We start from the raw sequence: 56,421 nt of genomic DNA, 5'->3' as shown, positions 1-56,421 counted from the left end.
AGGGCACCCGGGAAGCGCCCACCCGGCGAGAGGTCGTCGCCCTCGACGTGCGCCACGCGCGCGTGGAGGCCGAGCCGGTCCGCCAACGCCCTTACGGCGTCGGCGAGTCCGGCCGGGTTGAGTCCGCCCGCGTTCGCGACGATCCGCACGCCCCGGTCGAGCGCCGGGCCGAGGGTCTCCTCCAACTGGCGCAGGAAGGTGCGGGCGTAGCCGCGCGCGGGGTCCTTCAGGCGGTCGCGGCCCAGGATGAGCATGGTCAGCTCGGCGAGGTAGTCGCCGGTCAGGACGTCGAGGGGGCCGTCTTCGAGCATCTCGCGCAGGGCGTCGAAGCGGTCGCCGTAGAAGCCGGAGGCGTTGCCTATGCGCAGTACGTCCTCGGTCACCGCCCGGCCCCCTTCGCCTCACGCCCCGGTCCCGGCGGTCCCGCGAAGGCCTGGGCGATGTCCAGCCACCGGCCGGCGTCGGCGCCTTCGGCCCGTACGTCGACGTCGTCGCGGTGCGCCCGCTGCGTCACCAGCAGGCAGAAGTCGAGCCCGGATCCCGTCACGCGCTGCGCCGCGTCCTCGGGCCCGTACGTCCACAGGTCGCCGGAGGGGGCGGCCAGTTCGACGCGGAACTCCTCGGCGGGCGGGGTCAGCCCGCGTACGGTGAAGGCGAAGTCGCGGGCCCGGATCCCGATGCGGGCCACATGCCGCAGCCGGTCGCTGGGCTTGCGCTCGACACCCAGCGCATCGGCCACGTCCTGACCGTGGGCCCAGGTCTCCATGAGGCGGCCCGTCGCCATGGAGGCGGCCGACATGGGTGGCCCGTACCAGGGGAAACGCGTCCCCGCGGGGGCTGCGACCAGGGCCCGGAGCAGTTCCTCACGGCCCGCGCGCCAGCGGGCGAGCAGTTCGGCGGGCGGCAGCGCGGCGCCCTCCTCCGCCCCCGCGTCGACGAAGGCGTCGGGCGCGGCGACGGCGTCCCGCACGAGATCGGCGAACGCGTCGGCGTCCGTGACGGCGAGCAGGGCGGAGCGGTCGGTCCAGGCCAGATGCGCGATCTGGTGGGCCACGCTCCAGCCGGGCGCTGGCGTGGCGAGGGCCCATCGGTCCTCGCTCAGCTCACTGACGATCCGGTCGAGTTCGGCGCTCTCACTGCGCAGATCCTCGAGCACGGCCAACGGGTCGGACACGATGCGCTCCCCTCCGGGGCACGACGGCGTGCCCCGGAGCATGGCAGCGCCCGGAGAAACAATCAAGCGTGCTTGTATGAAAATTGGCCAGGGGGGAGGCGATGCAAAACGGGTGCGGCGGACGTCGGAGGGCTCTGCTCAGCCCTCCACCGACGTCCGCCGCACCCGCGCGTCAACCAACCTGACGCTCGGCCCACTTCGGCCCGCTCCGGCCTGCCTCGGCCTACTCGGTCTCCGGCGCGGGCATTCTCTTGCCCCCCGACGCCGGCACCTTCTTGGCCTCCGGCTCGGGCATCTTCGCCCGCCCCCGGCCCACCTGCGTGCGCACCGCGCCGATGCTGGCCGCGATGACCAGGGCGATCGCCAGGGCGCCGAGGGCGGACATGGCCTGGTCGAGGATGAGGAATCCGGCGAGCGCGGCGATGGCCGGTTCGAGGCTCATCATGACGGCGAAGGTGGACGCGGGCAGGCGGCGCAGGGCGAGGAGTTCGAGGGTGTACGGGAGGACCGAGGACATGACGGCGACGGCCGCGCCGAGGGCCATCGTCGTCGGCACGACGAGCTTCGAGCCGGACGCCGCGATGCCGAGCGGCAGGGAGAGCACGGCCGCGACCGCCATCGCGAGGGCGAGCCCGTCCGCTTGCGGGAACCTGCGCCCCGTGCGGGCGCTGAAGATGATGTACGCCGCCCACATGCCGCCCGCCGAGACGGCGAAGGCCGCGCCGACCAGGTCGAGTCCGCCGAAGCCGCCCCCGCCGAGGAGGAAGACGCCGCAGAGCGCGAGGCCGGCCCAGATCGCGTTGACCAGGCGGCGGGAGGCGAAGACCGACAGGGCGAGCGGGCCGAGCACCTCGAGGGTGACGGCCGGGCCCAGGGGGATCCGCTCCGCCGCCTGGTAGAAGAGCATGTTCATACCGCCCATGGCGACGCCGAAGGCGACGACGGTGCCCCAGTCGGCGCGCGAGTGACCGCGCAGCTTCGGCCGGCACACGATGAGCAGCACGATCGCGGCGAACACCAGGCGCAGGGTGACCACGCCGACCGCGCCGGCGCGCGGCATCAGCGACACCGCGACGGCCGCGCCGAACTGCACCGACACACAGCCGCCGAGCACGAGTCCGACCGGGCCGAGCGCGCCCCAGCGGGAGCCGTTCGGCGTGGCACCCTCGGGCGCGCCGGGAGCACCCGCCACCTCCGGCTGCGCCACCGCGGCCTCCGGCGGCACCAGTGCGGCGGCCGCCGCGTCGGCGCCGGTCGCAGCCCGGTCGGTCCGTGAGACGTTCACGTCTGAGCCTTCCCTTTCACCGCCACCCCACAGTTCAATAGGGTGGACTTCACCGTCCAAGGTAGTACACCACGTCATGATCGTGGACCCCTCTTACGGCTGACGTTCCACCGCCTGCACGTTCAGCGCGACGCAAGCCCACCTGTCACGCTAAGACCGCCGCGCGCGGTCCGTGAAATGCCGACTGCGCTCCCGTTATGCTCCGCAGGCATGAGCGGTCCGTATGCCCTCCACTCGCTGGAGCTGCGCCATCTGCGCTGCTTCCTCGCCATCGCCGAGGAGGGCAACGTCACACGCGCCGCCGCCCGACTCCGCCTCACCCAGCCCGCCGTCTCGCGCACCCTCGCGACCCTCGAGGACGCGCTCGGCGTACGGCTCGTCGACCGCTCCACCCACCACCTCGCCCTGACCGCCGAAGGGCGCGCGTTCCAGGAGAGCGCGGCGGCCGCCGTCGCCGCGTTCGAGGACGCCCTGGACTCCGTCCGCGCCGTGCGGCGCCCGCTGCGGCTCGGGCACGCCTGGTCGGCGGCGGGCCCATACACCACGCCCCTGCTGCGGCGCTGGCGGGAGCGGCACCCCGACGTGCCGCTCGAACTCCTGCGCATCGACGACCGCACGGCCGGACTGACCCGCGGCGCCGTCGACGTGGCACTGCTGCGCGGGCCCGTGGACGCGCCGGGCCTGGTCACCGAGCTCCTGCACACGGAGAGCCGGGTCGCGGCCGTACCGTCCGACAGCCCCCTCGCCGCGCGCGGCGCGCTCAGCCTCGCCGACCTCTCCGGCCACACCATCGCCGTGAACACCGTCTCCGGCACCACCGCCCTCGACCTCTGGCCGGCCGCCGTCCGGCCCACCGCGACGATCACCGTGGCGAACACGGACGACTGGCTCGCGGGCATCGCGGCCGACCGCGCGGTGGGCGTCACGACGACGGCCACGCCCGGCATGCACCCGCACCCGGGCGTCGTCTACGTCCCGCTGACCGACGCCCCCGACCTGCCCGTCGTCCTCGCCTGGCGCGACGCCGGCCCGCGTCACCCCGCCGTACGGGACCTGGTGGAACTCGCCCACGAGGTCGTACCGTCCGGCGGAACGCGATCTACGGAGTGACCCTGGAGGTCGTGCCGTCCGGCGGAACGCGTCCTACGCCGTGACCCCAGAGGTCACCGTCCGGCGGAACGCGCCCCACGACGTGACCCCGCAGGTCATACCGTCCACCGGCACGCGCCCTACGAACTGAACCCCAGCGCCTCCGCGAGCACCTCAGCCAGATGCCGCCCCGGCCGGCCGCCTTCCCGCTCCAGCTGCTCCAGCTGTGTGCGGCACGAGAAGCCGTCAGCGAGGACCACGGCGTCGTCGGCGGCGGCACGGACGGCGGGCAGGAGCTGTTCCTCCGCGCAGGCCGCCGACACGTCGTAATGCCCTTTCTCGAAGCCGAAGTTGCCCGCGAGGCCGCAACATCCCCCGCTCAACTCGCCCTCCAGACCGGCCCTTTCCCGCAGCCTCCGCTCGGCGGCGTCACCCAGGACCGCGTGCTGGTGGCAGTGGGTCTGGCCGACGGCGGGGCGGTCTACGCGGGGCGGGTCCCAGTGCGGGGCGAACCGCTCCAGGGCCTCGGCGAACGTGAGGACCGAGTCGGCGAGGAGCCGGGCGCGCGGCGCGTCCGGCAGCAGCTCCGGCAGATCGGTGCGGAGCGCGGCGGCGCAGCTCGGCTCCAGGACAACGACGGGCAGCCCGGAGTCGATGACCGGCCGCATCAGGTCGAGGGTGCGGCGCAGGACGGCGCGGGCGCGGTCGAGCTGGCCCGTGGAGACGTACGTGAGGCCGCAGCAGACGCGGCCGCGCCGCGACGGAAGGAGTCCGGCGACCGCCGCCAGCCCGTCCGGCCTGTAGTCGAAGACCCGCGTCGGGGGCAGCAGCACGGAGAGCCCCGCCTCTTCGAGTACCCGCACGGCGGCCTGCCCGACCTGCGGCGCGAGATGCTCCGTGAACGTGTCCGGCCACAGGACCACCTCGGGCCCGTCGCCCCCGAACCGCGCGGCGCCGCCCCGCCGGGCCACCTGCACCCGCCGCCGCAGATCCCGCCGCCACCACGCGCTGAACGTCTCGGGGGCGACCCGCGGAATCTTCCGCTCCGAGGCGATCCCGCCGAGCCGCTTGCCGAGGGCTGCCAACGGCCCCACGCGCGCGAGGGTGTTGACGACGCCCGCCACGCGCGCGTGGTGCACGGCCCGGAGCCAGCGCGGCAGCCACCCCATGGAGTAGTGCGCCGCGGGCCGCCTGCGCCCTTCGTAGTGGTGATGCAGGAACTCCGCCTTGTACGTGGCCATGTCGACGCCGACCGGGCAGTCCGTGCGGCAACCCTTGCACGACAGGCACAGGTCGAGTGCGTCCCGTACCTCCGTGGACTGCCAGCCGTCCGTGACCACCTCGCCGGCGAGCATCTCGTGGAGCAGGCGCGCGCGCCCGCGCGTGGAGTGCGTCTCCTCGCCGGTCACCCGGAAGGACGGGCACATGACACCGCCCGAAGGGGCGGATTCCGTACGGCACTTGGCGACGCCCACGCAACGGCGTACCGCGGCGGAGAAGTCGCCGCCGTCGTGCGGGTAGGCGAACTCGACGTCGACGGGGCCGCGCGGCAGGACGGCGAAACGCAGGTTCTCGTCGAGGCGGGCGGGGCGCACGAGAATGCCGGGGTTGAGGAGACCGTCCGGATCCCACGCGTCCTTGATCCGCCCGAAGAGGTCCACCAGCTCAGGCCCGTACATCTTCGGCAGGAGTTCGGCGCGGGCCTGCCCGTCGCCGTGCTCCCCGGACAGCGATCCGCCGTGCGCGACGACGAGTTCGGCGAGGTCCTCCGAGAAGTGCCGAAAGCGCCGCACGCCGGTCTCGCTGAGCAGGTCGAAGTCGATGCGTACGTGGATGCAGCCGTCCCCGAAGTGCCCGTACGGGGTGCCGCGCAGGCCGTGCTGCGCCAGGAGCCCCCTGAAGTCCCGCAGATACGGGCCGAGGCGGGCGGGCGGCACCGCGCAGTCCTCCCAGCCGGGCCACGCCTCGGTGCCGTCGGGCATACGGGTAGCGGTGCCGGAGGCGTCCTCGCGGATGCGCCACAGGGCGCGCTGGCCCGCGGGATCGTCGACGACGAGGGAGTCCGTCGTGCCGTCGGCCGCGGCCCGCACGATCGCCTGGGCGTGCGCGCGCGCCTGGGCCGCAGTGTCGCCGCCGGTCTCGACGAACAGCCAGGCGCCGCCCTTCGGCAGGCCGGCCTGTTCCCGTACGAGGTCGGCGGCCATGCCCTCAACGGTGAGCGGCCGGTGCGGCAGGAGCCCCGCGGCGGCCTCGGCGGCGGCACTCTCGTCGGTGTAGGCGAGCACCGCGAGGGCACGCGCGCGTGGCGCTTCGACGAGCCGGACGGTCGCCTCGGTGACGATGCCGAGGGTGCCTTCGGTGCCGCAGAGGAAACGGGCGAGGTCGACACCGTTCTCGGGGAGCAGGGCGTCGGCGGCGTACCCGGAGATACGACGCGGCAGGTCGGGGAAGCCCGTGCGCAGGAGCGCCAACTCACCCTCGATCAGCGGGCGGAGGGAGTCGGGGGCGCCTTGCCAGCCACGGCCCAGGGTGCGCTGACGAAAATCACCGTTGGACTGACGGACAACAGATGACAGATAACAGATATTGTCAGCCGTCGTTCCATAGGCCACCGAATGCGACCCGCACGAGTTGTTCCCGATCATCCCGCCCACAGTGCACCGACTGTGCGTAGACGGATCGGGCCCGAACCGAAGTCCGTGCCGCGCGCCCGCCTCCTGCAACCGGTCGAGGACGACCCCCGGCTGCACCACGGCAGTTCGTGCTTCCGGGTCGACCGACACGATCCGGTTCATGTGCCGCGTGAAGTCCATGACGACGCCCGTCCCGGTCGCCTGTCCCGCGATCGACGTACCGCCCCCGCGCGCCACGACCGGCACCCCGTGCTCCCGGCAGACCGTGAGCACGGCCGCCACGTCGTCGGCGTCGCGCGGCGCCACGACCCCGACGGGGACTCTCCGGTAGTTGGACGCGTCCATGGTCATCAGCGCCCGCGCGGCCGCGGAGAAGTCGACCTCCCCGCGCACGACGCCACGCAACGCCCTCGCGATACCTTCCGGGTCCTGGTTTCCCACGGTGGCAGACATGCCTCCCAGCATGCATCTCCCCCGGGAACGACAACAGTTCGCCACGACAGGAGCAACTCCCATGCCCCGCATAGCCCTCGACCCGTTCGTCACCGACCTGGACACCGAGAGCGCCGCGCTGCGCGCCGCGGGCCCCCTCGCCGAGGCCGAGCTGCCGGGCGGCGTACCGGTATGGGCGGTCACGCACCATACGGAGGCGCGTCAACTCCTCAACGACCGGCGGCTGGTGAAGGACATCGAGGTGTGGGGCGCGTGGCGGCGCGGCGAGATCCCGGCCGACTGGCCGCTGATCGGGCTCGCCAACCCGGGCCGTTCCATGCTGACGGTCGACGGCGAGGACCACCGCAGGCTGCGCACGCTCGTGGCGCAGGCCCTCACGCCCCGCCGCGTGGAGCTGATGCGCGACCGGATCGCGCTGCGCACCGAGGAGCTCCTGGACGCCCTGCCCGACGACGGCACCACCGTCGACCTCAAGGCCGCGTTCGCCTACCCCCTCCCCATGTACGTGATCGCCGACCTCATGGGCATCGACGACTCGGCGCTGCCCCGCCTCAAGGTCCTGTTCGAGAAGTTCTTCTCCACGCAGACCCCGCCGGCGGAGGTCGTCGCGACGCTGACGGAGCTGGCCGGGATCATGGCCGCGACGGTCGCCTCCCGGCGCGCGGAGCCCGGCGAAGACCTGACGAGCGCCCTGATCCTGGCGTCGGGCGACGACGGCGACCGGCTCACGGACGAGGAGATCGTCTCCACGCTCCAGCTGATGGTCGCGGCGGGCCACGAGACGACGATCTCGCTGATCGTCAACGCCGTGGTGAACCTGTCCGCCCACCCCGAACAGCTCGCCCAGGTCCTCTCCGGCGACGTCCCGTGGGAGGCCGTGGTCGAGGAGACGCTGCGCCACTCCACGCCGACGTCGCACGTCCTGATCCGCTTCGCCGCCGAGGACGTGCCGGTCGGCGGCAAGGTGATCGCGAAGGGCGACGCGCTGATCGTGTCGTACGGGGCCATCGGCCGGGACGAGCAGGCGCACGGCCCGACGGCGGGCGCGTTCGACGTGACGCGCACGTCCCCGAACCGCCACATCTCGTTCGGCCACGGCCCCCATGTGTGCCCGGGCGCGGCGCTCTCCCGCCTGGAGGCGGCGGTGGCACTGCCCGCGCTGTACGCCCGCTTCCCCGACCTCACCCTCGCCGTCCCGCCCACGTCCCTGCGCCACAAGCCGGTGGTGACGCAGAACGACCTGTTCGAGCTGCCGGTACGGCTTCTGCGCTGAGGGCTGACCCATCCAGGACCGGCATATCCAGCCCTTCCGGCGTTTGAGGAACGGGGTCCGGGGCGGAGCCCCGCAACGTCCACCCCGGGTGGGGCAACGGTCTCAGCCGACGGACACCGGTAAGACGGCGTGCCCTGAGCCGCTAGGCTCACGTCGTGGCTGAGATCCAGATTCCCGCTGACATCAAGCCCGCCGACGGACGTTTCGGCGCGGGCCCCTCCAAGGTGCGCACGGAGGCGCTGGACGCCCTGGCCGCCACCGGCACGTCCCTGCTCGGCACCTCCCATCGCCAGGCCCCGGTCAAGAACCTGGTCGGCCGGGTGCGCGAAGGGGTCAAGGACCTCTTCCAGCTCCCCGAGGGCTATGAGGTGATCCTGGGCAACGGCGGCTCCACCGCCTTCTGGGACGTGGCGACGCACGGCCTGATCGAGAACAAGTCGCAGCACCTGAACTTCGGCGAGTTCTCGTCCAAGTTCGCGAAGGCCTCGAAGCTGGCCCCGTGGCTGGCCGAGCCGACCGTCATCGCCTCCGAGCCCGGCACGCACCCCGAGCCGCAGGCCGAGGCGGGCGTCGACGTGTACGGCCTCACGCACAACGAGACCTCCACCGGTGTCGCCGCCCCGATCAAGCGCGTGGCCGGTGCCGACGAGGGCGCCCTCGTCCTGGTGGACGCGACCTCCGGCGCCGGCGGCCTGCCCGTCGACATCGCCGAGACGGACGTCTACTACTTCGCCCCGCAGAAGTCGTTCGCGTCGGACGGCGGCCTGTGGCTGGCGGCGTTCTCGCCGGCCGCCCTGGAGCGCGCCGAGCGCATCCACGCGTCGGGCCGTCACATCCCGGAGTTCTTCTCGCTGCCGACGGCGATCGACAACTCCCGCAAGAACCAGACGTACAACACCCCGGCGCTCGCGACGCTGTTCCTGCTCGGTGAGCAGCTGGAGTGGATGAACAGCCAGGGCGGTCTGGCCTGGACGACGGCCCGCACCAAGGACTCCTCGACGCGCCTGTACAGCTGGGCCGAGGACTCGAAGTACGCGACGCCGTTCGTCACGGACGCCGCGAAGCGTTCGCAGGTCATCGGCACGATCGACTTCTCGGACGAGATCGACGCGGCGGCGGTCGCCAAGGTGCTGCGCGCCAACGGCATCGTCGACACGGAGCCGTACCGCAAGCTGGGCCGCAACCAGCTGCGCGTCGCGATGTTCCCGGCGATCGACCCGGCGGACGTCGAGGCGCTGACGAAGTGCATCGACTACGTGATCGAGAAGCTCTAGTCACACCGGTTCTACGTCGATGGGGCGCCCGGCACTACGCCGGGCGCCCCATCGGCGTTGGGCGTAAAGGGTGACAGGAGGCCCGCGGAGTGCCTCTATGGAGGGATGACGACTGAACCGACGAGCCCGGTGCTCGCACCCCTGGTCAAGCAGTACACGGTCCTGCTCACGTCCCACAAGAAGGACGGCACGGGTGTCGGCACCCCCGTGAACCTCGTCGTCGAGGGTGACCACGCGTACTTCCGCACGTACGGCAAGGCGTGGAAGGTCAAGCGTCTGCGCCGCAACCCCGAGGTGGAGATCGCCCCCTCCACCCTGCGCGGCGCCCCCACGGGCCCCGAGTTCAAGGCCCGGGTCCGGCTTCTCGACGAGGGTGGCGAGGAGGCGAAGCACGCGGCGAAACTGCTCCGCCACAAGCACCCGGTGATGCACGGCGTCGCGGTCCCGCTGGCGCACAAGGTGCAGCGGGACAGGACACTGCACTACGAAGTACGGGTCCTCGAGAAGTAACTACTTCTTGGGCCGGCGCAGCAGCCGGCCGATCCCGAACACGGCGATCACCACGGCGATGATTCCGACCGCGCTCGCACTGAGGCCCGTGTGGATGCGCCCGTCGCCCGAATCGCCGTCCGCCGAGGGCGACTTCGAGTCTCCGCCTGACCCGTCCGCGGCCTGTACGGGCTCCACCGAGCTGCCCCTGCCCTCGCTCCCGTAGAGCAGCGTCTTTCCGTCGGCGGTGTAGGTGACGGACTCGCCCTGCGGCTGCATCGGCACGTTCAACTGCCCGTCGCGCTCGGGCTTGCCGTCCTTCCAGGCGTACGAGATCCCGCCGAAGTAGCCGCGCAGGGCGAGGTGCTTGCCGTCGGGTGAGAACGCGCCGTCCGTCACCCACAGATCGATCCCGGAGATGCGGCGGAAGACGTTCGTTCCGGACGCGGACAGGTTCTCGGGCCCTTCGTAGAGGCCGCCGCCGTCCTCGTTCTTCTCGGCGATGTAGACGCGGCCGGTCTTCGGATGGACCATCAGCGCCTCGGCGTTGCGGGGCCCGTCCGCGTACTGGACGGTGAACTGCGTCGCCCGCACCGTCTGGTCGCGCAGTTCCTTCGGCTCCGGCAGCTTGTAGATCCACACGTGGGACCACTTGCCGCCGAGGTTGTCGCCGATGTCGCCGACGTAGAGGTTGTTGTCGGGGCCGATGGAGATGGCCTCGACGTCGCGCGGGGCGCCGACGCCGGTCAGGGTGAGGGTGGCGACGGTTTCGCCGGTCCTGCCGTCGACCGCGTACAGGTACGCGCCGTCGCTGCTGTCGTTGTGGGTCCAGTAGATGCCCGGGTGGAGCCGGGACGCGGCCAGGCCGCTGGACTCGGTGATCCGCGGGTCCTTGATGGTGAACCCGTCGCTGCCGGGGTCGTCCGCCACGGCGGGAGCGGTGGCACCGAACGCGAGAACGACGGCGGCTCCGGCCGCACCCAGAAACGAACGCATGCCCCCAGCTTGCCAGGGCGTGCTCAGCGTCACACACTCCACCCGGCCCTGATCCGCGATGATGAGCGGATGCTCAGGTTCACATTCGTCGGCGACTCGATGACGATAGGCAGCGCGGGCGAACTCACCTGGCGCTACCGGATGTGGCAGCATCTGCGGGCCGCGTACGGCGACGGCGCGTTCGAGATCGCCGGGCCGCGCGAGACGCTCCACGACAAGACGGCGAACGCCCCGGTGTCGCACGACTACGCGGACGCGGACCCCGCCTTCCCCCGCAACCATCTCGCGGGCTGGGGCGAGGGCTGGCTGCACATGGCGCCCGTCATCGAGGAGGCGGTCGCGCTCGCCCGCACCGACGTCCTGCTCATCTCGCTCGGCCTGATCGACCTCGGCTTCTACACGAACGCGGAGCAGACCGCGCAGAATGTGCGCCGCTTCGTCGCCGGGGCCCGCGCCGCGAACCCGCGGGTGCGGATGGTCCTGCTGCCGGTCATCCCGAACGTGCGCGCCGAGACGGACGCGCCGTTCGCCGCGGAGGTCGCGCACTTCAACACGCTCCTCGCGAAGGCGGTCGCCGACCTCGACTCGGGCCCCTCCCCCCTGCTCCTCGCGTCGGTGCCGGAGTCGTACGACATCCACCAGGACACGTACGACGGCACGCACCCGAACGCGAGCGGTGAGCGCAAGCTCGCGGACACGTTCGCCCTGGCGATGCGTCAGGCGTGGGGTCCGGTGGGCGCCTCGCCCGGGGGCCTTGCCTAGAGTCCACTCCACGCCGTTGGCTGGGGACTCATGAAGTACACGCAGCTCGGACGCACAGGACTCAAGGTCAGCCGGCTCGTTCTCGGCACGATGAACTTCGGCCCGCAGACCGACGAGGCCGACAGCCACGCGATCATGGACACGGCGCTGGCCTCGGGAATCAACTACTTCGACACCGCCAACGTCTACGGCTGGGGCGAGAACAAGGGCCGTACCGAGGAGATCATCGGCAGCTGGTTCGCCCAGGGCGGCGACCGGCGGGACAAGACGGTCCTGGCCACGAAGGTCTACGGCAACATGGCCGGCGCGGGCACCGATTCGCCCTGGCCCAACCACGACAAGCTCTCCGCGGTCAACATCCGCCGCGCCGTCGAGGCCAGCCTCAAGCGGCTGGGCACGGACTACATCGACATCTACCAGTTCCACCACGTCGACCGCGAGACCCCCTTCGAGGAGATCTGGCAGGCCGTCGACGTCCTGATCCAGCAGGGCAAGATCCTTTACGCCGGATCGTCGAACTTTCCCGGCTACAAGATCGCCCAGGCCAACGAGAAGGCGGCCGCCCGCGGCACCCTCGGCCTCGTCAGCGAGCAGTGCCTCTACAACCTCTCGGAGCGACGCGCCGAGATGGAGGTCATCCCGGCCGCGCAGGAGTACGGCCTCGGGGTCATCCCCTGGTCGCCGCTGCACGGCGGTCTGCTCGGCGGGGTCATCAGGAAGGAGGTCGAGGGCGGGCGTCGCGCGAGCGGCCGGGCCGCGGACGCGCTCGCGAACCCGGAGACGCGCGCCCAGCTCCAGGCCTACGAGGACCTGCTCGACAAGCACGGCCTCGCGCCCGGCGAGGCGGCGCTGGCCTGGCTGCTGACCCGTCCCGGCGTCACCGGTCCCATCGTCGGCCCGCGCACCTCGGAGCAGCTCGACTCGGCGCTGCGCGCGGTCGAGCTCGAACTGAGCGAGGAGGTCCTCACGGGCCTGGACGAGATCTTCCCGGGCCCGGGGCCGTCACCGGAGGCATTCGCCTGGTAGAGCGCAGGCCTCGCGCTGTGAACGGCCGGGGGTCCGGGGGTCGCCCCCCGGGACAGCACAGCCCGGGCCCGGGGCCGTCACCGGAGGCATTCGCCTGGTAGAGCGGGGGTCTCGCGCGGCCCGGTAGCCACGGGGGTGCGGGTACGGCGGGGTGCGGCCGCGGTCACTTTCCGACCGCGGCCGCCACTGCGACGACGGCGAACATCAGTACCAGCACAACGGCCATGATCCGGTTACGGCTCTTCGGGTCCACGCTTCGAGATTAACCCGTGGCCGAAAGCGGCCAGCCGCCGACCTTCTCGTAGCGGGGCTGCTCGCCGCGCACCCCGGACCTCGGCAGCCTGCTCCGGACGAGTGCCAGCTCACCCACCGTCCACTGCTCGCCGGTGAAGGAGTCGAGGGCGGCCACGTACGGCTTGAGGTGGACGGTGCCGGAGCCACGGGCCAGCGTGAGGTGCGGCCGGTAGTGGCGGTGGTCCTCCGTGTCGAGGCCGGCCTTGCGGGCCGCGGCCCCGGCCCGCTCGGCGAGGCGCCGCAGCGCCGCCACGTCACCGGACGCGCCCACCCACAGGGCCCGGTCCCCGAAGTGCCCGCCGCCGCGCAGGGCGAGCGGGAAGGGCGCGGTGCGGGCCGCCGCCCGTTCCAGGCGGCGCGACAGTTCGGGCACGGTCTCCTCGGGCACCTCCCCGTAGAAGGCGAGCGTGAAGTGCCAGCCGGGGAGGCCGGTCCACCTCAGGCCCTCGGCCCCTTCGAGGCCGTGGGACCCCTTCAACTGGCTGACGGCGCGCCCCAGTTCGGCCACCGCCTCGTCCGGCGGCAGCACTGCTGCGAAAAGTCTCACCGGGCTAGTCTCCCCGTATGGAGATCAGAAAGGGCAGCGCGGCGGATATCCCCGCGATAGTCGGCCTGTTCGACGGGGCCATGGAGTGGCTGGTGTCACAGGGGCGCACGGGTCAGTGGGGCGAGAGGCCTTGGTCGGAGCGTCCGCGGGCCGTGGCGATGGTCGAGGAGTACGTGGCCGGGGGCGTGCCGTGGATCGCGGAGACCGACGGCATCCCGGTCGGCACGCTCACGCTCTCCGAGGGGCCCGGCTCGTACGTGGAGCCGGCCGGTGAGCCCGAGCGCTACGTCCATCTGCTCGCGGCCCGGCACGGCAGCGGGGCGGGCGCCGCGCTGCTCGCCCACGCCGTACAGGAGACACGCAGGGCGGGCATCCCGCTCCTGCGCGTCGACTGCTACGCGGGCGACGACGGCAAGCTCGTCGCGTTCTACGAGGCGAACGGCTTCGTCCGCACCGAGTCGTTCACCGGGCCCGACGGCGTGTGGCCGGGCCAGGTCCTGGCCCGGCGCGTCTGACGGTCAGGCCTCTCGGCTCACGCCGCCGTGGCCAGGTGCTCGCGCGGTACGAACTGCACGTGCTGCCGTCCCCGGCGCAGGTCGAGCTTGAGCCGCAGGTTCGCGGCGCGGGCCAGCATCAGTCCGACGCCGAGCGCGGCCGTGGCGCACACAAGGCCACCGATGGCGAAGCTCAGCCGGACCCCGTACTGGTCGGCGAGCCAGCCGAACAGGGGCCCGCCGAACGGCGTACCGCCCGTGAACACCATCATGAACAGGGACATGACGCGGCCCCGCATCTCCGGGTCGGTCGCCATCTGGACCGACGAGTTCGCGGTCACGTTGACCGTGAGGCCGAGGATGCCGAGCAGCACGATCAGCGGCGCGAAGACCCAGACGTCGGGCGCGAAGGCGGCCACGACCTCCAGGACACCGAAGCCGACCGCGGCTCCGGCGAGGACGCGCAGCCGGGTGGAGCGGCGCCGCGCGGCGAGCAGCGCGCCGGCCAGCGAGCCGAGGGCCATGAGCGTGTTGAAGACGCCGTACATGCCGACCCCGCCGTGGAAGACGTCGTCGGCGTAGGCGCTCAGCCAGATCGGGAAGTTGAACCCGAACGTGCCGACGAAGCCGACAAGGACGATCGGCCAGATCAGCTCGGGGTGCTTGGAGACGTAGTTGAGGCCCTCACGGAGCTGGCCCTTGCCGCGCGGGGCACGCGGGGTGTGGTGCAGCTCGCGGGTGCGCATCAGGCAGAGGCTGGTGAGCGGGGCGAGGAAGGACAGGCCGTTGGCGAGGAACGCCCAGCCCGGACCGACGGCAGCGGTGAGTCCACTCGCGACCGCGGGACCGATCAGGCGTGCCGACTGGAAGTTCGCCGAGTTCAGGCTGACCGCGTTGCGGACCTGGTCGGGGCCGACCATCTCGGAGACGAAGGACTGACGGGTCGGGTTGTCGACGACGGTGACGAGGCCGGTGAAGAAGGCCGCGAGGTAGACGTGCCAGACCTGGACGTTCCCGGTGAGGGTGAGCGTCGCGAGGAAGAGCCCGGACAGGCTCATGGCGCCCTGGGTGACGAACAGCAGGTTCCGCTTGGCGAAACGGTCGGCGATGACGCCGCCGTAGAGGCCGAACAGGAGCATCGGCAGGAACTGCATGGCCGTGGTGATACCGACGGCGGCCGAGGAGCCGGTGATGCTGAGCACCAGCCAGTCCTGGGTGATGCGGGCCATCCAGGTGCCGGTGTTGGAAACGACGGCCCCGGTCGCGAAGAGCCGGTAGTTACGGATCTTCAGCGAGCTGAACATCGAGCTCTTGCCGGGGCGGTCGGTCTTGTCGAGGGCGGCTGGTGCGGGGGCGGAGTCTGCTCCGGGTCCCGTACTCAATGCGGGTTCGCCTCCTTGGCGGCCGTGAACGGCAGGTCGACGTACACCCCGAAGGGCCTTACAGGTGGGCGAGCTTCTCCAGGACGGGGGCGGCGGCGCGGATCTTGGCCCACTCGTCCTCGTCCAGGTTCTCCACGAGCGAGGCCAGCCACGCGTTGCGCTTGCGGCGGCTCTCTTCGAGCATGGCCTCGGCCTGCTCGGTGGAGGTGACGACCTTCTGTCGCCGGTCCTCGGGATGCGGCTCCAACCGGACGAGCCCCTTGGCCTCGAGCAGCGCGACGATGCGGGTCATCGACGGCGGCTGAACGTGCTCCTTGCGGGCGAGTTCGCCCGGAGTCGCGCTGCCGCAGCGGGCGAGGGTGCCGAGCACCGACATTTCTGTGGGGCTCAGCGACTCGTCGACCCGCTGGTGCTTGAGTCGGCGCGACAGGCGCATCACCGCTGAGCGCAGTGCGTTCACTGCGGCTGCGTCGTCACCATGGGAGAGGTCCGGCATGTCGTTAGCTTAACTCATTACTCTCTCTAAAGACCAACCGGGTTCCCGTGACTCCCCCCACCGAATCCTCCGGGACCCCCTTCGTCACCCGTATGAGTGACGTGGCCACGAAAAGTGACACACGGGCGGACAGGGGCCCGCGACCCTGTTGCGCATGGGATCGACAGTGCTCAGCCTGCGGATAGACGGTGAGCTGCTCGACCGGCTCAAGTCCCACGCCGCCAAAAGAGGAATGAGCGTCCAGGACTATGTGGTCCGGACGCTCATTCGAGACGACTTCGACGAACGCTTCGCGACGTCCGTCGAGGAGACAGAGAAGTTCTACGGGGCGGCGTGACTCCTCCGCCTGCGGGCCGTCTGTGGCTGGTCGCGCAGTTCCCCGCGCCCCTGGCTCCCCTTCAGGGCCCTCAGGTCAGACCCAGCGCCGGCATCAGGTAGTAGAAGGCGAAGACCGCCGCGACGATGTACATCGCGACCGGCACCGTACGGGCGCGGCCCGCCGCGACCCGCAGCAGGGTGAAGCTGATGAAGCCGATCCCGATGCCGTTGGTGATCGAGTACGTGAACGGCATCATCACCATCGTCAAGAAGGCCGGGATGGCGATCGTGTAGTCGCTCCAGTCGATGGCACCGATCGAGCCCGACAGGATCAGGAAGCCGACCGCGAGCAGCGCGGGCGTGGCCGCCTGGGACGGGACCATCGTGGCGATCGGCGTGAGGAACAGCGCGACGGCGAACAGACCGCCGGTGATCACGTTGGCGAAGCCGGTGCGTGCGCCCTCGCCGACGCCGGCGGTGGACTCCACGAAGCAGGTGGTGGCCGACGAGGACGAGGCGCCGCCCGCGGCGACGGCGATGCCGTCGATGAAGAGGACCTTGTTCATGCCGGGCATCTGGCCGCTCTTGTCGGTCAGCTTGGCCTCGTCGCTGACGCCCATGATCGTGCCCATCGCGTCGAAGAAGCACGACAGCAGCACGGTGAAGACGAAGAGGATGCCGGTCAGCATGCCGACCTTGTCGAAGCCGCCGAACGGGCTGACCTGGCCCACCAGCCCGAAGTCCGGCATCTCGACCGGGTTGCCGGGCCACTTGGGCGTCGTCAGACCCCAGCTCGGGACGTTGGCGACGGCGTCGATGACCATCGCGACGAGCGTCATGACGACGATGGAGATCAGGATGGCGCCCGGCACCTTGCGCACGATCAGGGCGAGGGTGAGCAGCACGCCGAGCACGAAGACGAGGACGGGCCAGCCGTTGAGGTGACCGTCGGCGCCGAGCTGGAGCGGCACCGTGGTGTGCGCGGCGTCCGGGATGCGGGAGACGAAGCCCGAGTCGACCAGGCCGATCAGCATGATGAACAGGCCGATACCGATCGCGATGCCCTTGCGCAGGCCGAGCGGCACGGCGTTCATGACGCGCTCGCGCAGGCCGGTGGCCACCAGGAGCATCACGACGAAGCCCGCGAGGACGACCATGCCCATCGCGTCGGGCCACGACATGCGGGGCGCGAGCTGGAGGGCGACGACCGTGTTCACGCCGAGTCCGGCGGCGAGCGCGATCGGGACGTTGCCGATGACGCCCATGAGCAGGGTCGTGAAGGCGGCGGTGAGCGCGGTCGCGGTGACCAGCTGGCCGTTGTCGAGCTGGTGCCCGTACATGTCCTTCGCGCTGCCGAGAATGATCGGGTTCAGCACGATGATGTAGGCCATCGCGAAGAAGGTGGCGAAGCCGCCACGGATCTCGCGGCTGACCGTCGAACCCCGCTCGGAGATCCTGAAGAAGCGGTCGAGGCCGTTCTGGGGGGCCGACGGCGGCTCGGTGAGATCGACCGGTGCGGGGGCCGAGCTGGACATGGATGACCTCTGAATCGGTGTGCTGGTGGGGGCGCTGTTTGGCGTTTTCTACGAACAGAAGTGGCCAGACTCAGGCCGTTTCAGTATGAACATATGAGCAAGAAATGGCTATCTCCGCGCGTAGACCCTTGACCCATCAGGGTTCCGGGGCGACTGAAGACGTCGTTTCCCGCTCCTCGTAAGCTGTGCCCATGGAGAAGTGGACCCCCAAGCACGAGGCACCCGAGCCCCTTGAAGGGCCCGTGGTCGCCACCATCACGGGCGGCACGATCCTGTGGTTCGTCCTCTTCCTGGCGCAGCTGCCGTTCTACGGCTGGTTCGACGACCACGGCCACACCTGGTGGATCTGGACCTGCCTGGCCGGCGCCGGGCTCGGACTCATCGGTATCTGGTACGTGCGGGGGCGCGACGCGGCGCTCAAGCGCGCGGCCGCCGAGGCGGGCCCGGCAGCCGAGTAGCGGCCGGCGCACCGCCCGCGTACAACCACGGGACCGGCCCCCCTCGCCGCCATGTCCTCCCCGAGTCGGATCTTTGGCACACCCGAGGGGTGAAGCCGCAAATCCGCCCGTACTGTCGTTTGCATGACGCACATCGACGCGGGCGCCGAGCTGGACCCGGTCCACCCGGTGCCGGTCCCCGAGCGGGCGAGGGGGCTCACCACCGCCGAGGTGGCCGAGCGCGTCGCGCGCGGCGAGGTCAACGACATACCGGTCCGCAGCTCCCGCTCGACCACCGAGATCATCCGCGCGAACGTCTTCACACGGTTCAACGCGATCATCGGCGCCCTGTGGCTGATCATGCTGTTCGTCGCGCCGTTCCAGGACAGCCTCTTCGGCTACGTCATCCTCGCGAACACCGGCATCGGCATCATCCAGGAGCTGCGCGCCAAGAAGACCCTCGACTCACTCGCCGTCATCGGCGAGGCGAAACCGACGGTCCGGCGCGACGGGCAGGCCACCGAGATCTCCACCTCCGAAATCGTCCTCGGCGACCTCATCGAGATCGGCCCCGGCGACAAGATCGTCGTGGACGGTGTGTGCGCCGAGGCCGACAGCCTCGAGATCGACGAGTCCCTGCTCACCGGCGAGGCCGACCCCGTCGTCAAAAAACACCGCGACCCGGTCATGTCCGGCAGCTTCGTCGTCGCCGGCGGCGGCGCGTTCACCGCGACGAAGGTCGGCCGCGAGGCATACGCGGCGCAGCTCGCCGAGGAGGCCAGCCGCTTCACCCTCGTCCAGTCCGAGCTGCGCACCGGCATCTCGACCATCCTCAAGTACGTCACCTGGATGATGGTCCCGACCGCGATCGGCCTCGTCATCAGCCAGCTCGTGGTCAAGGAGAACGACTTCAAGGACTCCGTCGCGCGGACCGTCGGCGGCATCGTGCCGATGGTCCCCGAGGGGCTCGTCCTGCTCACCTCCGTCGCCTTCGCGATCGGCGTGATCCGCCTCGGCCGCAAGCAGTGCCTCGTCCAGGAACTCCCCGCCATCGAGGGCCTCGCCCGCGTCGACACCGTCTGCCTCGACAAGACCGGCACCCTCACCGAGGGCGGCATGGACATCACCGAGCTGCGCCCGCTCGGCGAGGCCGAGGAGAGCTACGTACGCAAGGTCCTCGGCGCGCTCGGCGAGTCCGACCCGCGGCCCAACGCCTCGCTCCAGGCGATCATCGACGCCTACCCCGACAGCGAGGAGTGGCGCTGCACCGAGTCACTGCCCTTCTCCTCCGCCCGCAAGTACAGCGGCGCCGCGTTCAGCGAGGGCGACGGCACCGCCAGCGCGTGGCTGCTCGGCGCGCCCGACGTACTCCTGCCGGCCGGGCACCCGGTGCTCGCCGAGACCGAGGAGCTCAACCACCAGGGCCTGCGCGTCCTGCTGCTCGCCCGCGCCGCCGGCGACCTCGACGACCCGGCGGTCAAGGAGGGCGCCAAGGCCGTCGCGCTGGTCGCCATGGAGCAGCGGCTGCGGCCCGACGCGGCGGACACGCTGCGGTACTTCGCCGACCAGGGCGTCCACGCGAAGGTCATCTCCGGGGACAACGCGGTGTCGGTGGGCGCCGTCGCCGGGAAGCTGGGCCTCGCGGGCGCGCAGGACACGGTCGACGCCCGCACGCTCCCCGCCGACCAGGCCGGGATGGCCAAGGCCCTCGACGAGAACACGGTGTTCGGCCGCGTCACCCCGCAGCAGAAGCGCGACATGGTCGGCGCGCTGCAGTCCAAGGGGCACACGGTCGCGATGACGGGCGACGGCGTGAACGACGTGCTCGCCCTCAAGGACGCCGACATCGGCGTCTCGATGGGCTCGGGCTCGGAGGCGACCCGGGCCGTGGCGCAGATCGTGCTGCTCAACAACAGCTTCTCCACACTGCCGTCGGTCGTCGCCGAGGGCCGCCGCGTCATCGGGAACATCACGCGCGTCGCGTCCCTGTTCCTCGTCAAGACGGTCTACTCGGTGCTGCTCGCCGTCCTCGTGGTCTGCTTCCAGATCGAGTACCCGTTCCTGCCGCGGCACCTGACGCTGCTGTCGACGCTGACGATCGGCATCCCCGCGTTCTTCCTGGCTCTCGCGCCCAACAAGGAGCGCGCCAGACCACAGTTCGTGAAGCGCGTGATGCGGTACGCGATCCCGGGCGGCGTCGTCGCCGGAACGGCCACCTTCGTGACGTATGTGATCGCCCGGCACTACTACACGGGCTCCGGCGCGCTCGACGCCGAGACGAGTTCGGCGACGCTGACGCTGTTCCTCGTCTCGATGTGGGTGCTCGCCATCATCGCGCGGCCCTACACCTGGTGGCGGGTGTGCCTGGTGGCCGCGATGGGCGCGGCGTTCCTGCTCGTCCTCGTGGTGCCGTGGCTCCAGGACTTCTTCGCGCTGAAGCTGGTGGGCGCGTCGATGCCGTGGACGGCGGTCGGCATCGCGGCGGTGGCGGCGGTCGCCCTGGAATTCGTGTGGAGATGGGTCGACCGCCGCTTTCCCGTGTGACGGGCCGTCGTGACTACTGCACGTCGACGAAGTCGCTCGTGGAGGCCACGGCCGGGGTGGTGGAGGTGCCGGCGAAGTTGTAGCGCCAGTAGCCGTCCGAGGCCGCCGTCACGGTGGTCTTCAGACCGCCGGTCGAGGAGGACGTCACCGTCTTGACGGTGGAGTAGGTGCTGGCGCCCTTCTTCTTGAACTGGAGCTTCACGGGCTGCTTGGTGTAACCCATGTACTTGCTGGTGTCCCAGTTGGCGCGGGTGAGCGAGCCGGTGACCGTGATGGTCTTGCCCTTCTTGACCGGCTCGGGCGAGGCGTTGGTCGTGAGCTTCGAGTAGCGCTTCACGCTGCGCTTGCCGTAGTAGTCGTCCCAGTAGATGCTGCCGTCGCCCGCGAGCGCCCCGGCCGTCACGTGCCAGCTACCGGCAAGGGAGTTGGCGAGGTCCCCCCGCGGGTCGACCGTGATGGTCAGCTTGCAGGTGGAGGTGGTGGCGCTGGCGGCGGTGCAGGTGGCGGCGTCTTCGTTCGGCGGCAGGTAGCCGTCGACGTGGTCGACGTCGGAGCCGTGCCACAGGTCGATGTACGCGTCCTGGATGCCGGAGGCGTGGCTGGCGGTCAGGGAGACCGTGAACGTCTTCAGGTTCGTGGTGCCGAGCACCACGTCCTGGCCGCTGTTGACCGTGACGTTGGAGACGACCGGCTCGGCCTCCGCGGCGAAGGCGGACATGTGCTTGGCCGGAGCCTCGGCGGCGAAGCGCTGGGCGGCGCTCGGCTTGTTCAGGTCGGAGGCCGTACCGGTGCCGGCCTGCGCGGCCGGGACGGCGAACGCGGTGAGAGCCAGGGCGCCGGAGATGGTCGCGGCGGCCACAGTGGCACGTATGCGCATGTGTTCCCCAAGGTGGAGAAGGGGTCCCGCGGTGCGAATGCCGTCACGCGGGACCCAAGTGATCTAGGAGTCTGTTGACTCGGAAGATCAGACATGCGGCGGGCGGGGCTGGTTGTACGCCGCGTGAACATTTTGTGATTGGTTTACGCAGCTCCGCCCGCCCCTCAGTCGAACCAGCGGTCCCGCGCCAACTCGGCCGTGCGCGACGGATCCTCGAGGAGTGCCGCGACCTCGAAGCGGCGCGGCCACTGCTCCGCCGCCCACGCCAGGCCCGCCGCCACACCCTCCAGGGTCGAGGCGTGGACCGTGCCGTCGGACGTGCGCCGCCAGTCGACCTCCACCCCGGCGACGAACAGCTCCTCGTGCTCGACGTACGTCTGCGGGGTCGCGGGCCCGAGCAGGGTCCGTACGGACTCCGGCACCGGATGTTCGGCGCCCTCCTGCGTGACCTCGGCGTCCGCCGTCGCGCTCAGCCGCCGCACCTGGAACAGCTCCGCCAGGTCCGCGGCCCGCCCCGGACTCACGGGCAGCAGCGCAAGACCGCCGGCCAGGGGCAGCAGATCGGGCGCGTCCGCGACGACGGCGTCGGCCGCGTCCACGACCCTGACCTCGCCGTCCACCACGGCCCGCAGCTCGTCGGGCAGGGTCACCTGCTCCGGGTCGAGATCGGCCAGCGCCCCGTACAGGGCGTGGAGTTGGGACGCACCGACCTCGCGCTCCGGGTCGGCGAGACGATCGAGGAGCTCGGCCGCGCCGCCCGGTTCGTCGAGGAGCGCGGCGACCGACGTGCGGACGCCGAGCGCGCGCAGCACCTGCTCGTCCTCGAAGCCGGTCGCGTCCGCCGGGTCGTAGAGCCCGGCGAGCAGCGGGTCACCGCCGGCCGCGCGCAGACCGGCCGGCCGGCGGCCGTCGAGGACGGGGTGGTCGCGCAGCCACCAGGCCGTGTACGGGCGGACGATCTCGTGCGTGCCGTCGGGCAGCAGGACCCGTACGGGCTGGGTGAGGGCGTCGCGCAGCGGCGGGCGGGAGAGGAGGGCGAGGGCCTGGGGCCAGCGGTCGTCGTCGACGAGGTCCAGGTCGCGTACGGCGACGAGTTCGGTGGCGACGGGCGGCACGGAGGTGTCGGGCAGCCGGTCGAGTACGTCCTCGCACCACACGTCGACCGCGTCGAGCAGACCGGCGTCGTCCGGCTCCGCGAAGTCGCCTTCGCGCGGGTCGAGTTCGTCCGGGTCGAGGACCACGTCGGTGGCGCGGACCAGGGCGAACCCGGCAAGGACACCGCATGCGGCGAGCGGCTGCTCGCCCCACCGCTCGGCGAGGTCGCCGTCCACCATGCCGAGCTCACCCTCGCGGACGACCTGCGCGAACGGGCTGCCGGGCAGCGCGAGTTCACCGGCGGGCGCGAGTTCGCCCTCGTCGTCGGGCAGCGCGAGCGCGCCCAGCCACGGCTCGTCCCCGGGCTCCAGATTCGCGTCCCGTACGAGGGTGAGGACCAGCTCGGCCAGTTCGTCCACGCCGACCGGGCCGTCGTCGTCGAGGGACCAGGCGTCGTCGTCGAGCGAACCGGCGACGGCCGCCCGCACCTGAGGGGTCGTCAGGACGGCACGGGGCGTCGCGGGCAGCGCGCCCAGCTTCTCGAGCAGGGGGTGCGCGGCGTCCACGTGAGCGACCTTGAGGCCGAGCCGGGCGAGCGTCTCGCCCGGTGTCGCGTCCGGCATGGGCAGCAGCACCTGCCGCGGCCCGATCGTCGTACGTCCCCCGGCCAGCGGCACCGGAAGCCCGGTGAGCCGGTCCGGGTCGACGCCCGCGAGGCTGTCGTACAGGCGCCGCCACCAGCCCGGTTCCTTCTCCAGACCGGCGAGCCGGTCGACGGCCTCCGTCAGCGGGACCCGGGCGACCTCCAGGGTCCGCAGCTCGACGCGGCGCTCCAGGCCCGCGGGCAGCAGGCTCGGCAGGACCTCGGCCAGGACCTTCACGGTCTCGGCGCCGGCGCCCTCGACGACCTCGGCCTCGCGCGGCCGCAGCGTCTCGGGCAGCCCGTCGGCGTCGTCCTTCGTGCGCGGCAGCGCGGGCGGCAGGAACGCGGTGCGGGGCAGCCGGGCCAGGATCGCGCCGCGGAGGCTGCCGTCCAGTTCGCCCCGGCCGAGCGGGCCCGGCACGAGGCCGAGGATGGCGGGGCTCACCGGGCGCCATCCGGCGAGGAGTTCGGCGTAGGCGTCGGCGGCGCGCTCCACCAGGAAGTCGGTGAGCGGCCCGGGGGCGGCGTGCCGCCGGGTCGTGTCGAGGGGGAACGACGCGATGAGGAGCGCGGGCACGCCGAGCGGCTCGTCGCTGGGGGTGGGCGCGTGCAGCACGGGCGCGCTGCGGGGCGGCTCGGGGGCGCCGTCCGCGTCCACCGCCACGGCCCAGGTCACGGACCAGTGCGGGCGCAGGCGCTCTTCGAGGGGCCGGTCGGCGAGGAGTGCGGCTTCGAGCGGGCCGTTGCGGGTGAGGACGCACCAGCGGGTCGTGACGCTCTCGCGCCTGCCGGACACGGCGTCCTCGCGCTCGTCGTCCACCGCCACGTACGGTCCGTCGGTCCTGCGGCGCAGGATGCGCGTACCGGACTCGGTCTCCACGACGACCTCGTCGAGGCCGGGCAGGGCGAGGAGCAGCGTGTCGTCGATGGCGTCGATGAGCCGCGCCGCGAGCGCCTGTGCCGCGGCGTCGCGCAGCGGCAGGATCACGACGGTCTCGTACGGGTCCGGGGCGGAGCCCTCCGCGGCGAACGGGAGCCTGAGCAGCGGCACATGGCCGTCCCGGCGGCGCAGTTCGTCGCCGAGGCCGGGGCTGTGCCGCGCGGTGTCGGCGGCGAGTCCGCGCGCGTCGGTGAGCGACCAGCGCACCCCGCCCGTGCGGCCGACGACCGCGGGCTCGTCGGTCACCGCGAGGACGGCGGCGAACCCGACTCCGAACCGGCCCACCGCGCCGTCGCCCTGCTCACGCTTGGCGGAGGCCCGCAGCGTGGACAGCGACTCGACACCGGCGGCGTCCAGCGGCGCGCCGGTGTTCGCGGCGACGAGCACACCCTCGCGCAGGGTCAGGGAGAAGCGGCCGCCTGAGGTGCCACCGGCGCGGGCGGCGGCGTCGGCGGCGTTCTGGGCGAGCTCGATGACAAGACGGTCGCGGTAGCCGCCGAGGGCGAGGTCCTCCTCGGCGTTGGCGTCCTCACGGAAGCGGGCCGGGCTGCCTGCCCAGGCATCGAGCAGCCCACGCCGCAGACGGGCCGTCCCGAACGGGTCCATCCCCTCGGCTGCCGGGCGCACGATCTTGCTCACGCTCACGGTGTGGTCTCCCTCTGCCGTTCACCCAGGCCAACCCTGGCGACGCAGACGCTACCGCGCTCGGGGAAAGAGAACTGCGAGGGCTACGAGTGGCCGAGGTCCTCCGTGCCGTCCGGGGTCGTCGGGACCGAGCCCGAGTCCGCCGACGGGCGCAGGGGGAACGGGTCCACGCGCGTTTCGTCGATCACGTGGGGAGCCGGCCGGGGAGGCTTCGGCATGACGGCCGCCTCGGAGTGCCCCCCGCAGCCGTACGCGAGGGAGACGACACGTCCGTCCGCCGGAGAGAACTCATTGGCGCAGACACCGAAGGCCTGGCCGAGCGAGCCGCCGATCCGGGCCAGGAAACCGCAGGACACGCAGGTGGCGGGCGCCGCCTGAGCCATCTGTGTCTTCGCCCCGTACGCCTCGTCCCAGCGGTCTGCCGCGATGTGGAGGCCGTACCGGGACAGGACCCGGGCGCGCCGCATGCCGAGCTCCTCGGCGACCGACGCGATGGAGCCGCGCTCGGGTGCGATGGGCAGTTCCGCGGGCGGTCCCACCGTCAGCTCGGCGTCCTCCGCCTCGACGAGTTCGGCCATCTCCTCGGACACCGCGGAGTTCGGCGGCGGGACGTCCTCACCCGAATAGCCGGGCTCGAGCCGAAGATCCTCGGCGTCGGTCGGGAGCAGGTCCCCGGGGCCCATGTCGCCGGGCCGCAGCCGCTCGCTCCATGGCACCCACTCGGGGGCGAGGAGGGCGTCGGGGCCGGGCAGCAGAACCGTCTCGTCGAGGGTGACGACCTTGGCGCGGGAGGCCCGCGCGACCGTCACGGCCCACCGCCAGCCGCGGTAGCCGAACTCCTTGCACTCGAAGAGATGCGTGACCACCCGGTCACCCTCGACGACGACGTCGACGTGCTCGCCCACGACTCCTGGCGCGGCGGCCTCCTCGGCCGCGGTCCGCGCGAGGCCTACCGCCTCGGCGCACAGACGGTCAGGGGTGCGGCTTCGCGTTGTCGCTGCGCTCACAGGTATCGCTTCTCTCCTACGCCGTCTCACGAGTGCGCCACCCTTGCGCGGGGGTACGGACGGAGCGGACCAGGGGGCCGCGTCGACGTCCGCGCCCGAACGTCCTCGGGCGCACCTACGTCACCCATTCTGCGGGATGACCGAGAGGCGCGCGGCCGAGGACAGCTGCCGCAGGCGCGTTACGCACGCTACCTTCTCCCGGCCCGTGCGCCCACACCGACGTACAACTAGCTGTGTCCTGCACCACGCGGCGGAGCGGTTCCGGGGGGTCGTACCGGCGACCCGCTCAGCCGATATCGGCACTAGTCACCACCTTCCGGGGGCACTATGGCTGAGTGACTTCCGCGAGGTCGTCGGCGCGCGCAGCAGGCGGATCGGGCCCGGTGCTCAGGGCGGTCCGCGGGTTCGGGCGCGCCCTGCACCTGCCGTTCACCGGTACGGCGCGCGGGATTCGCAAAGCGACCCACGCGCACGGCGCGGGCGAGTCGGGTCTGGGAAAACTGATCGAGCTGCACGCGGTGAACGGCGCCGGCGACGTCATGATCACCATCGCGCTCGCGTCCACGGTGTTCTTCTCGGTGCCGACGGACGAGGCGCGCGGGCGCGTCGCCCTGTACCTCGGCATCACGATGGCGCCCTTCACCCTCCTCGCGCCCGTCATCGGGCCGCTCCTGGACCGGCTGCCGCACGGGCGGCGCGCCGCGATGGCCGCTTCGATGCTGGCGCGGGCGCTCCTCGCGATCGTCCTGTCCGGGGCGGTGGTCAGCGGCAGCGTGGAGCTGTACCCGGCGGCGCTGGGCGTCCTGGTGGCGTCCAAGGCGTACGGAGTGGTCCGCAGCGCCGTCGTGCCGCGCCTGCTGCCGCCCAGCTTCTCCCTGGTCAAGGCCAATTCGCGGGTGACGCTCGGTGGACTCCTCGCCACCGGTGTGGCCGCGCCGGTCGGCGCCGGGCTCCAGGTGCTCGGGCCGCGCTGGCCCCTCTACGGCGCGTTTGTGATCTTCATTTCGGGGATGGTGCTGTCCTTCCAGCTGCCGCACAAGGTGGACTCCGCGAAGGGCGAGGGGAAGGCGCTCCTGGCGGCCGACGAGCAGCATCTGCACGGCCCGCGCAAGGAGGCCGCCAAGCAGAAGCGCCCCGGTCTGCGCACGGTCGGTCCGGCCGTGACGCACGCGCTGTTCGTCAACGCCTCGCAGCGCTGCCTCTCCGGCTTCCTGATCTTCTTCCTGGCGTTCCTGCTGCGCGAGCACCCCATGTCGGGGCAGAGCGCCGCCGTGTCGCTCGGCATCGTCGGCGTCTCGGCGGGCGCGGGCAACGCGCTGGGCACGGCCGTCGGGGCGTGGCTCAAATCACGGGCGCCCGAGATCATCATCGTGACGGTGGTGGCGGTGGTCCTCGGCGTGGCGATCACGGCCGCGCTGTTCTTCACCGCGTTCCTCACGGCGTGCCTTGCGGCCGTCGCCGGGTTCGCGCAGGCCCTCTCGAAACTGTCCCTGGACGCCCTGATCCAGCGCGACGTCCCCGAGGAGGTCCGCAACTCCGCGTTCGCCCGCTCCGAGACCCTCCTCCAGATGGCGTGGGTCCTCGGCGGCGCCATCGGCATCGCGCTGCCCCTGAACGGAGCACTGGGCCTCAGTGTCGCCGCGGCGATCGTCGGAACGGGCTGGCTGACGACCGTACGGGGCCTGCTGGCCGCCGCGCGCCACGGCGGCCAGGCACGCAGCCGCGTGGCGTGAGGGACGGCCGGGAGAGCGGGAGATCCGCCCCGGATGGCGTGAGCATGCGGCACGCCGCACCCGCATGGCGAGTGTGCGCGGGCCGCCAGATAGCCTGCCCGCATGACCTCCCTGCGTTTCACCGTGCGCAACCGCCGCACCGTGGCAGCCGCCGGCGCCGTCGCTGCCGGGCTGCTCGTCCTCTCGGCCTGCGACAAGCCGACGCCGCTGGCGACCATCACGGTCGGCCGCTCCACGGTGACGTCGGAAGCGGCCTGCTACAACGACGGCAAGACCCTGAACGCCTCCGCGCTGAAGGACTGCCTCAAGAACAAGGACATCAAGTCCATCAAGGTCGACCCCGACGCGACGGTCCGCTTCGGCGTCGACCCGAAGATCGCGGACAAGGGCTGGACCCTGCTGATGAACGGTCAGGCGCTGACCGACGCCAGCAATAAGACGTACCGCACCGTCCCGGGCAGCGTGTTCTTCAACCAGCAGTACGGCGCCACGGGCAGCTCCACGACGGTCTCCATCGTCGAGGGCAGCGGCTCGAAGGCGACCGGCCTGTGGTCCTTCAAGCTCAAGAAGGACGCCTGACGGACAGCGGGCGGGTCCTGATCGCCACCGCCGTCCCCGCGGAGCGGGACGCGGTGGTCAGGGGCCTGTCCGAGGCGGGCGCCGCGCACCCTGCCGTCGATGTCGTCGCGGTGGGCGTCGGGCCCGCCGCCGCGGCGGCCGGTACCGCCACCGCCCTCACCACCGCCGCCCTGTCGGGGCGGCCGTACGGCCTGGTCGTCTCCGCCGGCATCGGCGGCGGGTTCCAGCCGGACGCCCCGCTCGGCTCCGTCGTCGTCGCCGACGCGCTGACCGTCGCCGACCTGGGCGCCGAGACCCCCGACGGCTTCCTGCCCGTCACCGAGCTCGGCTTCGGCACGGTCACGCACCGCCCGCCGCCCTCCCTCGTACGGGACGTCGCCGCGGCCACCGGTGCGCTCACCGGCACCGTCCTGACCGTCTCCACCGTGACGGGCACCGCGGTCCGCGCCGCCGAGCTGCAACGCCGTCACCCCGGCGCCGCCGCCGAGGCGATGGAGGGCTTCGGGGTCGCCGAGGCGGCCGCCGCGCACGGCGTGCCCGTCCTGGAGATCCGCGCGGTCTCCAACGCCGTCGGCCCCCGCGACCGCGCGGCCTGGCGCATCGGCGACGCACTCGCGGCGCTGACCGAGGCGTTCGGGAAGTCCGCGCCCGTACTGGAGAGTTGGAACCGCACATGACGCACCCCGAAGAACTCCGGATCGCCTTCTCGCCCTGCCCGAACGACACGTTCGTCTTCGACGCGTGGGCCCACGGCCGCGTCCCCGGGGCGCCCGCCCTCGACGTGACCTTCGCCGACATCGACATCACGAACGGCGTCGCCGAGCGCCGCTCCCCCGACTTCGACGTGCTGAAGGTGTCGTACGCCGTCCTGCCGTACGTCCTCGACGACTACGCGCTGCTGCCCTGCGGCGGCGCGCTCGGCCGGGGCTGCGGCCCCCTCGTGCTCACGCGCGAGCCGGGCGTCGACCTCAGCGGGAAGACGGTCGCCGTCCCCAGCGAGAAGTCGACGGCGTACCTGCTGTTCCGCCTGTGGACCGCGGACGTCGTGCCCGGCGGGGTCGGCGAGGTCGTCGTGATGCCGTTCGACGAGATCATGCCCGCCGTGCGGGACGGCAAGGTCGACGCCGGACTCGTCATCCACGAGGCCCGCTTCACGTACCAGAACTACGGCCTGCACTCCCTCGCCGACATGGGCGAGCACTGGGAGAACACGACCGGGCTACCCATCCCGCTCGGCGCGATCATCGCGAAGCGGAGCCTGGGCGAGGACCGTCTGCGCCGGCTCGCCGACACGATCCGCACGTCGGTACGCATGGCCTGGGACGACCCGGAGGCCTCCCGCCCCTACGTCCTCGAACACGCCCAGGAGATGAATCCGTCCGTCGCGGACCAGCACATCGGCCTGTACGTCAACGAGTTCACAGCCGACCTCGGCGAGAACGGATACGCGGCGATCCGGGGCTTGCTGACGCGCGCTGCGGCCGAGGGCCTCGTGCCCGCCCTCGGCCCGGGTGCGCTCGCGTTCCCGTAACGCGGTCAGACGTCCAACTGGTCGGCCACCGCCCGCAGCAGGCCCGCGATTTTCGCGCCGGAGGCCTTGTCCGGGTAGCGGCCCTTCTCCAGCATCGGCGTGATGTTCTCGAGGAGCGTCGTCAAGTCCTGGACGATCGAGGCCAGTTCGTCCGGCTTGCGGCGCTGTGCCGCGGCCACGGACGGGGTCGGATCGAGGATCGTCACGGAGAGCGCCTGGTCACCGCGCTGTCCCGCGACGACGCCGAACTCGACACGCTGGCCCGGCTTGAGAGCGTCCACGCCGTCGGGAAGTACGGAGGAATGTACGAAGACGTCGCCGCCGTCGTCGCGGGAGAGGAAGCCGAAGCCCTTCTCGCTGTTGAACCACTTGACCTTGCCGGTAGGCACGTGAAGTCCTCGTCCTCGTACTCGTCATGCCGTTCCGAGCGATGAAGAACGGCGCTGAAAACGGCTCTGGATAGCACTGCAGCGGGCCGCCCGACCCGCCGGCACCAGGCTAATGGTCCAGGAGCCGGTGACAAGACGGCCCGAGGAACCCGGATTGTTCCTTCGCGCTGGGAACTACCCTGGTCGGGTGCGTGACAAAACCCAAGCGAATTCCGCAGGACCCGGCGACCGCCTCGTCAAGGCCGGCGGCATCGTCTTCATCGTCGGAGCCGTGGCCACCCTGGCCACCATGGCCCCTCTGTTCCTCGGAACCGACCCGTTCCCGCCCGTCGCCTACGCGGTGTGCATGCTGATGGGCGTCGGCTTCCTGATCTCCGCGGCCGGAGTGCTGCGCGGGATCGCCGTGCAGCGCCGTCAGGCCCGCTCGGCGACGTAGGCCTCCAGCCAGGCGGGGAACTCCGTCAGATCCGCGAGCACCACGTCCGCGCCGGCCTCGCGCAGCTCCGCCGCGTCGCACGGCCCGGTCGTCACCGCGACGGACAGCGCCTCGGCGGCACGGGCGCCGCGCACGTCGCCGGTGTGGTCACCGACGTACACGGACGCGCCGTGCTCGCGCAGCGCCGTCGCCTTGCCCTCGGCCCACAGATTGCCGATGACCTCGTCGGCGGCGATGTCCAGGTGTTCCAGGTGGAGCTTCGCGCTGGGCTCGTACTTCGCCGTCACGACGATCGCCCTGCCGCCCGCCTCGTGCACCGCGGCGACGGCCTCGTGCACGCCCGGCATCGCGTACGTCCCGGTGATCGCGTGCGCCGGGTAGAGCTCCCGGTACAGGTCGGCCATCTCCGGGATCCGCTCCTCGGGGAACCAGTACGCGAGCTCCTGCTCCAGCGGCGGGCCGAGCCGCGTCACGATCAGATCGGCGTCGAGCTGCGCGCCGGTGCGCTGGGCGAGTTCCAGCCATGTGTCCCTGATTCCCGGCCGTGAGTCGATCAGCGTCATGTCGAGGTCGAAGCCGACCGTCGGTCCCGAAGCTGATCCGTTCGCGCTCTCGTATGCACCCATGGGAGCCATTGTGCATGGGCGTACGATTGCCGCTTAGCTAAGCCTTACCAACCTCGGATTGGTCCATGGGTCAGATCTCAGCCGCCCCCGCCGTGCGGCGACGCATCGTCTGGACGGCGGCCGCGCTCGTGGCCCTCGTTCTCGCGGTCCTGTTCAGCCTCGCCGTGGGCGCTCGCGCGATCGCCCCGTCAGCGGTCCTCGACGCGCTCGTGCACGGCGGCCACAGCGACGACGCCGAGGTCATCAGGGGCCTGCGGCTGCCGCGCACGCTGGTCGGCCTGATGGTGGGCGCCGCGCTCGCCCTCGCCGGGACCGTCCTCCAGGGCATCACCCGCAACCCCATCGCCGACCCCGGGATCCTCGGCATCAGCCAGGGCGCGTCCGTCGGCGTCGTCCTCGCGATCGCGTTCGCCGGCATCCACACGCTCACCGGCTACGTCTGGTTCGCGTTCGCGGGCGCCGCGCTCGCGTCCGTCGCCGTCTACGCCATCGCCTCCAGCGGGCGCGGCGGCGCGACGCCGGTGAAACTCGCGCTCGGGGGCGCCGCGATCAACGCGCTCCTGGTCTCCGTCACCACGGCCGTCCTCACCACGAAGGCGTCCGCCATGGACGAGTTCAGGTTCTGGCAGGTGGGCTCGCTGTCCGGCAGGGACGCGCACATCGTGGGCCAGATCTGGCCGTTCCTCGTCGTCGGCGTGCTCCTCGTGCTGTCCGTCGCGCGCGGGCTCGACGCGCTCGCGCTCGGCGAGGACGTCGCCAAGGGTCTCGGCCAGCGGGTCGCGACCGTACGGATCGTCGGCGGCCTCGGCGCGACGGTCCTCACCGGCGTCGGCGTCGCCGCCGCCGGACCGATCGCCTTCATCGGCCTGGCCGTCCCGCACATAGCCCGCGCCGTCGTGGGCAGCGACCACCGCTGGGTCCTGCCGATGGCGGCCCTCATCGGCCCCGTCATGCTCCTCGTCTCCGACACCGTGGGCCGCGTCGTCTTCCCGCCGAGCGAGGTCCCCGCGGGTGTGATGACCGCGCTGATCGGCGTCCCGTTCCTCGTCACCCTGGTCCGGCGCAAGGCGGTCCCCGCATGAGTACGACCACCGCGCCCCGGGTCCGCCCCGCCGGGTACTCCGTCGTCCGGGCGGGCGGCGCCGCGTTCCTCCTGCACCGCAGGGCCGCCGTCGCCGCCGCGTCCCTCGTGGTCCTCCTCGCGGCCGCCTGCCTCGCCTACCTCTGCGTCGGCGAGTCGTTCATCGCCCCCGGCGAAGTCCTCAGGGTCATCACCGGCCGGCCGTCGCCGGACGAACTCGTCGTCGGCACGCTGCGCGCCCCCCGCATGGTCGTCGGCCTCCTCGTCGGCGCCGCGTTCGGCGCCGCGGGCGCCCTCATCCAGACCGTCGCCCGCAACCCCCTCGCGTCCCCCGACATCATCGGCATCAGCCAGGGCGCGAGCGCGCTGACCGTCGGCGCGATGACGTTCGGCGTCACGTCGTACGCGGTCCTGCCCTACCTCTCCGTACTCGGCGGCCTCCTCGCGGCGCTCCTCGTGTACGCCTTCGCCTGGCGCGGCGGGCTCCACGCGACGCGCTTCGTCCTCATCGGCATCGGCTTCGCCATCGCGCTGCGGTCGGTGACGACGCTCTTCATGACGAAGGGCGACTACCTCGTCGCCCAGCAGGCACAGATCTGGATGACGGGCTCGCTCAACGGCCGCGGCTGGGCGGAGGCCGCCCCGCTCGGCTGGACCCTCCTCGTCCTCGTCCCGTTCGTCGCGTGGGCCGCGCGCGTCCAGCGCACCGTGGCCATGGACGACGACACGGCGACCGCGCTCGGCGTCCGCCTCGGCCGCGTACGCCTCGGCCTCGTCCTGCTCGGCGTCGTCCTCGCGTCCGTGGCGACCGGCGCCGCAGGGCCCGTCGACTTCGTCGCGCTCCTGGCCCCGCAGATCGCCCGCCGGGTGACCCGCACCGCCCAGATCCCGCTCCTGTGCTCGGCGCTCCTGGGCGCGTTCATCGTCGTCGTGGCCGACCTGCTGGCCCGGCGCCTGTTCTCCCCCACCGAACTCCCGGTGGGTGTCCTCACGGCCGCCGTCGGGGCGCCGTACCTGATCTGGCTCATCATCCGCAGCCGCACGGGAGGAAACCGGTGACCCGGCTCAGCACCAGCGCGCTCACCCTCGCCTACGAGGACCGCACCGTCGTCCACGACCTCGACCTCGCCGTCCCCGACGGCCGCGTCACCGTCATCGTCGGACCCAACGCCTGCGGCAAGTCGACCACGCTGCGCGCCCTCGGCCGGCTCCTCAAGCCGAAGAGCGGCTCCGTGCTCCTCGACGGTGAAGCGCTCACCAAGCTGCCCACCAAGAAGATCGCCCAGCAGATCGGGCTGCTGCCGCAGACGCCCGTGGCGCCCGAGGCGATCACCGTGGCCGACCTCGTGGCCCGCGGCCGCCAGCCCCACCAGCACTGGTGGCAGCAGTGGTCCGACGCCGACGAGCGCGCCGTCACCGAGGCCATGGAACGCACCGACGTCGCGGCTCTCGCCGACCGCTCCGTCGACGAGCTCTCCGGCGGCCAGCGCCAGCGCGTCTGGATCGCCATGGCGCTCGCCCAGGAGACCGAACTGCTGCTCCTCGACGAGCCGACGACGTATCTCGACATCGCCCACCAGGTCGAAGTCCTCGACCTCCTACGCCAGTTGAACCACGACAAGGACCGCACCGTCGTCCTCGTCCTGCACGACCTCAACCAGGCGGCGCGCTACGCCGACCACCTCGTCGCCATGAAGTCCGGCCGCATCGTCGCCGAGGGCCCGCCCGCCGAGGTCGTCACGGCGGACCTCGTACGGGAGGTGTTCGGCCTGGACTGCGTGGTCGTCCCCGACCCGGTGACCGGCTCCCCGCTGATCGTGCCCGGCGCGCCCTGGCAGGCCGACGCCCGGCCCGGCGAACGGTCCGTTGCCCGGCCCGCCGCCCCGTCCGACTCCCTCTCCCGGAAGGCAGCCTCATGACCCGCAGCGACCACCGCGCCCTCACCGCCGGAGCACTCGTCCTGACCGGCGCGCTGGCCCTGACCGCCTGCGGCTCGTCCGACGGGGACTCCGGCTCCGACGCGGCTGCCGCGGCATCCCCGAAGACACACACGGTCAGTACGGCGATGGGTGACGTGAAGGTGCCCGAACACCCCACGCGCGTCGTCGTCCTGGACACCGGCGAGCTCGACTCCGCGCTCACCCTCGGCGTGAAGCCCGTCGGGGCGACGCACGCGGCGACGGAGGCGGGCTTCCCGTCCTACCTGCCCGGAGACGAGGTGAAGGGCATCAAGGAGGTCGGCGAGATCGCCAACCCCAACATGGAGGCCGTCGCCGCCCTCAAGCCCGACCTCATCCTCACCAGCAAGGTCCGCGACGGCGCCCGCTACAAGCAGCTCAGCGCCATCGCCCCGACCGTGATGACGGAGTCCACCGGCACCGCCTGGAAGGAGAACTTCCAGGTCCACGCCGACGCGCTCGGCAGGAAGGCCGCGGCGAAGAAGGTCATCGCCGACTACGACGCGCACGTCGCGAAGGTGACCACCGCGATCGGCGGCAAGGAGAAGGCCGCCGCGACGGACATCAACTTCGTCCGCTTCGTCGAGGGCGCCGACATCCGCATTTACGGCAAGCAGAACTACATCGGCTCGATCCTCGCCGACCTCGGCGTCGGCCGCCCCGCCATCACCGACAAGGCCAAGGACGGATTCTCGTACGACGTGAGCCCCGAGAAGATCGACCTCGCGGACGCGGACGTCATCTTCACCTCGACCTACGGCGACCCGAGCAAGGCCAAGGCGACGGAGACGATGAAGAGCGGCCTGTGGAAGAACCTCAGGGCGTCCGAGGACGGCAAGGTCTTCAAGGTCGACGACAACCTGTGGATCGCGGGCATCGGCTACACCGCGGCGCACCAGATCCTCGACGAGTTCCAGAAGGACCTGACCGCCTGACAGCCTCTCTCTTCAAGGCCGTTGCCGCTGCGATCTCCACACCACGAAGAGCGCGGAGGCGACGGCCGCACCCCGCACCACCCATGGCCACGTCGTGCCGATCGCGTCGCTCATCCGCCCGTCCGCGATCGGCTCGCCCCACCGCCCGGTGTTGCGGCCCCACAGCCACACGAGCCCGGCCGTCACCGCGAGCCCCGGCAGCCACAGCACGGCCACCTTCGACTCGCCCTCGCTGAGGCGCCGCGACGCGTACGCGATGATCCATCCGAGGCCCAGCGCGAACCAGTTGCCCATGACCGCGCCGGCCACGAGGAGCGCGGCGGCGAGCAGCAGGAGCGGGTTCGGCCGGCCGGGCAGGGACCGGAGGCGGCGCCCCCGGGACGTCTTCTCCGTGCCCGTCTCCGGCTCGTCGTCCGGGAGTTCGGCCTCCGGCGCGGCCGTGGCCCTGCGTGCCTTGGGCAGGCGCGGGTCGTCCTTGCCCGGCGGCTTGAGTATCTCCGGAATCTCGACGCCGCCCACGAATCCCGGCACGGTGTCCGCAACGCCGAACGGGCTGCTGTCCACGCGCCACCAGTCCGGCTCCGAACCAGGCTCCCCCAGCTCGTCCGTCCCCGCCAGATGCGGCGGCGACGGCGCGTCCCGCACCTCTTCGTCCTCCTGCGGCTCCGCGCGCGGGCCCGGCACGATCCGCCGAAGGCCCTTCGGGCGGGGCTCCTTGGGCCGCTGCTCCTTCGACCTCTGCACGGGCACCGCCGCCCGCGGTGCCTCCGGCTCCGCCGGACCTCGGCCCCTGCCCGCGCCCGTCACCACCTCGTCCGGCGTGCCGAGGCGCTCCAGGATCCGGCGCACCGCAGCCGGGCTGTCCACCGTCGTTTTCGCGCGCCGCGTCTCGATCTCGTTGCGCAGCTCCGACACCAGGCGCATCCGCGTGCCGGAGGGCAGCTGACGCTGCTGAGCCAGGTCGCCGACCCGGCTCAGATAGTCGAAGACGAGCTGATCGCTCTCGATCCCCACGAAGTCCCCTCCGGGGTGGTGGTGTTGACGGTTCGTTCACCCGTTTTACGACGTTACCGTGCCCGGAGCGGCACCGGGGGCCTCTTCCGGGCCCAGCGGGGCCGCCGCCCGGCGGGCCGGTCAGGCGCTACCGTGGCCCGGATGAGCACTCACGAGCCGGACCGCGCCGCCGGGGACGGAAGCGGGGCGGGGAGTACGGCCCCCCGGTCTCTCGCCGAGGCGTTGCGCGCCCGCGACGACGCCTCCCTCGGCGCACTCCTGCGCGCCCGCCCCGATCTGCTCAACCCTGTTCCCGGCGACCTCACGCAGCTCGCCACCCGTGCGGGCACCCGCGCCTCCGTGATCCGTGCGCTCGAGCACCTGGACCGCTTCACGCTCCAGACCGCGGAGGCGCTGGCCGTCGCCCCGGACCCCGCCACGTACGGCACCCTCCTCGCTCTGCTCGCCGGGGACGAGGGGGACGACGCGGGCGTGGACGCCCGTACGGTCTCCGCCGCTCTGCCGCACGCCGTCGCCGCCCTGCGCGAACAGGCCCTGCTCTGGGGGCCCGACGACCGGCTCCGCCTCGTGCGCACCGCCCGTGAACTGCTCGCCCCCGCGCCTCAGCGGCCCTCCCCCACCGGCCTCGGCCCCACCGTCGCCGAGGCCACCTCGGGCATGTCCCCCGGCCGTGTCCAGGAGATCGTGACGGCCGCGGGCCTCGCCTCCACGCACGACCCGGTCTCCGCCGTCGCCTCGCTGACCGCGCTCTTCACCGACCGGCCGCGCATGTCGGCCCTCCTCGACGAGGCGCCCGCGGACGCCGTCGAGGTCCTCTCCCGGCTCGTCTGGGGCCCGCCCTACGGCCAGGTCACCGCCGAGCCCGCCGCCCATCTGCGCTGGCTCCTCGACCGCGGACTCCTCCTGCCGACCGCCCCGGGGACCGTCGTGCTGCCCCGCGAGGCCGCCCTCCACCTGCGCGGCGGACGCGCCCACCGCGCCCTGGAACCCGTACCCCCCGCCGTCGAACCCGCCGCCACCCACCGCCCCACCGTCGTGAACGCGACCGGCGCCGGGCAGGCCTACACCGCGCTCGCCACCGTCGAGGAGTTGCTCAAGGACTGGGACGAGGGCGGGCCCGCCGTTCTCCGCGCCGGCGGGCTCAGCGTGCGCGACCTCAAGCGCACCGCCGCCGCCCTCGACACCACCGAGCCCCTCGCCGCGTTCTGGGTCGAACTCGCCTACGCCGCCGGGCTCATCGCGTCCGACGGCGAGGCCGACGAGCAGTACGCCGCGACGCCCGCCTACGACAACTGGCTGGAGCAGCCCGCCGCCGACCGCTGGGCGCGGCTCGTCGCCGCCTGGCTCCCCGCCACCCGCACCTCCGGCCTGGTCGGCGGGCGCGACGGCGCCGTCGCCGTCTCCGCGGCCGGGCGCACCCTCTCCGTGCTCGGGCCGCACCTCGACCGCTCCGCCGCTCCGGAGGTCCGCCGCCGCGTGCTCGCGCTCCTCTCCGAGCTGCCCGAAGGCGCCTCCCCCGACCCCGAGACCCTCCTCGCCCGGCTCCGCTGGGAGCGGCCTCTGCGCGGCGCCGCCGCCTCCTCCGACGAGGCCGGTGACCCCGACGACCTGCGCGCCCGCATCGCCCGGTGGACCCTCACGGAGGCGGAGCTGCTCGGCTTCACGGGTCGGGGTGCCCTGTCCGAGCACGGGCGGGCACTTCTTGAGGGCGGTGTGACGACTGCTGCGGAGGCTGCCGCCGTCGCTCTGCTCGCTCCGCTGCTGCCCGAGCCGCTGGACCATGTCCTTCTTCAGGCCGACCTGACCGCGGTCGCCCCCGGGCCCCTGGAACGGCCCCTCGCCGAGGCGCTCTCCGTCCTCGCCGACGTGGAGTCCAAGGGCGGCGCGACCGTCTACCGGTTCACGCCCGGGTCCGTACGGCGCGCACTCGACTCCGGCCGCACCGCCTCCGACCTGCACGACTTCCTGAACACGCACTCCCGTACGCCCGTCCCGCAGCCCCTCGCGTACCTCATCGACGACGTGGCCCGTAAGCACGGGCATCTGCGCATCGGCGCCGCCTCCGCGTACGTGCGCTGCGACGACGACGTACTCCTGGGCGAGATCCTCGCCGACAAGCGCTCCGCCGCCCTGCGCCTGCGGCGGCTCGCGCCGACCGTCCTCGCCGCGCAGGCCGACCCCGCGGCGCTCCTGGAGGGCCTGCGGCAGATGGGGTTCGCGCCCGCCGCGGAGAGTCCCGAGGGCGATGTGCTGATCACCCGCGCCCACGCCCGCCGCACTCCGCCGCGCAGCGCCCCCGAGCCCGTCCCGGAGGGGCCGCCCGTCCCGGACGGCACGCTCCTGACCGCCGCCGTGCGCGCGATCCGCGCGGGCGACCTCGCCTCCACGACGCCGCGCAAGCACGCGCCGGGCGAGCAGAGCGGGGCGCTTCCCCGCACCAGCGCGGCGGACACGCTGGCCACGATGCAGGCGGCCGTGCTGACGGGTGAGGCCGTGTGGATCGGCTATGTGAACGCGGAGGGCTCCGCCAGCCAGCGCGTGATCGCCCCGATCCGGGTCGAGGGCGGGTTCGTCACCGCGTACGACCACACGGCGGACGAGGTGCGGACGTATCCGCTGCACCGGGTGACCGGGGTGGCCGAGCTGGAGGCCGAGGCCTGACGCCGGGGTCCGTGCCCCCACGTCCCGTCGGCGGCCGACCGTACGCGGTTCGTACGCGTCATGCGGCACACTGGACGTTTGGCCCCGCGCCTCGCGGAGCGCGGTGGAAGGGATACACGTGAACGGACCGCTCATCGTCCAGAGTGACAAGACGCTGCTCCTGGAGGTCGACCACGACCAGGCCGACGCCTGCCGTCGTGCCATCGCGCCCTTCGCCGAGCTGGAGCGCGCCCCGGAGCACATCCACACCTACCGGCTGACGCCTCTCGGGCTGTGGAACGCGCGGGCCGCCGGCCACGACGCCGAGCAGGTCGTGGACGCCCTCGTCGAGTACAGCCGCTACCCCGTCCCGCACGCGCTCCTGGTCGACATCGCCGAGACCATGGACCGGTACGGGCGTCTCACGCTGTCCAAGCACCCGGCGCACGGCCTCGTCCTGACCACCACGGACCGGCCGGTACTCGAGGAGATCCTCCGTTCCAAGCGCGTGGCCCCGCTGGTCGGCGCCCGCATCGACGCCGACACCGTCGCCGTGCACCCCTCGGAGCGCGGCCAGATCAAGCAGACGCTCCTCAAGCTGGGGTGGCCCGCCGAGGACCTCGCCGGTTACGTGGACGGCGAGGCGCACCAGATCGATCTCGCGGAGGACGGCTGGGCGCTGCGCCCGTACCAGAAGCAGGCCGTCGAGGGCTTCTGGCACGGCGGGTCCGGCGTGGTCGTGCTGCCCTGTGGCGCCGGTAAGACGCTGGTGGGCGCCGGCGCGATGGCCGAGGCCAAGGCGACGACGCTCATCCTCGTCACCAACACGGTCTCCGCCCGGCAGTGGAAGCACGAGCTGGTCAAGCGGACGAGCCTGACCGAGGACGAGATCGGCGAGTACAGCGGGACGAAGAAGGAGATCCGGCCCGTCACCATCGCCACGTATCAGGTGCTGACCACGAAGCGGAAGGGCATCTATCCGCATCTGGAGCTCTTCGACTCCCGCGACTGGGGGCTCGTGATCTATGACGAGGTGCATCTGCTGCCCGCGCCCGTCTTCAAGTTCACCGCCGACCTCCAGGCCCGGCGGCGCCTCGGCCTCACCGCGACGCTGGTGCGTGAGGACGGGCGCGAGTCGGACGTCTTCTCGCTGATCGGCCCCAAGCGCTTCGACGCTCCGTGGAAGGAGATCGAGGCCCAGGGCTACATCGCGCCCGCCGACTGTGTCGAGGTGCGCGTCAATCTGACCGACAGCGAGCGGCTCGCCTACGCGACCGCGGAGGCCGAGGAGAAGTACCGCTTCTGCGCCACCACCGCGACCAAGCGGAAGGTGACGGAGGCCCTCGTGCGCAAGCACCAGGGTGAGCAGACCCTCGTCATCGGGCAGTACATCGACCAGCTCGACGAGCTGGGCGAACATCTGGACGCCCCCGTCATCAAGGGCGAGACCAGCAACGCCCAGCGCGAGAAGCTGTTCGACGCGTTCCGCAACGGCGAGATCTCCGTTCTCGTCGTGTCCAAGGTCGCCAACTTCTCGATCGACCTGCCCGAGGCCACGGTCGCGATCCAGGTGTCCGGCACCTTCGGGTCCCGGCAGGAGGAGGCCCAGCGCCTCGGCCGGGTCCTGCGCCCGAAGGCCGACGGGCACGAGGCCCGCTTCTACTCCGTCGTCGCCCGCGACACCATCGACCAGGACTTCGCGGCCCACCGCCAGCGCTTCCTCGCCGAGCAGGGCTACGCGTACCGGATCGTCGACGCGGACGAACTCCTCGCGGGCGAGCAGGGCAGCTGACCAGCAGCAAGCAGGGCCCGTCCACCGTGTGTGGACGGGCCCTGTTGCTTATTCCTACGACTGCGGCCTGAAGTTCCTCAGGCGCAGGCTGTTGCCCACGACGAACACCGACGAGAACGCCATCGCCGCGCCCGCGATCATCGGGTTCAGAAGGCCCGCCGCGGCCAGCGGCAGCGCGCCGACGTTGTAGGCGAACGCCCAGAACAGGTTGGTGCGGATCGTCCCCAGCGTCCGCCGGGACAGGCGGATCGCGTCGGCCGCCGCCCTCAGGTCGCCCCGGACCAGCGTCAGGTCGCCGGCCTCGATCGCCGCGTCCGTGCCCGTGCCCATCGCGAGCCCCAGGTCGGCCTGCGCCAGGGCCGCCGCGTCGTTGACGCCGTCGCCGACCATGGCCACGGAACGCCCTTCGCCCTGAAGCCTCTTCACCACGTCGACCTTGTCCTGCGGCATGACCTCCGCGATCACCTCGTCGATGCCGACCTCGGCGGCCACCGAACGCGCCACGGCTTCGTTGTCGCCGGTGAGGAGGATGGGTGTCAGGCCGAGGCCCCGCAGTCGCCGTACCGCTTCCGCGCTGGTCTCCTTCACCGCGTCCGCGACTTCGAGGACCGCCCTGGCCTCTCCGTCCCAGGCCACCGCGACGGCCGTGCGCCCCGCCGCCTCGGCCTCCGCCTTGGCGCGCTCCAGCTCCACCGGCAGCCGGATCTCCCACTCGGCGAGGAGCTTTTCGCGGCCGACGAGTACGGCGTGGCCGTCCACGATGCCCTGCACGCCGAGCCCGGGAAGGTTCGCGAAGTCCTCGACGGCGCCGAGCTCGCCCACCTTCTCGCGGGCCCCGTCCGCGATGGCCTGCGCGATCGGGTGCTCCGAGGAGTGCTCCAACGCCCCCGCGACACGCAGGACTTCACCCGTGTCCGTGCCGTCCGCCACGTGTATGGCGAGCAGTGTCATCCGGCCGGTCGTGACCGTTCCGGTCTTGTCCAGGACGATCGTGTCGACCGCACGCGTGGTCTCCAGGACCTCCGGGCCCTTGATGAGGATGCCGAGCTGCGCGCCGCGCCCCGTGCCGACCATCAGCGCCGTCGGTGTGGCGAGGCCCAGGGCGCAGGGGCAGGCGATGATGAGGACGGCGACGGCCGCGGTGAAGGCGGCCGTGATGCCGGCACCGTTGCCGAGCCAGAACCCGAGCGTGGCCAGCGCGAGCCCGATGACGACCGGCACGAACACGGCGGAGATCCGGTCGGCGAGGCGCTGCGCGGCGGCCTTGCCGTTCTGCGCGTCCTCCACGAGGCGTGCCATACGGGCGAGTTGGGTGTCCGCGCCGACTCGGGTGGCCTCGACGACGAGGCGTCCGCCGACGTTCAGCGTCGCGCCGGTGACGGCGTCCCCGACTGCGACCTCCACCGGCACGGACTCGCCGGTCAGCATCGAGGCGTCGACGGCGGAAGCGCCCTCGACCACTGCGCCGTCGGTGGCGATCTTCTCGCCGGGCCGTACGAGGAACCGGTCGCCGGCCTTCAACCCGGCTACGGGGACGGTCTCTTCACGTCCTCCCTCGCGCACGAGCGTGACGTTCTTGGCCCCGAGTTCGAGCAGCGCCTTGAGCGCCGCGCCGGCCTTCCGCTTGGACCTGGCCTCGAAGTAGCGCCCGGCGAGGATGAAGGCGGTGACTCCGGCGGCGGCCTCCAGGTAGATGTTCCCGGCGCCGTCACTGCGGGCGATGGTCAGCTCGAAGGCGTGCGTCATGCCGGGCATGCCGGCGGTTCCGAAGAAGAGCGCCCACACCGACCAGAGGAACGCGGCCGACGTCCCGACGGAGATGAGCGTGTCCATCGTCGCGGCGCCGTGCCGCGCGTTCGTGAAGGCGGCCTTGTGGAAGGGCCAGGCCGCGTACGTCACGACGGGTGCCGTCAGCGTGAGGGACAGCCACTGCCAGTACTCGAACTGGAGGGCGGGGATCATCGCCATCGCCACGACGGGCACGGCCAGCACCACGGCGGTGACCAGTCGCTGCCGGAGCGGCGCGAGTGAGTCGGCCGACGCCTGCGATTCCGCCTCCTCGGCCTTCTCCTCGTCGGTCGCGGACGGCTCCTGGGCCGTGTAGCCGGTGGCCTCGACCGTCGCGATCAGGTCGGCCACCGCCACCCCGTCGGCGAAGGTGACCTTCGCCTTCTCCGTCGCGTAGTTGACGGTCGCCGCCACGCCGTCCATCCGGTTCAGCTTCTTCTCGATCCGGGCGGCGCACGAGGCGCAGGTCATGCCGCCGATGGCGAGTTCCACCTCTGCCGCCTGGGCGGCGGAGGGCGCGGTGGCGACTGGGTGCGCCGACATGAGGCCTCCTCGGTTGCGGTCTGGCTCCGGTACCCGGGGTGGGTATCGCTTACGAGATCCAATCTATACCCATGGGGGGTATCTGGCGCAAGCGTTCCCGCCGCTTGACTTCATACCCCCCAGGGGTATGGTCGAGCTATCCGTCACCGGACACCGACACCGTCCGCACATCAGGAGCCGACATGAAGACCGGACTGAAGATCACCGCCTTCGCAGCCGCCGTCGCCGCGACCTTCGGCACCGCGTACGGGGTGGGCAAGGGCGTCGACCCCATAGCCGCGGGCGAACAGAAGACGGCAGGGCATGCGGAGGGAGGACATGCGGAGGGAGGACGTACGGAGGAGATGCAGGACGGGCACGCCGGCCACGGCGCATCGGACACCGCGGCCGCCGCCGTCCCCGGCGGGCTGCAGATCTCCGAGCGCGGTTACACGCTCGACCTGCGGACCCGGCGCATCGCCGCCGCCGGAGAGCGCACCGAGCTGAGTTTCGCGATCACGAAGGACGACACGGGCCGCAAGGTCACCGCGTACCGGACGGAGCACGGCAAGCAGCTGCACCTGATCGTGGCCTCGCGGGACCTCACGGTCTACCGCCATCTGCACCCGGCCCGCGCGGCGGACGGCACCTGGAAGACGCCGGTCGAGCTGCCGAAGGCGGGCGGTTACCGGGTCTTCGCCGACTTCGCCCCGCGGGCGGAGAAGGAGGGCCTCACCCTGGGGGCGGACCTGTCGGTCGCCGGAAAGTACGCACCCCGAGACCTCCCGGCAGCCTCGCGCACCGCCGACGCCGGCGACGGCTACAAGGTGCGGCTGGGCGGGGACCTCGGCGCGGGCTCGGCGAGCGAGCTGACCCTGACCGTCGCGAAGAACGGCAGGCCGGTCACCGACCTCCAGCCCTATCTCGGCTCGTACGGACATCTGGTCGCCCTGCGCTCCGGCGACCTCGCGTATCTCCACGTCCACCCGAACAAGGGCGGGCCGGGGCCGGAGGTCTCGTTCACGGCGACGGCGCCCAGCAATGGGACGTACCGCCTCTTCCTGGACTTCAAGCACAACGGCACCGTGCGCACGGCGGAATTCACGGTGCACGCCGGGCAGAGCGCGGGTGATCATTCGGAGGGGCACGGCCACTGATCGTCTGTCGGCGCGGGCCGTCTGCGCGTAGTCTGGCCTATTGGACTAGACCTCTAGGACCTGTTGTGACGACAGGCCCTGGAGCCCGGCCGCCACCGTATCCGCACCCGCCTTCGCAACCGACAAAGGGGTCCCATGAGCAAGCGTGCAGTCCTGGAGGTGATCGCGCTCGACGCCGAGGACGCCGTCGCGGCCCAGGTGGGCGGCGCCGACCGCCTGGAGCTGGTCACCGACATGGCGGCGGACGGGCTCACCCCGTCGCGCGAGACGTTCGGCCGGATCCGCGCGGCCGTCGGCATCTCGCTGCGGGTCATGATCCGGCTCGCGGACGGATTCGCCGCGGGCGACCTGGACGCGCTGGCCGAGACCGCGCGCGGGCTGCGCGCGGAGGGGGCCGACGAGTTCGTGCTCGGCTTCCTCGACCCGGCGGGCGGCCCCGACCTCGCGGCGGTCGAACGGATCACGGCTGAGCTGGACGGCTGCCGCTGGACGTTCCACCGCGCGATCGACCGGACCGCGGACCGCGCCGGCCTGCGCAAGCAGCTCGCGCACGCGCCGGGCCTCGACACTTACCTGACGGCCGGCTCACCGGACGGCGTGGACGCCGGGCTCGACGTCCTGGCGGCGGAGGCGGCCCGCTCGGGCGAACCTGGTTACGAGCAGCAGATCCTGGTCGGCGGCGGCCTCCGCCTCGACCACCTGCCGCGCCTGAAGGCGGCGGGCCTCGACGCCTTCCACATCGGCGGCGCGGCCCGCCCCCGGGGCTGGACGGCCCCGGTGTCGACGGAGGCGGTCCGCTCGTGGCGCGAGGCGGTCGACACCCCCTAGGCGGCCGTCACACCGCCAGCTGCTCCGGCAGCTCCGCGGCGTGGACCACGACCAGACCGGAGACGGCCCGGGTCAGCGCCACGTACAAACGCCGCAGTCCGGTCCGCTCGTCGGGTTCGCCGTCGACGACTGCGGCGGGCTCGTCGAGGACCACGTAGTCGTATTCGAGGCCCTTCGCGAGCGAGGCCGGTACGAGGGTGAGACGGGTCTGCGCGGTGGTCTCCTCGCCGGGGCCCAGGTAGGTGATCCCGGCGTCCGCGAGGGCTGCGGCCAGGGCGGGGAGGCGGGCGTCGGCGGCGATGAGACCCACGGACCCCTCCCGCTCCAGCGCCTCGGTACACGCGGCGACCACGTCGTCGGTCCCGCGCGCGGCCTCCCGGACCTCGAAGGCGCCGGGGTTCTCACGGACGGACGAGACGGGCGCGAGTCCGGGCGCGATGTGGGGCAGCAGCCGGGACGCGTACGCGATGACGTCGCGCGGCACGCGGAATCCGACGGTCAGCTCCTCGACCACGGCATCCTCCTTGCCCAGATGCCGCAGCGCCTCGGCCCAGCTGCGCGTGGCCCAGGGCGTCGTGCCCTGCGCGAGGTCGCCGAGGACGGTGGCGGACCCGGTGGTGCAGCGCCGCCCGACGGCCCGGTACTGCATCGGCGAGAGGTCCTGCGCCTCGTCGAGCACCACATGCCCGAGGGAGTGCGTACGGGCGACGAGATCGGTGACCTCGTCGATCAGCACGGCGTCGGCGGAGGACCACTTGGCGGCCCGCACACTGCGCGCCGGCCGCTCCCAGAGCACGCACTTCTGCTCGTCCTCGCTGAGGACACCCTCCGCGTGCTCGGCGAGGAACTCGGCGTCGGACAGCAGCCGCAGCACGAGCTTCGCGGGATCGACGGCGGGCCAGAGGACCTTCACGGCGGCCTTGACGGCCGCGTTCCTGGCCACGGCGTCCTGCACACGGTCGTCGGGCGCCTCTCCCGACCGCTCCATCTGTACGAGGACGGCGTGGGCGATGCGCTGCGGAAGTGCGTCGCGGGCGGCGCCGTAACGCATGTCGCGCGCCATCAACTCCCGCACGATCGCCTCCAGTTCGTACGCGGGCACCCGCCACCGCCGGGACCCGCGCACGACCACGAGCGGCTCCACGGGCAGCGTGATGTGCGACCGCACGGCCCGCCGCAGGACCTCGGCCATCCGCGCGTCGCCCTTGACCACGGCGGTGTCCGCGCCGTCGGCGCCCCGCACCTCCACATGGGCGACTAGGTCGTCGACGGTGGCCTGCTTGACCTCCAGCTCACCCAGCGCGGGCAGCACTTGCTCGATGTAGTGGAGGAAGGACCGGTTCGGCCCGATGACCAGGGTCCCGGTGCGGGCGAGCCGCTCGCGGTGGGCGTACAGCAGATAGGCGACGCGGTGGAGGCCGACGGCGGTCTTTCCGGTACCGGGCCCTCCCTGGACGCACACGGACCCCGAGAGCCCGCTCCGCACGATCTCGTCCTGCTCGGGCTGGATGGTGGCAACGATGTCGCGCATGGGCCCGACGCGGGGGCGCTCGATCTCGGCCTGGAGCAGCGCGCTCACGACCTCGGCCTCGGCGGGATCGGACAGCCGCTCGTCCTCGTACGCGGTGAGGTCCCCGCCCGTGTACCCGAACCGCCGGCGCAGCCCGACGTCCATCGGGTCCTTCTTCGAGGCGCGGTAGAAGGGCTGCGAGACGGGGGCGCGCCAGTCGATGACCATCGGATCGCCGGCCGCGTCATGAACATGCCGCCGCCCGATGTAGAACCGCTCCCCGCCGGCCCCTTCCGCCTGGTCGGCGCCGGGGGCGTGCAGGTAGTCGAGCCGCCCGAAGAACAAGGGGGTGTGCGACAGATCGGCCAGGGCCTTGATCCGGTCGTCGATCTGGCGCTGCAGAACGGCGGCGTTCACCCAGTTCGCGGTGACGTCGGCGATGTTGAGGGATTCCACGTCCTCGCGCATGGCGCGCAGGGCGGAACGGGACGACGTGAGGTGGGCGCGCTCGCGGGAGAGCGGGTCGTCGAGGGACACGGGCGATGCCTCCGGGCTCCGGGGGGTTCGGTTACACACGGCAGCCGGCCGGTTTCCGTCCGGGCGGCGGCGCTCCACGGAGGGAGGCGGGCAAGGCGGACCACCTTACTCCCGCCCCAACACGCGACCAACACATTTATTTCCCGTTTTCCGGGGAGCCGTGAGGGCCCTGGGGGACGGAGTCACCCCCAGGACGCACGCCCGCCGCCGCAACCTACACCTCCGGACCGATGTGCACGGAATGCCCGTATTCCACCATGGGGGCATGACGACCATGACGTTCACTCACGGTGCCACCGCAGTCACGGAGACCCACCACCCCCACCTCCTCGGAAACGCCCTGCGAGCGGCCAAGGTCATCGTGACCTCGGCGCTCGGCGTGATCCTTCTGGGCGAGTACGACGAGGAGGCCGGCGTACAGAAACGATCAGGACCGTACGGGCCACCCCCGGACCGGTGAGTGCCGACGGGGCCCGCCGACGAGGTTCACCGGCAGGGTCTAGGGTCGCCGCATGCGGGACGACCTGAGGAAGGCCTGGGCTGAGACACTCGCCACGGCCCAGCACGCGACAGCCACACCCACCACCCCGGACGCCTACGCGGACAACCTCCTGGCCCGCTGGTCGGAGCCACAGCGCCGCTACCACACGACGACGCACCTCAAGGCGGTCCTGGACCACATCGACGTACTGGAGGACCACGCCGACGACCCGGCCCTGGTCCGCCTCGCGGCCTGGTTCCACGACGCGGTGTACCTCCCCGAGCGCTCGACGAACGAGGAGCGCTCCGCGCGCCTGGCCGAACGGGCCCTGTCGGAAGCGGGCCTGACGGATCAGCAGATCGACGAGGTGAGCCGCCTGGTCCTGCTCACGGTGACGCACGACCCGGACGAGGACGACCACAACGGCGAGGTCCTGTGCGACGCGGACCTGGCGATCCTGGCGGCGGCCCCGGACGCGTACGCGGCCTACGCGGCGGCGGTCCGGGAGGAGTACGGCTTCGTACCGGACGAACCGTTCCGCGAGGGCCGCGCAGCTGTCCTGCAGCAACTCCTCGCCCTGCCCCGCCTGTTCCGCACCCCGTACGGCGCTGCGCACTGGGAGGAGCGGGCCCGCGAGAACCTCACGGCGGAGCTTGACCTGCTGACTCCCCAAACCGGTTGATCCGCGCGAGCGGCTGCCGCATCCTCGCCCCATGACACTCCTCACCATCGCGGCCGCCCGCGTACGCCTGCACGAGCTGTCCCTGGAGTCGGCCAGGGACCTGAACGCGGACAGCGGGTCGGGCGGCTTCACCTGGCTGGACGGGGACGCACCGGACGGCACCCGGACCGGCTCCGGGATCACGGTGAAGGCCCACGCGGCGGGCACGTACCGCGAGGGCTGGGGAACGTACGCGATCGTGCGGACCGAGGACGGACGCGCGGTCGGCGGGATCGGCTTCCACAGCGCTCCGGACGAGGAGGGCCGCGTCGAGATCGGCTACGACGTGACGGAGGGGGCGCGCGGCCGGGGCTACGCGACGGAGGCGGTGCGGGCGATAGCGGCATGGGCGCTGTCGCAGCCGGCCGTCACCGCGGTGACGGCGAACACGGACCTGGACAACGGCCCGTCCCAACGGGTACTGGAGCGGGCCGGTTTCGTACGGATTCCGACGACAGAGGACCTCTGCGCATACGAACTGTTGGGAATTTAAGCAACGCCGCGTCGCGTTGTGTCACGTCATGCCTGACTCTGCTCGGAAAGCTCCCGAAGACCCCGCCGAAGACCCCGCGGACGCCGCCGCGACTGCCCCTGTGGACGCCCCCACCCGCATGCCGCTGGCCGTCTACATCCTGGGCCTGGCGGTGTTCGCGCTGGGCACGTCCGAGTTCATGCTGTCGGGCATCCTGCCCGCGATCGCCGACGACATGGACGTCACGATCCCGCAGGCGGGCCTGCTGATATCGGCCTTCGCGCTCGGCATGGTGGTGGGCGCGCCGCTGCTCGCCGTGGCGACGCTGCGCCTGCCGCGCCGCACCGCGCTCATCGCGCTGATCTCGGTGTTCGGCCTGGGCCAGGTCGCGGGCGCGCTGGCGCCGACGTACGCGGTCCTGTTCGCGTCGCGGGTCGTGAGCGCGCTGGCCTGCGCGGGGTTCTGGGCCGTGGGCGCGGCGGTGGCCATCGGCCTGGTGCCGGTGACGCAGCGGGCGAGGGCCATGGCGGTGATGATCGGCGGTCTGTCGATCGCGAACGTGCTGGGCGTCCCGGCGGGCGCGTTCCTCGGTGACGGTCTGGGCTGGCGGGCGGCGTTCTGGGCGGTGGGCGCGGCCTCGGCGATCGCGCTGGTGGGGGTGGTGACGCTGATCCCGCGGATCCCGCTCCCGGCGCAGAGGCCGCAGCTGCGGCGCGAGCTGGCGATCTACCGGGACCGCCAGGTCTGGCTCTCGATCACGGTGACGGCGCTGGCGGCGGGCGGCGTGTTCTGCGCGTTCAGCTATCTGTCACCGCTGCTCACGGATGTGGCGGGCCTGGACGAGGGCTGGGTCCCGACGGTCCTCGCGCTCTTCGGCGTCGGCGCGCTGGTGGGTACGACGGTCGGTGGCCGGGTCGCGGACGCCCACCTCTTCGGGGTGCTGCTGAGCGGGATCGCGGCGTCCACGGTGTTCCTGGTGGCGCTGGCGCTGCTCGGCGGGTTCGCGGTGGCGGCGGTGGCGCTGTCGTTCCTGATGGGCTTCTCGGCGTTCTATACGGCGCCGGCGCTGAACGCCCGCATGTTCAACGTGGCGGGCGCGGCCCCCACGCTCGCGGGGGCGACGACGACGGCGGCGTTCAACCTGGGCAACACGGGCGGGCCGTGGCTCGGCGGCACGGTGATCGACGCGGGGCTCGGCTACCCGGCGACGGCGTGGGCGGGCGCCGCGATGACGGTGACGGCGATCGGCGCGACGGCGGTGTCACTGCGCATGCACCGGTCGACCACGAAGGTGATCGCCACATCCTCCAGGGCGGGCCTCAACTCCCCACCGCAGGACGCCCCTTCGGCCTCCGCAGCCCCGCCTCGGTGAGCCTGCGCACCAGCTCCTTCGAGCCGATCTGCACGGCCCCGGCCCGCACCGCGTCCTCGTAGCGGTGCGACGGCAGGTCGTAGTGGTCGCGCTCGAAGGCGCGGGGCGGGACGCCGAGCAGCTCGGCGAAGAGATGGAGCTCGCCGAAGGAGACGTCGCTGACCAGGTGGGACCACATGCGCCCGTGCCCGGGCCAGGTCGGCGGATCGATGTAGACGGTCATCGCGCGACGGTGCCGAGGGACCCCACGGGCGCCACGACCACGCCCGCCTCGCTGCACACCCAGTGCGGGTCGGGGCCCAACTCCGGTTCCACATCGAGGGCGTGGGGTTCGCCGGAGCCGCACACCGGGCACAGGGGCCAGCGGCCGGAGCGTTCGAGGAGTCCGTCCTGGACGTCCTGCGCGACGAGCCCGGCGACGTATTCGATCCCTTCCGGCCACTGCTCGACCCACCAGCGGCGGTGCACTATCGAGTCCTCGACGAGGGACACGACGTCGGCGTGGGCGATCTCGCCGGAGCCGAGGTCGGCGAGTACGAGGGCGCGGGCCGCGTGCAGCGCCTGTTCGAGGGGGCTGATCTCCATGTAGCCATTGTGCTCCCTCGGCGTACGCGCCCACCTACCCCTCAGCACGGCCGAAGGGCCCGGAAGACGTGCTGTACGGCACAGCCGAAGGACTCTTGACGCCGCACCCCCCTGAAAATATCTTTCAAATGTGACCAGCAACGTGAAGGAAATTTTCGCAGGCGACGCGCCGCCCGCCCCGGCCGCCCTCGCGGCCAAGGTGCGGACCCTCGCGCCGTCGATGACCCGCTCCATGCAGCGGGTCGCCGAGGCCGTCGCCGGTGACCCGGCCGGCTGCGCGGCCCTCACGGTCACCGGCCTGGCCGAGCTCACCGGCACCAGCGAGGCGACGGTGGTCCGTACCGCCCGCCTCCTCGGCTACCCCGGATACCGGGACCTGCGCCTCGCCCTCGCCGGGCTCGCCGCCCAGCAGCAGTCGGGCCGCGCCCCCGCCGTCACCGCGGACATAGCGGTCGACGACCCCATCGCCGACGTCGTCGCGAAGCTCGCGTACGACGAGCAGCAGACCCTCGCCGACACCGCGGCCGGACTCGACACCGTGCAGCTCGGCGCGGCCGTGAACGCGCTGGCGGGCGCCCGCCGCATCGACATCTACGGCATCGGCGCGTCCAGCCTCGTCGGCCAGGACCTCGCCCAGAAGCTCCTGCGCATCGGGCTGATCGCCCACGCCCACGGCGACACGCACCTGGCGATCACCAACGCCGTACAGCTGCGCGCCAAGGACGTCGCCATCGCCATCACGCACTCGGGATCGACCGGCGACGTGATCGAGCCGCTCCGCGTCGCCTTCGAGCACGGGGCCGCCACGATCGCGATCACCGGCCGCCCCGACGGCCCGGTCTCGCAGTACGCCGACCACATACTGACCACGTCCACGGCCCGCGAGAGCGAGCTGCGGCCGGCCGCGATGTCGTCCCGCACGAGCCAGCTGCTCGTCGTGGACTGCCTGTTCGTGGGCGTCGCGCAGCGTACGTACGAGACGGCGGCCCCGGCACTGTCCGCTTCGTACGAGGCGCTCGCACACCGTCACACGCCGCGCGGCTCCCGCTAGGCGACGCGCCCGCACTCCCCCTGAAGCCACTGCCGCACCGGACCCCACCGCCGCACCGGAAAGAGCCGCACACGTCATGACCTCCACGACCGACGCCGCCGACAACTACAGCGAACTGCGCGCCCAGCTCGCCACGCTCACCACCGAGGCGTTCCGCCCGGAACTCTCCGAGATCGACCGGCTGTCGACGGTGGAGATCGCGCAGATCATGAACGGCGAGGACGCGAGCGTCCCCACCGCCGTCGCCGAGCGGCTCCCGCAGATCGCCGCCGCGATCGACGGCACGGCCGAGCGGATGGCCCGCGGTGGCCGCCTCGTCTACGCCGGCGCCGGCACGGCGGGCCGGCTCGGCGTCCTGGACGCGTCCGAGTGCCCGCCCACCTTCAACACCGACCCGAGCGAGGTCGTCGGCCTGATCGCGGGCGGCCCGAGCGCCATGGTCAAGGCGGTCGAGGGCGCCGAGGACTCCAAGGAGCTCGCGGCCGAGGACCTGGACGCGCTGGGTCTGACGGCGGACGACGTCGTGGTCGGCATCTCGGCCTCGGGCCGCACCCCGTACGCGATCGGCGCGGTCGAGCACGCGCGCGGCCGGGGAGCCCTCACGATCGGCCTGTCCTGCAACGCGGACAGCGCGCTCGCGGCGGCCGCGGACCACGGCATCGAGGTCGTCGTCGGCCCCGAGCTCCTCACCGGTTCCACCCGTTTGAAGGCGGGCACGGCCCAGAAGCTCGTCCTCAACATGCTGTCGACGATCACCATGATCCGGCTCGGCAAGACGTACGGGAACCTGATGGTCGACGTACGCGCCTCGAACGAGAAGCTGCGGGCCCGCTCCCGCCGGATCGTCGCCCTGGCCACCGGCGCGGACGACGCCGCCATCGAGGCCGCGCTCGCCGCGACGGACGGGGAGGTGAAGAACGCCATCCTCGTGATCCTCGGCTCGGTCGACGGCCCGACGGCCGCCCGTCTCCTGACCGACAGCAAGGGTCATCTGCGCGCCGCGCTCCAGGCCTCGGCCACGACCCCGTAATCCCGCAGTCCCGTATCGCTCCACCCCCCACGCACAGCAAGGCACCACGACCATGGCTGACTCCAAGAACCGCGCCATCGCCGCCGCGATCCTTCCTCTCGTCGGCGGCGCATCGAACGTCACGTCCGTAGCCCACTGCATGACCCGACTCCGTCTCGGCCTCGCCGACCGTGCTCTCGTCGACGACGACGCGCTGAAGGCGCTGCCCGACGTCATGGGCGTGGTCGACGACGAGACGTACCAGATCGTCCTCGGACCGGGAAAGGTCGCCCGGGTCACCCCGGAGTTCGAGGAGCTGGTGCAGGACGGCAAGACGGCCGCACCGGAGCCGCACGCGGTGACCGCTGACGAACTCGCCGCCCAGGGAGCCGAGTTGAAGGCGGCCCGTAAGGCGAAGAACGCCACCCCGTTCAAGCTGTTCCTGCGCCGGATCGCGAACATCTTCGTGCCGCTGATCCCCGCGCTGATCGGCTGCGGCATCATCGCCGGCATCAACGGCCTGCTGATCAACCTGCACTGGCTGCCGGGCGTCACCCCCGCCCTGGCCGCCATCGCCTCCGGCTTCATGGCGCTGATCGCGGTGTTCGTCGGCTACAACGCGGCGAAGGAGTTCGGCGGTACGCCGATCCTGGGCGGCGCGGTCGCGGCGATCATCGTGTACGCGGGCGTCGCGAACATCGAGGCGTTCGGCCAGAAGCTGTCGCCCGGCCAGGGCGGCGTGCTGGGCGCGCTGGGCGCCGCGGTTCTCGCGACGTACATCGAGAAGTGGTGCAGGAAGTGGGTCCCGGAGGCCGTGGACGTGCTGGTCACGCCCACCCTCACCGTCCTGGTCTCCGGCCTGGTCACGATCTTCGGCCTGATGTTCGTGGCGGGTGAGATCTCCACGGGCATCGGCACCGCGGCGAACTGGCTCCTCGACAACACGGGCGCCTTCGCGGGCCTCATCCTCGGCGGGCTGTTCCTCCCCCTGGTCATGCTGGGCCTGCACCAGGCCCTCATCCCCATCCACACCACGCTCATCGAGCAGCAGGGCTACACCGTCCTCCTCCCCGTCCTGGCCATGGCGGGCGCGGGCCAGGTCGGCTGTGCGATCGCGGTGTTCAAGCGCCTCAAGCACAACAAGTCGATCCGTACGACGATCAAGTCCGCGCTCCCCGCAGGCTTCCTCGGCGTCGGCGAACCCCTGATCTACGGCGTCTCGCTCCCCCTCGGCCGCCCGTTCATCACGGCGTGCGTGGGCGGCGCGGCGGGCGGCGCGTTCGTCGGCTTCTTCTCGATGATCGGCGACAAGGTCGGCTCGACGGCGATCGGCCCCTCGGGCTGGGCCCTGTTCCCCCTCCTCGACGGCAACAAGGGCCTCGGCACGACGGTCGCGATCTACGGCGCGGGCCTGCTGGTCGGCTACATCGTGGGCTTCGTGGCCACGTACTTCTTCGGCTTCAGCAAGCAGATGCTGGTGGATCTGAACGTGGACTCCCCGGCCGCCGCCGCGGGCGAGTCCCCGGCCCCGGCCCCCGCGGGCACGACGGAACCGAAGGAACCGAAGGAACCCGCGAAGGTCTGACCGGCCACTCACTCCCTGAGAGCCGGGGCCCGCACGGGCCCCGGCTCTCAGCTTTCCTGTACGCCGCCCGGCACTCGCGTGAAACGGAGGGACCCGGCGACGGCGGTCAGCCCGCGCAGCATCCCCAGCTGGTTCCACCCCATGTCGAACTCCGCCCGGTCCACGGTGAACTCGGCAGCCAAGGTGACCGCGTCCGTGCCCTCCCGGGTCAGCCGCACGGGTACGGACACCGGCCTGCTGACACCGCGCACGGTCAGCTGACCGTCCACCTGCGCCGCGGCGTCCGCACCGGTCTCGACGCCCCGCACCTCGAAGGTGATCTCCGGGTGCTTCTCGACGTCGAAGAAGTCCGCAGAGCGCAGATGGGTGTCGCGCTTGGCGTTCTTGGTGTCGAGCGAGGCGGCGTCCAGGGTCACGGCCCCGGTGACGGTCCCGTCGGGCCGGACCTCACCGCCCCCGCCGACGACACCGAAGGCGCCCTTGACGGTGACGAGCCCCCACATGGTGCGGTGCTTGAGCGCGACGGTGGAGGCGTCGGCGTCGAGCTGCCACTGCCCCGTTTCCACGGCGACGGTCATGACTTCTCCCGGTTGCTGATCACTCGGCTGCTGATCACTGAGCACGGATCACTGAGCTTCAGTAATCCAAATTTGGATCACTCGCGCACCTCACGTTAGTCACTGATCCAAATTTGCACAACCGGTAGGGCAAATTTGGACAACCGGTAAACTCTGGCCCCATGAGCGACGACGCGGCAGAACCCGACGAGAGCCCGTCCGGCTGTCCGAGCGCGGGCGCCGGCCTGCTGCCGCCCGAGCTGCGCGCGTGGATGCTGCTGCTCGCGGCCACGGGAGGCGTGGAACAGCGGCTGCGCTCCGTCGTCAAGGAGCAACTCGGCGTCTCCCACGACGAGTTCCTCATCCTGTGCCTGCTCGCGGAGGAGAAGGGCGAGTCCACGGAAGGCGGCGTCCGCATGACCCGCATCGCCGACCTGCTCGGCCGCCCCAAGACCCGCCTCACCTACCAGGTGGCCCTGCTCCAGCGGGCCGGACTCGTCACCCGCGCCTCGGCCTGCGGCGACAAGCGCGGCGTCGAGGTCGCCCTCACCGACAAGGCCCGCACCCTCCTGCGACAGGCCTCGGCCGCCCTCGCCGCCACGGTCACCGACGCCATCGCCCAGTTCGTCGGCGCCGCCCAGCAGGAGGCACTGCACAGCCTCATCCCCTCGCCCGAAGAGGCGCGTAACTGATCAGGGCAGTCGCCCCTCCCGGTTCACCACCCGCACCCGCGCCCGCAGCTCCTCCGCGACGGGCGCCGGCTCCACCGCCTCCGGCGGACAGTCCCACTCGCGCCCGCCGCCGGGCGGCCGCAACTGTACGTAACCGCCCTCGCGCCCCATGACCTGCCCGACGCGTCCGTCCCGTACGTCGATCACGTACGCGCCGATGTTCACGCGCCGCGCCTGTCATGCAGTACGGCGACCAGCCGCATCGCCGTATCCAGATTCACGCATCCCAGGTCCACCAGCGGATAGCCGACCTCCCCCGCCGCCGACACGGGGTCGACCCGCAGGGACGGCAGCAGCACGCCCAACACCCCCAGTTCGGCCCGCAGTTGCGCGACGGTCTCCTCGACCACCCGCAGCCGCTCCGCGTCCCGCACCACCATCGCCCGCTCCTTCACGCCAAGTTCCGCTTCCACCACCCAGCGTGACGGGATCGGCTCTACTCTTTCCAGAGCCACCGGCCCAACAATCCCTTTGTTGCTCTGGGAGTCGATGCACGTGACCGGACCGAAGGACCTCGACCCCGCCTCCCGCCGCGTCATGGTCGGCGAGGAACTCCGCCACGCGAGAGAGCGGGCGGGCCTGACCCAACAGGCCCTGGGCGAGCTGCTGTTCGTGAGCGGGTCGTACGTCGGCCAGATGGAGGCGGGCACGCGCAGGATCCTGCCGGACATGGCGGAACGGCTGGACGGGGCGCTGGGGACGGCGGGGTTCTTCGTCCGGCACGGCGTGAAGGCGAACGAGTCGAAGCACCCCGAGCACTTCGCGGAGGCGGCCGAGGCGGAGGCCATCGCGATCGAGATCAGGCAGTACGAGTCGCTGCTGATCCCTGGCCTGCTCCAGACCCCGGCCTACGCCCGCGCGGTCTTCCTGGCCTACCAGCCCACGGCCCCGGAGGAGGCGATCGACAAGCTGGTGGCGGCCCGGATGGAACGGACCCGCCTCCTCGACGATCCAACAAAGCCCTTGTTGTGGGCTGTTCTGGATGAGGCCGCCCTGCGACGGGAAGTCGGCGGACCTGCGGTGATGGCCGAGGCCCTGCGGCACATCACCGCGCTGATCCGTAGGCGCCGGGTGATTGTTCAGGTGGTGTCGT

Annotated in this window: 54 protein-coding genes (2 of these 54 running past the window's edge); 32 read left to right on the top strand and 22 right to left on the bottom strand. The window is 72.0% G+C overall.

Annotated elements, in window-relative coordinates; translation table 11 throughout:
• From CG723_RS25355 to CG723_RS25345, 3 genes are all read right to left on the bottom strand, one after another.
• Positions 1-383: the 5' portion of an acyclic terpene utilization AtuA family protein gene (locus CG723_RS25355; RefSeq protein ID WP_100595765.1), read on the bottom strand. Its footprint begins 1,384 nt before the window's first position; 383 of the gene's 1,767 nt are visible here — the first part of the coding sequence; its start codon is at positions 381-383; its stop codon lies beyond the left edge, outside the window.
• Positions 380-1,174, bottom strand: a complete 795-nt coding sequence (locus CG723_RS25350; RefSeq protein WP_100595764.1) for a TIGR03084 family metal-binding protein — start codon at positions 1,172-1,174, stop codon at positions 380-382. The genes CG723_RS25355 and CG723_RS25350 overlap by 4 nt, the downstream gene beginning before the upstream one ends.
• Positions 1,175-1,397: 223 nt before the next feature.
• Positions 1,398-2,402 (bottom strand): EamA family transporter, encoded by a 1,005-nt coding sequence (locus CG723_RS25345; protein WP_199841890.1) that lies wholly within the window; start codon positions 2,400-2,402, stop codon positions 1,398-1,400.
• Positions 2,403-2,636: 234 nt separating this feature from the next.
• Between CG723_RS25345 and CG723_RS25340 the strand changes: the two genes are divergently transcribed.
• A complete protein-coding gene (locus CG723_RS25340) occupies positions 2,637-3,569 on the top strand; it encodes a LysR family transcriptional regulator (RefSeq protein ID WP_100595763.1) in 933 nt (310 codons plus the stop codon).
• A gap of 119 nt (positions 3,570-3,688) precedes the next feature.
• On the opposite strand, the gene CG723_RS25335 is transcribed toward CG723_RS25340, so the two are convergent.
• Positions 3,689-6,634 carry an FAD-binding and (Fe-S)-binding domain-containing protein gene (locus CG723_RS25335; protein ID WP_100595794.1) on the bottom strand — a complete coding sequence of 982 codons (2,946 nt, stop codon included), beginning with the start codon at positions 6,632-6,634 and terminating at the stop codon, positions 3,689-3,691.
• 61 nt (positions 6,635-6,695) lie between these two features.
• On the opposite strand from CG723_RS25335, the gene CG723_RS25330 reads away from it, so the two are divergent.
• The 3 genes from CG723_RS25330 (at position 6,696) to CG723_RS25320 (ending at position 9,691) form a co-directional block, all read left to right on the top strand.
• Positions 6,696-7,907: a cytochrome P450 family protein gene (locus tag CG723_RS25330; RefSeq protein WP_234374506.1), complete on the top strand. Its 1,212-nt coding sequence runs from the start codon at positions 6,696-6,698 to the stop codon at positions 7,905-7,907.
• Between the two features lie 155 nt (positions 7,908-8,062).
• On the top strand, positions 8,063-9,181 hold the full coding sequence (gene serC, locus CG723_RS25325) for a phosphoserine transaminase (protein ID WP_100595761.1): 1,119 nt from the start codon (positions 8,063-8,065) through the stop codon (positions 9,179-9,181).
• A gap of 105 nt (positions 9,182-9,286) precedes the next feature.
• Positions 9,287-9,691, top strand: a complete 405-nt coding sequence (locus tag CG723_RS25320) for a PPOX class F420-dependent oxidoreductase (protein WP_100595760.1) — start codon at positions 9,287-9,289, stop codon at positions 9,689-9,691.
• Here the strand turns inward: CG723_RS25320 and CG723_RS25315 are convergent, their stop codons facing one another.
• Positions 9,692-10,666 carry a hypothetical protein gene (locus CG723_RS25315; RefSeq protein WP_100595759.1) on the bottom strand — a complete coding sequence of 325 codons (975 nt, stop codon included), beginning with the start codon at positions 10,664-10,666 and terminating at the stop codon, positions 9,692-9,694.
• 69 nt (positions 10,667-10,735) lie between these two features.
• On the opposite strand from CG723_RS25315, the gene CG723_RS25310 reads away from it, so the two are divergent.
• On the top strand, positions 10,736-11,428 hold the full coding sequence (locus CG723_RS25310) for a GDSL-type esterase/lipase family protein (RefSeq protein WP_100595758.1): 693 nt from the start codon (positions 10,736-10,738) through the stop codon (positions 11,426-11,428).
• A 30-nt stretch (positions 11,429-11,458) separates the two neighbouring features.
• Positions 11,459-12,454, top strand: a complete 996-nt coding sequence (locus CG723_RS25305; protein WP_100595757.1) for an aldo/keto reductase — start codon at positions 11,459-11,461, stop codon at positions 12,452-12,454.
• Positions 12,455-12,716: 262 nt separating this feature from the next.
• Here the strand turns inward: CG723_RS25305 and thpR are convergent, their stop codons facing one another.
• Complete coding sequence (gene thpR / locus CG723_RS25300; protein ID WP_100595756.1) at positions 12,717-13,295, bottom strand: RNA 2',3'-cyclic phosphodiesterase; 579 nt, start codon at positions 13,293-13,295, stop codon at positions 12,717-12,719.
• A 17-nt stretch (positions 13,296-13,312) separates the two neighbouring features.
• Here thpR and CG723_RS25295 point away from each other — a divergent pair, with 17 nt between their 5' ends.
• A complete protein-coding gene (locus CG723_RS25295; protein ID WP_100595755.1) occupies positions 13,313-13,810 on the top strand; it encodes a GNAT family N-acetyltransferase in 498 nt (165 codons plus the stop codon).
• Positions 13,811-13,827: 17 nt separating this feature from the next.
• Here CG723_RS25295 and CG723_RS25290 read toward each other — a convergent pair whose 3' ends face one another.
• Positions 13,828-15,171, bottom strand: coding sequence for an MFS transporter (locus tag CG723_RS25290; RefSeq protein WP_100595754.1), 1,344 nt, complete (start codon positions 15,169-15,171; stop codon positions 13,828-13,830).
• Between the two features lie 58 nt (positions 15,172-15,229).
• On the bottom strand, positions 15,230-15,667 hold the full coding sequence (locus CG723_RS25285) for a MarR family winged helix-turn-helix transcriptional regulator (protein WP_100595753.1): 438 nt from the start codon (positions 15,665-15,667) through the stop codon (positions 15,230-15,232).
• Positions 15,668-15,821: 154 nt separating this feature from the next.
• On the opposite strand from CG723_RS25285, the gene CG723_RS25280 reads away from it, so the two are divergent.
• Positions 15,822-16,004, top strand: a complete 183-nt coding sequence (locus CG723_RS25280; protein ID WP_100595752.1) for a ribbon-helix-helix protein, CopG family — start codon at positions 15,822-15,824, stop codon at positions 16,002-16,004.
• Between the two features lie 70 nt (positions 16,005-16,074).
• Here the strand turns inward: CG723_RS25280 and CG723_RS25275 are convergent, their stop codons facing one another.
• Positions 16,075-17,520, bottom strand: a complete 1,446-nt coding sequence (locus CG723_RS25275; RefSeq protein WP_100595751.1) for an NCS2 family permease — start codon at positions 17,518-17,520, stop codon at positions 16,075-16,077.
• Positions 17,521-17,711: 191 nt separating this feature from the next.
• Here CG723_RS25275 and CG723_RS25270 point away from each other — a divergent pair, with 191 nt between their 5' ends.
• Together CG723_RS25270 and CG723_RS25265 are read left to right on the top strand one after the other, a co-directional pair.
• A complete protein-coding gene (locus CG723_RS25270) occupies positions 17,712-17,978 on the top strand; it encodes a DUF2530 domain-containing protein (RefSeq protein WP_100595750.1) in 267 nt (88 codons plus the stop codon).
• A 123-nt stretch (positions 17,979-18,101) separates the two neighbouring features.
• A complete protein-coding gene (locus CG723_RS25265; protein WP_100595749.1) occupies positions 18,102-20,501 on the top strand; it encodes an HAD-IC family P-type ATPase in 2,400 nt (799 codons plus the stop codon).
• 13 nt (positions 20,502-20,514) lie between these two features.
• On the opposite strand, the gene CG723_RS25260 is transcribed toward CG723_RS25265, so the two are convergent.
• From CG723_RS25260 to CG723_RS25250, 3 genes are all read right to left on the bottom strand, one after another.
• Positions 20,515-21,378, bottom strand: a complete 864-nt coding sequence (locus CG723_RS25260; RefSeq protein WP_100595748.1) for a DUF5707 domain-containing protein — start codon at positions 21,376-21,378, stop codon at positions 20,515-20,517.
• A 164-nt stretch (positions 21,379-21,542) separates the two neighbouring features.
• Positions 21,543-24,695, bottom strand: coding sequence for a sacsin N-terminal ATP-binding-like domain-containing protein (locus tag CG723_RS25255; protein WP_100595793.1), 3,153 nt, complete (start codon positions 24,693-24,695; stop codon positions 21,543-21,545).
• A gap of 89 nt (positions 24,696-24,784) precedes the next feature.
• Positions 24,785-25,708, bottom strand: a complete 924-nt coding sequence (locus CG723_RS25250; protein WP_100595747.1) for a DUF3027 domain-containing protein — start codon at positions 25,706-25,708, stop codon at positions 24,785-24,787.
• A gap of 335 nt (positions 25,709-26,043) precedes the next feature.
• Here CG723_RS25250 and CG723_RS25245 point away from each other — a divergent pair, with 335 nt between their 5' ends.
• The 4 genes from CG723_RS25245 to CG723_RS25230 all read left to right on the top strand — a co-directional run bounded on the left by CG723_RS25245 (position 26,044) and on the right by CG723_RS25230 (position 29,551).
• Positions 26,044-27,441 carry an MFS transporter gene (locus CG723_RS25245; protein WP_442802585.1) on the top strand — a complete coding sequence of 466 codons (1,398 nt, stop codon included), beginning with the start codon at positions 26,044-26,046 and terminating at the stop codon, positions 27,439-27,441.
• A gap of 102 nt (positions 27,442-27,543) precedes the next feature.
• Complete coding sequence (locus CG723_RS25240; protein ID WP_100595745.1) at positions 27,544-28,020, top strand: DUF2771 domain-containing protein; 477 nt, start codon at positions 27,544-27,546, stop codon at positions 28,018-28,020.
• Positions 27,990-28,697 (top strand): futalosine hydrolase, encoded by a 708-nt coding sequence (locus CG723_RS25235; RefSeq protein WP_100595744.1) that lies wholly within the window; start codon positions 27,990-27,992, stop codon positions 28,695-28,697. Before CG723_RS25240 ends, CG723_RS25235 begins: the two co-directional genes overlap by 31 nt.
• Positions 28,694-29,551: a 1,4-dihydroxy-6-naphthoate synthase gene (locus CG723_RS25230; RefSeq protein ID WP_100595743.1), complete on the top strand. Its 858-nt coding sequence runs from the start codon at positions 28,694-28,696 to the stop codon at positions 29,549-29,551. Before CG723_RS25235 ends, CG723_RS25230 begins: the two co-directional genes overlap by 4 nt.
• Before the next feature lie 5 nt (positions 29,552-29,556).
• On the opposite strand, the gene CG723_RS48985 is transcribed toward CG723_RS25230, so the two are convergent.
• Positions 29,557-29,940, bottom strand: a complete 384-nt coding sequence (locus CG723_RS48985) for a cold-shock protein (RefSeq protein ID WP_100595742.1) — start codon at positions 29,938-29,940, stop codon at positions 29,557-29,559.
• Between the two features lie 187 nt (positions 29,941-30,127).
• On the opposite strand from CG723_RS48985, the gene CG723_RS25220 reads away from it, so the two are divergent.
• Positions 30,128-30,376 (top strand): hypothetical protein, encoded by a 249-nt coding sequence (locus CG723_RS25220; RefSeq protein WP_100595741.1) that lies wholly within the window; start codon positions 30,128-30,130, stop codon positions 30,374-30,376.
• On the opposite strand, the gene CG723_RS25215 is transcribed toward CG723_RS25220, so the two are convergent.
• Positions 30,355-31,002 (bottom strand): HAD family hydrolase, encoded by a 648-nt coding sequence (locus CG723_RS25215; RefSeq protein WP_100595740.1) that lies wholly within the window; start codon positions 31,000-31,002, stop codon positions 30,355-30,357. The genes CG723_RS25220 and CG723_RS25215 overlap by 22 nt on opposite strands.
• Before the next feature lie 65 nt (positions 31,003-31,067).
• Here CG723_RS25215 and CG723_RS25210 point away from each other — a divergent pair, with 65 nt between their 5' ends.
• Genes CG723_RS25210 through CG723_RS25195 form a run of 4 tightly spaced genes read left to right on the top strand, consistent with a single transcriptional unit; the run spans position 31,068 to position 34,976 of the window.
• On the top strand, positions 31,068-32,084 hold the full coding sequence (locus tag CG723_RS25210) for a FecCD family ABC transporter permease (RefSeq protein WP_100595739.1): 1,017 nt from the start codon (positions 31,068-31,070) through the stop codon (positions 32,082-32,084).
• A complete protein-coding gene (locus CG723_RS25205; RefSeq protein WP_100595738.1) occupies positions 32,081-33,142 on the top strand; it encodes a FecCD family ABC transporter permease in 1,062 nt (353 codons plus the stop codon). Before CG723_RS25210 ends, CG723_RS25205 begins: the two co-directional genes overlap by 4 nt.
• Complete coding sequence (locus CG723_RS25200) at positions 33,139-34,002, top strand: ABC transporter ATP-binding protein (protein WP_100595737.1); 864 nt, start codon at positions 33,139-33,141, stop codon at positions 34,000-34,002. The genes CG723_RS25205 and CG723_RS25200 overlap by 4 nt, the downstream gene beginning before the upstream one ends.
• Positions 33,999-34,976, top strand: a complete 978-nt coding sequence (locus tag CG723_RS25195) for an ABC transporter substrate-binding protein (RefSeq protein WP_100595736.1) — start codon at positions 33,999-34,001, stop codon at positions 34,974-34,976. The genes CG723_RS25200 and CG723_RS25195 overlap by 4 nt, the downstream gene beginning before the upstream one ends.
• Before the next feature lie 12 nt (positions 34,977-34,988).
• On the opposite strand, the gene CG723_RS25190 is transcribed toward CG723_RS25195, so the two are convergent.
• Positions 34,989-35,990 (bottom strand): hypothetical protein, encoded by a 1,002-nt coding sequence (locus CG723_RS25190; protein ID WP_100595735.1) that lies wholly within the window; start codon positions 35,988-35,990, stop codon positions 34,989-34,991.
• A 141-nt stretch (positions 35,991-36,131) separates the two neighbouring features.
• On the opposite strand from CG723_RS25190, the gene CG723_RS25185 reads away from it, so the two are divergent.
• Together CG723_RS25185 and CG723_RS25180 are read left to right on the top strand one after the other, a co-directional pair.
• The gene (locus CG723_RS25185; RefSeq protein ID WP_100595734.1) at positions 36,132-38,651 is read left to right on the top strand and encodes a helicase C-terminal domain-containing protein; all 2,520 of its coding nucleotides are present in this window, start codon (positions 36,132-36,134) and stop codon (positions 38,649-38,651) included.
• A gap of 118 nt (positions 38,652-38,769) precedes the next feature.
• Positions 38,770-40,422, top strand: a complete 1,653-nt coding sequence (locus CG723_RS25180) for a DNA repair helicase XPB (RefSeq protein WP_100595733.1) — start codon at positions 38,770-38,772, stop codon at positions 40,420-40,422.
• Between the two features lie 54 nt (positions 40,423-40,476).
• Here the strand turns inward: CG723_RS25180 and CG723_RS25175 are convergent, their stop codons facing one another.
• A complete protein-coding gene (locus tag CG723_RS25175; RefSeq protein ID WP_100595732.1) occupies positions 40,477-42,753 on the bottom strand; it encodes a heavy metal translocating P-type ATPase in 2,277 nt (758 codons plus the stop codon).
• Between the two features lie 182 nt (positions 42,754-42,935).
• Here CG723_RS25175 and CG723_RS25170 point away from each other — a divergent pair, with 182 nt between their 5' ends.
• Both CG723_RS25170 and CG723_RS25165 read left to right on the top strand, forming a co-directional pair.
• Positions 42,936-43,889 (top strand): hypothetical protein, encoded by a 954-nt coding sequence (locus CG723_RS25170; protein WP_100595731.1) that lies wholly within the window; start codon positions 42,936-42,938, stop codon positions 43,887-43,889.
• A gap of 135 nt (positions 43,890-44,024) precedes the next feature.
• Positions 44,025-44,717 (top strand): copper homeostasis protein CutC, encoded by a 693-nt coding sequence (locus tag CG723_RS25165; RefSeq protein ID WP_100595730.1) that lies wholly within the window; start codon positions 44,025-44,027, stop codon positions 44,715-44,717.
• Between the two features lie 7 nt (positions 44,718-44,724).
• Here CG723_RS25165 and CG723_RS25160 read toward each other — a convergent pair whose 3' ends face one another.
• On the bottom strand, positions 44,725-46,764 hold the full coding sequence (locus CG723_RS25160; protein WP_324904398.1) for a HelD family protein: 2,040 nt from the start codon (positions 46,762-46,764) through the stop codon (positions 44,725-44,727).
• Between the two features lie 265 nt (positions 46,765-47,029).
• Between CG723_RS25160 and CG723_RS25155 the strand changes: the two genes are divergently transcribed.
• The 4 genes from CG723_RS25155 (at position 47,030) to CG723_RS25140 (ending at position 49,810) form a co-directional block, all read left to right on the top strand.
• A complete protein-coding gene (locus CG723_RS25155) occupies positions 47,030-47,224 on the top strand; it encodes a hypothetical protein (protein ID WP_100595729.1) in 195 nt (64 codons plus the stop codon).
• 52 nt (positions 47,225-47,276) lie between these two features.
• On the top strand, positions 47,277-47,927 hold the full coding sequence (locus tag CG723_RS25150) for an HD domain-containing protein (protein ID WP_100595728.1): 651 nt from the start codon (positions 47,277-47,279) through the stop codon (positions 47,925-47,927).
• A gap of 31 nt (positions 47,928-47,958) precedes the next feature.
• Positions 47,959-48,459: a GNAT family N-acetyltransferase gene (locus tag CG723_RS25145; RefSeq protein WP_100595727.1), complete on the top strand. Its 501-nt coding sequence runs from the start codon at positions 47,959-47,961 to the stop codon at positions 48,457-48,459.
• A gap of 118 nt (positions 48,460-48,577) precedes the next feature.
• Entirely contained in the window at positions 48,578-49,810 is a 1,233-nt protein-coding gene (locus CG723_RS25140; RefSeq protein WP_100595726.1) for a Cmx/CmrA family chloramphenicol efflux MFS transporter, read from the top strand.
• Here CG723_RS25140 and CG723_RS25135 read toward each other — a convergent pair.
• On the bottom strand, positions 49,758-50,033 hold the full coding sequence (locus CG723_RS25135; RefSeq protein WP_100595725.1) for a DUF4031 domain-containing protein: 276 nt from the start codon (positions 50,031-50,033) through the stop codon (positions 49,758-49,760). The two genes, CG723_RS25140 and CG723_RS25135, sit on opposite strands and share 53 nt — an antisense overlap.
• Positions 50,030-50,395, bottom strand: coding sequence for a hypothetical protein (locus CG723_RS25130; protein WP_100595724.1), 366 nt, complete (start codon positions 50,393-50,395; stop codon positions 50,030-50,032). The genes CG723_RS25135 and CG723_RS25130 overlap by 4 nt, the downstream gene beginning before the upstream one ends.
• Positions 50,396-50,525: 130 nt before the next feature.
• On the opposite strand from CG723_RS25130, the gene CG723_RS25125 reads away from it, so the two are divergent.
• The 3 genes from CG723_RS25125 (at position 50,526) to CG723_RS25115 (ending at position 54,040) form a co-directional block, all read left to right on the top strand.
• Positions 50,526-51,446, top strand: coding sequence for a MurR/RpiR family transcriptional regulator (locus tag CG723_RS25125; RefSeq protein WP_100595723.1), 921 nt, complete (start codon positions 50,526-50,528; stop codon positions 51,444-51,446).
• A gap of 76 nt (positions 51,447-51,522) precedes the next feature.
• A complete protein-coding gene (gene murQ / locus CG723_RS25120) occupies positions 51,523-52,476 on the top strand; it encodes an N-acetylmuramic acid 6-phosphate etherase (RefSeq protein WP_100595722.1) in 954 nt (317 codons plus the stop codon).
• Between the two features lie 52 nt (positions 52,477-52,528).
• Positions 52,529-54,040 (top strand): PTS transporter subunit EIIC, encoded by a 1,512-nt coding sequence (locus CG723_RS25115; RefSeq protein WP_100595721.1) that lies wholly within the window; start codon positions 52,529-52,531, stop codon positions 54,038-54,040.
• A 47-nt stretch (positions 54,041-54,087) separates the two neighbouring features.
• Here the strand turns inward: CG723_RS25115 and CG723_RS25110 are convergent, their stop codons facing one another.
• The gene (locus CG723_RS25110; protein WP_100595720.1) at positions 54,088-54,618 is read right to left on the bottom strand and encodes a YceI family protein; all 531 of its coding nucleotides are present in this window, start codon (positions 54,616-54,618) and stop codon (positions 54,088-54,090) included.
• A 161-nt stretch (positions 54,619-54,779) separates the two neighbouring features.
• Between CG723_RS25110 and CG723_RS25105 the strand changes: the two genes are divergently transcribed.
• Positions 54,780-55,289, top strand: coding sequence for a MarR family winged helix-turn-helix transcriptional regulator (locus tag CG723_RS25105; RefSeq protein WP_100595719.1), 510 nt, complete (start codon positions 54,780-54,782; stop codon positions 55,287-55,289).
• On the opposite strand, the gene CG723_RS25100 is transcribed toward CG723_RS25105, so the two are convergent.
• Complete coding sequence (locus CG723_RS25100) at positions 55,290-55,493, bottom strand: hypothetical protein (protein ID WP_100595718.1); 204 nt, start codon at positions 55,491-55,493, stop codon at positions 55,290-55,292. It lies immediately after the preceding gene.
• On the bottom strand, positions 55,490-55,783 hold the full coding sequence (locus tag CG723_RS25095; RefSeq protein WP_324904389.1) for a hypothetical protein: 294 nt from the start codon (positions 55,781-55,783) through the stop codon (positions 55,490-55,492). Before CG723_RS25095 ends, CG723_RS25100 begins: the two co-directional genes overlap by 4 nt.
• Before the next feature lie 40 nt (positions 55,784-55,823).
• Here CG723_RS25095 and CG723_RS25090 point away from each other — a divergent pair, with 40 nt between their 5' ends.
• Positions 55,824-56,421, top strand: the 5' portion of a protein-coding gene (locus tag CG723_RS25090; protein WP_199841886.1) for a helix-turn-helix domain-containing protein. It continues 248 nt past the right edge of the window; only the first 598 of its 846 coding nucleotides appear in the window; it begins with the start codon at positions 55,824-55,826; its stop codon lies beyond the right edge, outside the window.

This window comes from Streptomyces sp. CB01635 (genome assembly GCF_002803065.1).
GTDB lineage: Bacteria > Actinomycetota > Actinomycetes > Streptomycetales > Streptomycetaceae > Streptomyces.
The sequence above is the reverse complement of the archived record's forward strand: the minus strand, read 5'-3'. Positions and strand labels throughout refer to the sequence as shown.

Bases quoted from the DNA above. Each gene is read 5' to 3' on its own strand.
- CG723_RS25340 (WP_100595763.1), top strand. From the start codon at position 2,637: ATGCCGACTGCGCTCCCGTTATGCTCCGCAGGCATGAGCGGTCCGTAT.
- CG723_RS25335 (WP_100595794.1), bottom strand. From the start codon at position 6,634: ATGTCTGCCACCGTGGGAAACCAGGACCCGGAAGGTATCGCGAGGGCG.
- CG723_RS25330 (WP_234374506.1), top strand. From the start codon at position 6,696: ATGCCCCGCATAGCCCTCGACCCGTTCGTCACCGACCTGGACACCGAG.
- CG723_RS25320 (WP_100595760.1), top strand. From the start codon at position 9,287: ATGACGACTGAACCGACGAGCCCGGTGCTCGCACCCCTGGTCAAGCAG.
- CG723_RS25315 (WP_100595759.1), bottom strand. From the start codon at position 10,666: ATGCGTTCGTTTCTGGGTGCGGCCGGAGCCGCCGTCGTTCTCGCGTTC.
- CG723_RS25310 (WP_100595758.1), top strand. From the start codon at position 10,736: ATGCTCAGGTTCACATTCGTCGGCGACTCGATGACGATAGGCAGCGCG.
- CG723_RS25305 (WP_100595757.1), top strand. From the start codon at position 11,459: ATGAAGTACACGCAGCTCGGACGCACAGGACTCAAGGTCAGCCGGCTC.
- CG723_RS25295 (WP_100595755.1), top strand. From the start codon at position 13,313: ATGGAGATCAGAAAGGGCAGCGCGGCGGATATCCCCGCGATAGTCGGC.
- CG723_RS25285 (WP_100595753.1), bottom strand. From the start codon at position 15,667: ATGCCGGACCTCTCCCATGGTGACGACGCAGCCGCAGTGAACGCACTG.
- CG723_RS25280 (WP_100595752.1), top strand. From the start codon at position 15,822: ATGGGATCGACAGTGCTCAGCCTGCGGATAGACGGTGAGCTGCTCGAC.
- CG723_RS25275 (WP_100595751.1), bottom strand. From the start codon at position 17,520: ATGTCCAGCTCGGCCCCCGCACCGGTCGATCTCACCGAGCCGCCGTCG.
- CG723_RS25270 (WP_100595750.1), top strand. From the start codon at position 17,712: ATGGAGAAGTGGACCCCCAAGCACGAGGCACCCGAGCCCCTTGAAGGG.
- CG723_RS25265 (WP_100595749.1), top strand. From the start codon at position 18,102: ATGACGCACATCGACGCGGGCGCCGAGCTGGACCCGGTCCACCCGGTG.
- CG723_RS25260 (WP_100595748.1), bottom strand. From the start codon at position 21,378: ATGCGCATACGTGCCACTGTGGCCGCCGCGACCATCTCCGGCGCCCTG.
- CG723_RS25240 (WP_100595745.1), top strand. From the start codon at position 27,544: ATGACCTCCCTGCGTTTCACCGTGCGCAACCGCCGCACCGTGGCAGCC.
- CG723_RS25230 (WP_100595743.1), top strand. From the start codon at position 28,694: ATGACGCACCCCGAAGAACTCCGGATCGCCTTCTCGCCCTGCCCGAAC.
- CG723_RS25215 (WP_100595740.1), bottom strand. From the start codon at position 31,002: ATGGGTGCATACGAGAGCGCGAACGGATCAGCTTCGGGACCGACGGTC.
- CG723_RS25210 (WP_100595739.1), top strand. From the start codon at position 31,068: ATGGGTCAGATCTCAGCCGCCCCCGCCGTGCGGCGACGCATCGTCTGG.
- CG723_RS25205 (WP_100595738.1), top strand. From the start codon at position 32,081: ATGAGTACGACCACCGCGCCCCGGGTCCGCCCCGCCGGGTACTCCGTC.
- CG723_RS25195 (WP_100595736.1), top strand. From the start codon at position 33,999: ATGACCCGCAGCGACCACCGCGCCCTCACCGCCGGAGCACTCGTCCTG.
- CG723_RS25185 (WP_100595734.1), top strand. From the start codon at position 36,132: ATGAGCACTCACGAGCCGGACCGCGCCGCCGGGGACGGAAGCGGGGCG.
- CG723_RS25175 (WP_100595732.1), bottom strand. From the start codon at position 42,753: ATGTCGGCGCACCCAGTCGCCACCGCGCCCTCCGCCGCCCAGGCGGCA.
- CG723_RS25170 (WP_100595731.1), top strand. From the start codon at position 42,936: ATGAAGACCGGACTGAAGATCACCGCCTTCGCAGCCGCCGTCGCCGCG.
- CG723_RS25165 (WP_100595730.1), top strand. From the start codon at position 44,025: ATGAGCAAGCGTGCAGTCCTGGAGGTGATCGCGCTCGACGCCGAGGAC.
- CG723_RS25155 (WP_100595729.1), top strand. From the start codon at position 47,030: ATGACGACCATGACGTTCACTCACGGTGCCACCGCAGTCACGGAGACC.
- CG723_RS25150 (WP_100595728.1), top strand. From the start codon at position 47,277: ATGCGGGACGACCTGAGGAAGGCCTGGGCTGAGACACTCGCCACGGCC.
- CG723_RS25145 (WP_100595727.1), top strand. From the start codon at position 47,959: ATGACACTCCTCACCATCGCGGCCGCCCGCGTACGCCTGCACGAGCTG.
- CG723_RS25140 (WP_100595726.1), top strand. From the start codon at position 48,578: ATGCCGCTGGCCGTCTACATCCTGGGCCTGGCGGTGTTCGCGCTGGGC.
- CG723_RS25135 (WP_100595725.1), bottom strand. From the start codon at position 50,033: ATGACCGTCTACATCGATCCGCCGACCTGGCCCGGGCACGGGCGCATG.
- CG723_RS25130 (WP_100595724.1), bottom strand. From the start codon at position 50,395: ATGGAGATCAGCCCCCTCGAACAGGCGCTGCACGCGGCCCGCGCCCTC.
- murQ (WP_100595722.1), top strand. From the start codon at position 51,523: ATGACCTCCACGACCGACGCCGCCGACAACTACAGCGAACTGCGCGCC.
- CG723_RS25115 (WP_100595721.1), top strand. From the start codon at position 52,529: ATGGCTGACTCCAAGAACCGCGCCATCGCCGCCGCGATCCTTCCTCTC.
- CG723_RS25110 (WP_100595720.1), bottom strand. From the start codon at position 54,618: ATGACCGTCGCCGTGGAAACGGGGCAGTGGCAGCTCGACGCCGACGCC.
- CG723_RS25105 (WP_100595719.1), top strand. From the start codon at position 54,780: ATGAGCGACGACGCGGCAGAACCCGACGAGAGCCCGTCCGGCTGTCCG.